This window comes from Xylanibacter ruminicola (assembly GCF_900142525.1).
GTDB lineage: Bacteria > Bacteroidota > Bacteroidia > Bacteroidales > Bacteroidaceae > Prevotella > Prevotella ruminicola_A.
Genome location: NZ_FRBD01000016.1, coordinates 1 through 57,671, shown reverse-complemented (window position 1 = coordinate 57,671; position 57,671 = coordinate 1). Strand labels below are relative to the sequence as shown.

53 protein-coding genes, 1 rRNA gene and 2 pseudogenes (1 of these 56 running past the window's edge) are annotated in these 57,671 nt (G+C 47.2%); 33 read left to right on the top strand and 23 right to left on the bottom strand.

Features of this window, described 5'->3' with window-relative positions; genetic code table 11:
- Positions 1 to 688: the 5' portion of a hypothetical protein gene (locus tag BUB86_RS11035; RefSeq protein ID WP_073209460.1), read on the bottom strand. Its footprint begins 197 nt before the window's first position; the window shows 688 of its 885 coding nt (coding positions 1–688); the start codon lies at positions 686 to 688; its stop codon lies beyond the left edge, outside the window.
- A 383-nt stretch (positions 689 to 1,071) separates the two neighbouring features.
- On the opposite strand from BUB86_RS11035, the gene BUB86_RS11030 reads away from it, so the two are divergent.
- From BUB86_RS11030 to BUB86_RS10935, 20 genes and pseudogenes are all read left to right on the top strand, one after another.
- Entirely contained in the window at positions 1,072 to 1,551 is a 480-nt protein-coding gene (locus BUB86_RS11030) for a GNAT family N-acetyltransferase (protein ID WP_175549485.1), read from the top strand.
- 108 nt (positions 1,552 to 1,659) lie between these two features.
- A complete protein-coding gene (locus BUB86_RS11025) occupies positions 1,660 to 4,047 on the top strand; it encodes an outer membrane beta-barrel family protein (protein WP_081373220.1) in 2,388 nt (795 codons plus the stop codon).
- 151 nt (positions 4,048 to 4,198) lie between these two features.
- On the top strand, positions 4,199 to 6,565 hold the full coding sequence (locus BUB86_RS11020) for an outer membrane beta-barrel family protein (protein ID WP_073209453.1): 2,367 nt from the start codon (positions 4,199 to 4,201) through the stop codon (positions 6,563 to 6,565).
- Positions 6,566 to 6,618: 53 nt separating this feature from the next.
- Positions 6,619 to 7,638, top strand: coding sequence for an acyltransferase family protein (locus tag BUB86_RS11015; protein WP_073209451.1), 1,020 nt, complete (start codon positions 6,619 to 6,621; stop codon positions 7,636 to 7,638).
- Between the two features lie 101 nt (positions 7,639 to 7,739).
- A complete protein-coding gene (locus tag BUB86_RS11010) occupies positions 7,740 to 8,288 on the top strand; it encodes a GyrI-like domain-containing protein (RefSeq protein ID WP_073209449.1) in 549 nt (182 codons plus the stop codon).
- A 20-nt stretch (positions 8,289 to 8,308) separates the two neighbouring features.
- A complete protein-coding gene (locus BUB86_RS11005) occupies positions 8,309 to 8,836 on the top strand; it encodes a CDP-alcohol phosphatidyltransferase family protein (RefSeq protein WP_081373219.1) in 528 nt (175 codons plus the stop codon).
- Between the two features lies 1 nt (position 8,837).
- Positions 8,838 to 9,194: a hypothetical protein gene (locus BUB86_RS11000; protein ID WP_073209447.1), complete on the top strand. Its 357-nt coding sequence runs from the start codon at positions 8,838 to 8,840 to the stop codon at positions 9,192 to 9,194.
- Positions 9,195 to 9,267: 73 nt separating this feature from the next.
- Positions 9,268 to 9,606 (top strand): DUF3795 domain-containing protein, encoded by a 339-nt coding sequence (locus BUB86_RS10995; RefSeq protein ID WP_073209445.1) that lies wholly within the window; start codon positions 9,268 to 9,270, stop codon positions 9,604 to 9,606.
- Positions 9,606 to 9,986 carry a hypothetical protein gene (locus BUB86_RS10990; RefSeq protein ID WP_073209443.1) on the top strand — a complete coding sequence of 127 codons (381 nt, stop codon included), beginning with the start codon at positions 9,606 to 9,608 and terminating at the stop codon, positions 9,984 to 9,986. The genes BUB86_RS10995 and BUB86_RS10990 overlap by 1 nt, the downstream gene beginning before the upstream one ends.
- A complete protein-coding gene (locus BUB86_RS10985) occupies positions 9,979 to 10,662 on the top strand; it encodes a [Fe-S]-binding protein (RefSeq protein WP_073209440.1) in 684 nt (227 codons plus the stop codon). Before BUB86_RS10990 ends, BUB86_RS10985 begins: the two co-directional genes overlap by 8 nt.
- A 57-nt stretch (positions 10,663 to 10,719) precedes the next feature.
- Positions 10,720 to 11,154 carry a GyrI-like domain-containing protein gene (locus tag BUB86_RS10980; protein WP_081373218.1) on the top strand — a complete coding sequence of 145 codons (435 nt, stop codon included), beginning with the start codon at positions 10,720 to 10,722 and terminating at the stop codon, positions 11,152 to 11,154.
- Positions 11,155 to 11,196: 42 nt separating this feature from the next.
- A pseudogene (locus tag BUB86_RS18245) lies at positions 11,197 to 11,571 on the top strand (zinc ribbon domain-containing protein); the annotation flags it as partial.
- Positions 11,572 to 11,679: 108 nt separating this feature from the next.
- The gene (locus tag BUB86_RS18005) at positions 11,680 to 12,099 is read left to right on the top strand and encodes a pyridoxamine 5'-phosphate oxidase family protein (RefSeq protein ID WP_254795156.1); all 420 of its coding nucleotides are present in this window, start codon (positions 11,680 to 11,682) and stop codon (positions 12,097 to 12,099) included.
- 4 nt (positions 12,100 to 12,103) lie between these two features.
- The gene (locus BUB86_RS10965; protein ID WP_073209438.1) at positions 12,104 to 12,724 is read left to right on the top strand and encodes a CatA-like O-acetyltransferase, family 2; all 621 of its coding nucleotides are present in this window, start codon (positions 12,104 to 12,106) and stop codon (positions 12,722 to 12,724) included.
- An 86-nt stretch (positions 12,725 to 12,810) separates the two neighbouring features.
- Positions 12,811 to 13,632 (top strand): MerR family transcriptional regulator, encoded by an 822-nt coding sequence (locus BUB86_RS10960; protein WP_081373216.1) that lies wholly within the window; start codon positions 12,811 to 12,813, stop codon positions 13,630 to 13,632.
- Between the two features lie 51 nt (positions 13,633 to 13,683).
- Positions 13,684 to 14,025: a DUF3795 domain-containing protein gene (locus BUB86_RS10955; protein ID WP_073209436.1), complete on the top strand. Its 342-nt coding sequence runs from the start codon at positions 13,684 to 13,686 to the stop codon at positions 14,023 to 14,025.
- Positions 14,026 to 14,046: 21 nt separating this feature from the next.
- Complete coding sequence (locus BUB86_RS10950; protein ID WP_073209434.1) at positions 14,047 to 15,180, top strand: NAD(P)H-dependent oxidoreductase; 1,134 nt, start codon at positions 14,047 to 14,049, stop codon at positions 15,178 to 15,180.
- A 2-nt stretch (positions 15,181 to 15,182) separates the two neighbouring features.
- On the top strand, positions 15,183 to 15,773 hold the full coding sequence (locus BUB86_RS10945) for an alpha/beta hydrolase (RefSeq protein ID WP_073209432.1): 591 nt from the start codon (positions 15,183 to 15,185) through the stop codon (positions 15,771 to 15,773).
- On the top strand, positions 15,770 to 16,294 hold the full coding sequence (locus tag BUB86_RS10940) for a GNAT family N-acetyltransferase (protein WP_073209430.1): 525 nt from the start codon (positions 15,770 to 15,772) through the stop codon (positions 16,292 to 16,294). The genes BUB86_RS10945 and BUB86_RS10940 overlap by 4 nt, the downstream gene beginning before the upstream one ends.
- A 14-nt stretch (positions 16,295 to 16,308) precedes the next feature.
- On the top strand, positions 16,309 to 16,833 hold the full coding sequence (locus BUB86_RS10935) for a flavodoxin domain-containing protein (protein ID WP_073209429.1): 525 nt from the start codon (positions 16,309 to 16,311) through the stop codon (positions 16,831 to 16,833).
- Here BUB86_RS10935 and BUB86_RS10930 read toward each other — a convergent pair.
- The 4 genes from BUB86_RS10930 to BUB86_RS10915 all read right to left on the bottom strand — a co-directional run bounded on the left by BUB86_RS10930 (position 16,800) and on the right by BUB86_RS10915 (position 19,119).
- Positions 16,800 to 17,297, bottom strand: a complete 498-nt coding sequence (locus tag BUB86_RS10930) for a hypothetical protein (protein WP_139261569.1) — start codon at positions 17,295 to 17,297, stop codon at positions 16,800 to 16,802. The two genes, BUB86_RS10935 and BUB86_RS10930, sit on opposite strands and share 34 nt — an antisense overlap.
- Before the next feature lie 106 nt (positions 17,298 to 17,403).
- On the bottom strand, positions 17,404 to 18,111 hold the full coding sequence (locus BUB86_RS10925) for a helix-turn-helix domain-containing protein (protein ID WP_073209423.1): 708 nt from the start codon (positions 18,109 to 18,111) through the stop codon (positions 17,404 to 17,406).
- Complete coding sequence (locus BUB86_RS10920) at positions 18,108 to 18,419, bottom strand: AzlD domain-containing protein (protein WP_254795151.1); 312 nt, start codon at positions 18,417 to 18,419, stop codon at positions 18,108 to 18,110. Before BUB86_RS10920 ends, BUB86_RS10925 begins: the two co-directional genes overlap by 4 nt.
- Positions 18,400 to 19,119: an AzlC family ABC transporter permease gene (locus BUB86_RS10915; protein WP_073209422.1), complete on the bottom strand. Its 720-nt coding sequence runs from the start codon at positions 19,117 to 19,119 to the stop codon at positions 18,400 to 18,402. Before BUB86_RS10915 ends, BUB86_RS10920 begins: the two co-directional genes overlap by 20 nt.
- Before the next feature lie 127 nt (positions 19,120 to 19,246).
- Between BUB86_RS10915 and BUB86_RS10910 the strand changes: the two genes are divergently transcribed.
- Complete coding sequence (locus tag BUB86_RS10910; RefSeq protein ID WP_073209420.1) at positions 19,247 to 20,530, top strand: serine dehydratase subunit alpha family protein; 1,284 nt, start codon at positions 19,247 to 19,249, stop codon at positions 20,528 to 20,530.
- Here the strand turns inward: BUB86_RS10910 and hemG are convergent.
- The 5 genes from hemG to ettA all read right to left on the bottom strand — a co-directional run bounded on the left by hemG (position 20,511) and on the right by ettA (position 28,296).
- Complete coding sequence (gene hemG, locus BUB86_RS10905; protein ID WP_073209417.1) at positions 20,511 to 21,863, bottom strand: protoporphyrinogen oxidase; 1,353 nt, start codon at positions 21,861 to 21,863, stop codon at positions 20,511 to 20,513. The genes BUB86_RS10910 and hemG overlap by 20 nt on opposite strands.
- A gap of 5 nt (positions 21,864 to 21,868) precedes the next feature.
- A complete protein-coding gene (gene hemN / locus BUB86_RS10900) occupies positions 21,869 to 23,233 on the bottom strand; it encodes an oxygen-independent coproporphyrinogen III oxidase (RefSeq protein ID WP_073209415.1) in 1,365 nt (454 codons plus the stop codon).
- Positions 23,211 to 24,422, bottom strand: a complete 1,212-nt coding sequence (locus tag BUB86_RS10895) for an MFS transporter (protein WP_073209412.1) — start codon at positions 24,420 to 24,422, stop codon at positions 23,211 to 23,213. Before BUB86_RS10895 ends, hemN begins: the two co-directional genes overlap by 23 nt.
- A gap of 9 nt (positions 24,423 to 24,431) precedes the next feature.
- Positions 24,432 to 26,504 (bottom strand): TonB-dependent receptor, encoded by a 2,073-nt coding sequence (locus BUB86_RS10890; protein ID WP_073209410.1) that lies wholly within the window; start codon positions 26,502 to 26,504, stop codon positions 24,432 to 24,434.
- A gap of 94 nt (positions 26,505 to 26,598) precedes the next feature.
- Positions 26,599 to 28,296, bottom strand: coding sequence for an energy-dependent translational throttle protein EttA (ettA, locus tag BUB86_RS10885; protein WP_073209408.1), 1,698 nt, complete (start codon positions 28,294 to 28,296; stop codon positions 26,599 to 26,601).
- A 139-nt stretch (positions 28,297 to 28,435) separates the two neighbouring features.
- On the opposite strand from ettA, the gene BUB86_RS10880 reads away from it, so the two are divergent.
- Complete coding sequence (locus tag BUB86_RS10880) at positions 28,436 to 28,741, top strand: Dabb family protein (RefSeq protein ID WP_073209406.1); 306 nt, start codon at positions 28,436 to 28,438, stop codon at positions 28,739 to 28,741.
- A gap of 92 nt (positions 28,742 to 28,833) precedes the next feature.
- On the opposite strand, the gene BUB86_RS10875 is transcribed toward BUB86_RS10880, so the two are convergent.
- The 4 genes from BUB86_RS10875 to pyk all read right to left on the bottom strand — a co-directional run bounded on the left by BUB86_RS10875 (position 28,834) and on the right by pyk (position 34,247).
- The gene (locus tag BUB86_RS10875) at positions 28,834 to 29,850 is read right to left on the bottom strand and encodes a GGGtGRT protein (RefSeq protein WP_073209403.1); all 1,017 of its coding nucleotides are present in this window, start codon (positions 29,848 to 29,850) and stop codon (positions 28,834 to 28,836) included.
- Between the two features lie 15 nt (positions 29,851 to 29,865).
- Entirely contained in the window at positions 29,866 to 30,567 is a 702-nt protein-coding gene (locus BUB86_RS10870; protein ID WP_073209401.1) for an iron-sulfur cluster assembly scaffold protein, read from the bottom strand.
- Between the two features lie 128 nt (positions 30,568 to 30,695).
- Positions 30,696 to 32,738, bottom strand: a complete 2,043-nt coding sequence (locus tag BUB86_RS10865) for a M3 family metallopeptidase (RefSeq protein WP_254795155.1) — start codon at positions 32,736 to 32,738, stop codon at positions 30,696 to 30,698.
- A gap of 66 nt (positions 32,739 to 32,804) precedes the next feature.
- Positions 32,805 to 34,247 (bottom strand): pyruvate kinase, encoded by a 1,443-nt coding sequence (pyk, locus tag BUB86_RS10860; protein ID WP_073209396.1) that lies wholly within the window; start codon positions 34,245 to 34,247, stop codon positions 32,805 to 32,807.
- Between the two features lie 167 nt (positions 34,248 to 34,414).
- Between pyk and BUB86_RS10855 the strand changes: the two genes are divergently transcribed.
- The 5 genes from BUB86_RS10855 (at position 34,415) to BUB86_RS10835 (ending at position 40,149) form a co-directional block, all read left to right on the top strand.
- Positions 34,415 to 34,717, top strand: a complete 303-nt coding sequence (locus BUB86_RS10855) for an HU family DNA-binding protein (RefSeq protein ID WP_317041762.1) — start codon at positions 34,415 to 34,417, stop codon at positions 34,715 to 34,717.
- 233 nt (positions 34,718 to 34,950) lie between these two features.
- Complete coding sequence (locus BUB86_RS10850) at positions 34,951 to 36,525, top strand: ribonuclease E/G (protein ID WP_073209392.1); 1,575 nt, start codon at positions 34,951 to 34,953, stop codon at positions 36,523 to 36,525.
- Positions 36,526 to 36,549: 24 nt separating this feature from the next.
- Positions 36,550 to 37,734: a glycosyltransferase family 2 protein gene (locus tag BUB86_RS10845; RefSeq protein WP_073209390.1), complete on the top strand. Its 1,185-nt coding sequence runs from the start codon at positions 36,550 to 36,552 to the stop codon at positions 37,732 to 37,734.
- 66 nt (positions 37,735 to 37,800) lie between these two features.
- Complete coding sequence (locus BUB86_RS10840; protein WP_073209388.1) at positions 37,801 to 39,054, top strand: hybrid sensor histidine kinase/response regulator; 1,254 nt, start codon at positions 37,801 to 37,803, stop codon at positions 39,052 to 39,054.
- A 27-nt stretch (positions 39,055 to 39,081) separates the two neighbouring features.
- A complete protein-coding gene (locus BUB86_RS10835) occupies positions 39,082 to 40,149 on the top strand; it encodes an endonuclease/exonuclease/phosphatase family protein (RefSeq protein ID WP_081373215.1) in 1,068 nt (355 codons plus the stop codon).
- A 38-nt stretch (positions 40,150 to 40,187) separates the two neighbouring features.
- Here BUB86_RS10835 and BUB86_RS10830 read toward each other — a convergent pair.
- A pseudogene (locus BUB86_RS10830) lies at positions 40,188 to 40,646 on the bottom strand (hypothetical protein); the annotation flags it as partial.
- 126 nt (positions 40,647 to 40,772) lie between these two features.
- Between BUB86_RS10830 and BUB86_RS10825 the strand changes: the two are divergent.
- Positions 40,773 to 41,447 (top strand): head GIN domain-containing protein, encoded by a 675-nt coding sequence (locus tag BUB86_RS10825; protein ID WP_081373214.1) that lies wholly within the window; start codon positions 40,773 to 40,775, stop codon positions 41,445 to 41,447.
- Between the two features lie 38 nt (positions 41,448 to 41,485).
- Here the strand turns inward: BUB86_RS10825 and BUB86_RS10820 are convergent, their stop codons facing one another.
- Together BUB86_RS10820 and fabD are read right to left on the bottom strand one after the other, a co-directional pair.
- Positions 41,486 to 43,141: an alpha-amylase family glycosyl hydrolase gene (locus tag BUB86_RS10820; RefSeq protein ID WP_073209379.1), complete on the bottom strand. Its 1,656-nt coding sequence runs from the start codon at positions 43,139 to 43,141 to the stop codon at positions 41,486 to 41,488.
- Positions 43,128 to 44,018, bottom strand: a complete 891-nt coding sequence (gene fabD, locus BUB86_RS10815) for an ACP S-malonyltransferase (RefSeq protein ID WP_073209377.1) — start codon at positions 44,016 to 44,018, stop codon at positions 43,128 to 43,130. The genes BUB86_RS10820 and fabD overlap by 14 nt, the downstream gene beginning before the upstream one ends.
- Positions 44,019 to 44,212: 194 nt before the next feature.
- Between fabD and BUB86_RS10810 the strand changes: the two genes are divergently transcribed.
- The 3 genes from BUB86_RS10810 to BUB86_RS10800 are packed head-to-tail and all read left to right on the top strand — an operon-like array spanning position 44,213 to position 46,368.
- The gene (locus tag BUB86_RS10810) at positions 44,213 to 44,821 is read left to right on the top strand and encodes a thiamine phosphate synthase (protein WP_073209375.1); all 609 of its coding nucleotides are present in this window, start codon (positions 44,213 to 44,215) and stop codon (positions 44,819 to 44,821) included.
- 33 nt (positions 44,822 to 44,854) lie between these two features.
- The gene (locus tag BUB86_RS10805) at positions 44,855 to 45,793 is read left to right on the top strand and encodes a ribose-phosphate pyrophosphokinase (RefSeq protein WP_073209373.1); all 939 of its coding nucleotides are present in this window, start codon (positions 44,855 to 44,857) and stop codon (positions 45,791 to 45,793) included.
- Positions 45,794 to 45,798: 5 nt separating this feature from the next.
- A complete protein-coding gene (locus tag BUB86_RS10800) occupies positions 45,799 to 46,368 on the top strand; it encodes a DUF4369 domain-containing protein (protein WP_073209371.1) in 570 nt (189 codons plus the stop codon).
- 31 nt (positions 46,369 to 46,399) lie between these two features.
- Here BUB86_RS10800 and glgP read toward each other — a convergent pair whose 3' ends face one another.
- Both glgP and BUB86_RS10790 read right to left on the bottom strand, forming a co-directional pair.
- Positions 46,400 to 48,976, bottom strand: coding sequence for an alpha-glucan family phosphorylase (gene glgP / locus BUB86_RS10795; protein ID WP_073209369.1), 2,577 nt, complete (start codon positions 48,974 to 48,976; stop codon positions 46,400 to 46,402).
- Positions 48,977 to 49,020: 44 nt separating this feature from the next.
- Positions 49,021 to 50,685: a glycogen/starch synthase gene (locus BUB86_RS10790; RefSeq protein WP_073209367.1), complete on the bottom strand. Its 1,665-nt coding sequence runs from the start codon at positions 50,683 to 50,685 to the stop codon at positions 49,021 to 49,023.
- A gap of 138 nt (positions 50,686 to 50,823) precedes the next feature.
- Here BUB86_RS10790 and BUB86_RS10785 point away from each other — a divergent pair, with 138 nt between their 5' ends.
- Entirely contained in the window at positions 50,824 to 51,243 is a 420-nt protein-coding gene (locus BUB86_RS10785) for a hypothetical protein (protein ID WP_073209365.1), read from the top strand.
- Between the two features lie 68 nt (positions 51,244 to 51,311).
- Here BUB86_RS10785 and BUB86_RS10780 read toward each other — a convergent pair whose 3' ends face one another.
- Together BUB86_RS10780 and BUB86_RS10775 are read right to left on the bottom strand one after the other, a co-directional pair.
- Entirely contained in the window at positions 51,312 to 52,472 is a 1,161-nt protein-coding gene (locus BUB86_RS10780; RefSeq protein ID WP_081373212.1) for a glycoside hydrolase family 3 protein, read from the bottom strand.
- A 720-nt stretch (positions 52,473 to 53,192) separates the two neighbouring features.
- The gene (locus BUB86_RS10775; RefSeq protein WP_073209362.1) at positions 53,193 to 53,591 is read right to left on the bottom strand and encodes an HU family DNA-binding protein; all 399 of its coding nucleotides are present in this window, start codon (positions 53,589 to 53,591) and stop codon (positions 53,193 to 53,195) included.
- Between the two features lie 710 nt (positions 53,592 to 54,301).
- Here BUB86_RS10775 and BUB86_RS10770 point away from each other — a divergent pair.
- On the top strand, positions 54,302 to 56,473 hold the full coding sequence (locus BUB86_RS10770) for a BT4734/BF3469 family protein (RefSeq protein ID WP_073209360.1): 2,172 nt from the start codon (positions 54,302 to 54,304) through the stop codon (positions 56,471 to 56,473).
- Positions 56,474 to 56,479: 6 nt separating this feature from the next.
- Here BUB86_RS10770 and BUB86_RS10765 read toward each other — a convergent pair whose 3' ends face one another.
- Positions 56,480 to 57,292: an alpha/beta hydrolase gene (locus tag BUB86_RS10765; protein ID WP_073209358.1), complete on the bottom strand. Its 813-nt coding sequence runs from the start codon at positions 57,290 to 57,292 to the stop codon at positions 56,480 to 56,482.
- A gap of 67 nt (positions 57,293 to 57,359) precedes the next feature.
- A 5S ribosomal RNA gene (gene rrf, locus BUB86_RS10760) occupies positions 57,360 to 57,472 on the bottom strand.
- Between the last annotated feature and the right edge of the window lie 199 nt (positions 57,473 to 57,671).

Below are 57,671 nucleotides of genomic sequence, written 5' to 3'. Positions count from 1 at the left end.
TGACGATGAAGAAATCGTCGTTCCCAGGCAACCGATTATTGTTCAGCAGCTCGTCGTTCCTCACCTCGTCCTCTATCTTCCGCAACTGGTCTATCATCCACTCCTGCGTCATGTCAGCTCCGCAGACGCATGCCAAGCGGCCCTGCGCGTCGAAGATGGGCGTGGCAAACGTCATGTAGTAGCCGCTGACCACGTTCAGATTATCTTCGTAATAATACGGCTCCGACCAGAAGCTCTCCTTCTCCTTTTCGCCTTGCACGTACCACGTCGATGTGGTATAGTCGTGGCGTGCCGAGCCCACCAGTGTCAGCACGAACTCCGTCGAGTCGCCCTGGTGCACGTATGGCTGAAACCACCGACCCTCCTGCGGGAAATAGTTGGGCACGAAGGCCGCAAAGTAGCCGATGACGTCAGGGTTCAGGCTGGTCTTACTACCGAGGGCCGCGATGACAGTCTGTGGCGACTCCAAGTGCTTCGCCACCTCGTCAAACACGTTCTCCGCATTCATCTCCACACCCCTGACGGTCTTCGACAGTTTCTCCGCCACTACGTTCATCATGCCGACATAGCGCGCGTTACGCTCTGCCCGAACCGCATAGCTTAGTGCCACCGCCAGTAGCACTACCGCCACCAGCGCGCCGATGACCACCGGCCACAACCATTTTTTGAGATTGGTATTTGTATCCATAGATTCAATGCTTTGTTTGACTTTTTCTCGGCTGCAAAGATACAAAAAAAGCTTAAAAAAACAACGGATTTTGATAATTCTTTGCAAGCAAAGCGTCTTTTTAGGCCGGGCGAACGCAATTCTGTCTAAAATAAAGGCAAAACACGACTTTCCACCCCGTCAATAGCATATCTATTCCTTTCGTTACAAATATTACGAGCAGAATTTATTTTTCTCTGAACGAAAAAAGAATTAAATAATAAGATTTAAACGTTTGTTGATTATAATAAACCACTAATTCGCTGCACAGTTTGTGGAAAGACAAGCGCTTCACCGTAACGCTTTGCCATTCCATCTTGGGTGGTGGGACAGATTGTGAAATGAGAATAGAGGTCGATATAAGTATGACATTAAGACCATTCACAATCGATGATGCTCCTATTATCCTCTCGTGGATAAAGGACAAAACTGCATTCCGCAAGTGGAGTGCAGACAGATATCCTGTGTATCCTCCAAAGCCAGAAGATATGTTGGCTCAATATGCAACAGATAATATTTTCCCCTTTACTGCCATCAACGATGATGGCAATGTCGTTGGGCATATCATGCTTCGCTATCCTGATCCTTCGAAGACTGTCATTCGTTTAGGATTCGTCATCGTAGATGACAATCTGCGAGGCAAGGGTTATGGCAAACAGATGCTGCAACTAGCCATCCAGAAAGCAAAGAATGTATTTGGAGCTAAAAAGATAACGCTTGGCGTATTCGACAATAACCCGTCGGCTCTCCATTGCTATGAGTCCGTTGGGTTTCAGGTCATCGGTACTGACTCCTACTTCATTGATGGAGAAGAATGGACGGGAAAAGAAATGGAATTAAATTGATACCATTCGTCACAGAATCGTACCATTCGTCACAAATTGAGGGATAAGTCGCAACTTTAACATATCTCTGCTTCGTCAAACAGGCAAATTATTCAAAATTGCAGAGATATGAAAAAGTTAAGTTTGAAAATGATGGCCTTGATGGCCGCAATGATGATGAGCCTGACAACTCAGGCCAAGACACAGGATGTAGGTGGACGAGTAATAGACCAGAATGGTGAACCACTACCATTTGTAAGCGTGACGCTGCTCACGGCAGACTCTACCTATATCCAGGGTGCTACGAGCGACGAGAATGGTGCGTTTATAATTCAGACAACAGATGCGTGTTGCATCCTACGACTCTCGTTTATCGGCTATCGTACGCAATACGTGGATGTAAAAGGTACGAATGTGGGGACCATCCAAATGGAGGAAGACCTGCCGATGCTTAGTGAGATTATCGTAAAAGGCCAGATGCCAAAGACGAAACTGACGGGCAACTCGATGGTAACCACCATCCAGGGGACTATTCTTGGAACCTCGGGAACAGCCAAGGAGATGTTGGCCAAGGTGCCTGGTATGACTCTGAAGGGCGACGAACTGGAAGTGCTGGGCAAGGGTACACCTATATTTTATATTAATGGCCGCAAGATGCACGACAAAGAAGAACTGAAACGGCTGCGTTCAGAGGAGATTGCGAGTGTGGAAGTGATTACCAATCCAGGTGCGCAATACGATGCTACGATATCATCTGTCGTGAGGATCAAGACCATCCGCAGAGAGGGCGACGGTTTCGGTTTCGACGTGAATACAGGTCTGAATCAGGATCTGAGGTTTGGCGAGAGCGACCCCAGTGCCCAGCTGAACCTGCGCTACCGCCATAACAACCTCGACCTATTTGGTATGGTGAACTATTGGAAATGGGACCAGACGTCACTTTACTATGATGACCAGTCGAACTATCTGCCTACTGATAAGGGAGTCTTGAACATCGTTCAGAATTCTCATTCGAGGAATCATTTTAAGAACAATGGGATTGACTATAACCTGGGGTTCAACTGGCAGATAGCCGAAAACCACTCTGTTGGCGTCAGAATCCAACGCAATGACCGTTTCAACGCCACCACAGACCTGATGGTGGAGACAGACATCGAGCGCCAGCCGCTCCAGAAGAAGGAGCATAATTATTCTACTCAAGACGAGCATCGCCACACCTTATATAACTGGGAAGGCAATGCATATTACAATGGTAAGGTAGGTAAAATGGGAATTGACCTGAACGTGGATTTCCTGACGGACAAGACTAACGTGGATAATCATATCAACGAACTCGTTAATCATACTGACCACAACGCGATGGAGCAGGACAATAGCACTTTCACAGCTTTGTGGGCTACGAAACTCGTGCTGACCCACCCCATCTGGAAAGGACAATTAGAGGCAGGTACGGAGCTCTCGTTTGTAACACGCGAAAACAGTTCCAGCATCACCAATTATCCCCTGCCAGCTTCCGACTCGAAGGTGAAGGAGAACAATATAGCTGCCTTCGTGGCCTATAACTTCAACCTGGAGAAGGTGGGTAACTTCAGTGCAGGTTTGCGCTATGAGCATGTGGGGTTCGACTATACAGATCATCTCGATGCTGCCAACAATATGACGCGCTATCAAGACGAGTTCTTCCCCAGTCTGTCGTGGGCCAGACAGTTCGGACCCGTGCAGACTTCGGTAGCCTATAGTTTCAAGACCATCCGTCCCGACTATAACAGTCTGAGCGACCGCATCACCTATATCAACTCCTACACGCTGTTGCAGGGTGATCCGACGCTGAAAAACGCCACTATGCAAGAAGTGAGCCTCAATGCCCGCTATAAGTGGTTGAACCTCTTTGCGGCCTACGAGCGTCGCGATAACACGCTGACACAACTGCCTTGCGCATATAATAACGAGGGGATGATTATGATTAAACGCGTGAATCTGGCAGACCCAGTGCGCAATCTGGCCGTCTTCCTCTCTGCCAATCCCACCTTCGGCATCTGGAGTCCCAACTGGACTGTTGGTGGACAGAAGTTCTGGAACACGATGGAATTTGACGATCCGCGCTCAGAAACAGGTAAGGTAAAGGAGACCTACACGAAGCCCATCTTCTTCATCGACCTGAACAACACCTTCCGTCTGCCGCACCGTTGGCAACTGGAGGCCAACATGAACATCATGACCAAGGGTGATGTCATCAACTTCCGGATGCAGTCTGCCTCATATAATCTTGGCTTCGTGGTTCAGAAATATTGGCTGAAGAATGACGCTCTCTGTCTGCGTGCCAGCATCAACGACGTGTTGCAGCGTAGCACTCAGACCATACACATGGACTGTGGCGGTTATCAGATGACAGAAAACGCGGTGCGCAGCAACCACCGTCTGAACATCTCGCTGCGCTACACCTTCAACGCCTCGAAGAGCAAGTACAAGGGCACTGGTGCCGGACAGGCAGAGCGTCAGAGAATGAGTAGCAATTAGCCATTCGTCACATTTTTACACCGTATATCCCAGAAATTAGGAGAATCAAATAGTATGTCATATCTTTGCGGTCGAAAACCGCGAAACTCGGTGTTTCTTGGGCGGCGGGGATATAAAGAATAAAAAATAAGAAAAATATAAATTTGAAAAGATGAAAAGAATTAACGTAAGACTAGCAGTTCTGATGGCTGCAATAATGATGACAATGATGAGCTTCGCCAAGACTCAAGACTTTGGCGGACGAGTGATTGACGAGAAGGGCGAGCCGATGCCCTTTGTAAACGTGGTACTTCTGTCGCTGCCTGACTCTGCTTTTGTTCAGGGAAGCATGACGAACATGGACGGTGTGTTTAAGATTGTGACGGATGTTAACGAGGGCCTGTTTAAGGTGACTAGCGTGGGCTATCAAACCTTATATATAAAGGCAGGTCAGGACTTGACTATCCAGATGAAGGAGGACACGCAACTGCTCAGCGAAGTTGTAGTAAAAGGTCAGCTGCCCAAGACACATGCCAAAGGTGATGCCATGCGTACCACTGTGGCTGGAACCATCTTGGAGAAAGCCGGAACCGTAAGCGATGCCTTAGGAAAGATACCATCGATTGAGACTGAACGCGGCGGTAGTGTGACGGTGCTGGGACGCGGCGATGCTGAGGTATATATCAATGGTCGTAAGGTACAGGATCTGAATGAACTCTCTCGCCTGCGTTCTGACCAAATCCAGCATGTAGATGTAGTTCAGAACCCAGGTGCCCGCTATAAGGCATCGACCAAAGCCGTAGTTCGCATCACGCTAAAGAAGGCACAGGGCGAAGGTTTCTCGTTTCAGGACTATTTCAGTGGCATATACCAGTATGGTCACACGCTGACGAACAACCTGGATGTGAACTACCGCACAGGCGGTCTCGACATTACCGCCTCGCTGTGGGCAGGGCGCTACGGTCATGCAAAATCGTTGCAGGAGCATGAGCTCACCTACTTTGTAGGCCCGGATTACATCCAGAGCAACAACTCGCAGGAATCGAAGAGCATCTGGAAAGGTTATTCACCGCAATTGCAATTGAACTATATGGTCGACGAGAACCACAGCTTCGGTGCCTTTTATAAATACGACCGCCACCCCAGCAGCGACTTCAACAGTATGTTCTTTACCGACAACTACGTGAAAGGCAAATACACGGAGCATTCAGAAAGTCGCATTTGGCAGGATGAGAGTTTCAGCAAACACATCTTCAATGCCTACTATAATGGCAAGGTGGGCAATCTGGGTATCGACCTCAATATCGACGGACTCTTTGACGACACCAAGACGCCTGGTAGTACCACGGAGCAGACATCCCCTGCATCTGGAGACACTACAGCTCCTCGTACCATCGAGAGCAACACCCTCAGCGGCAACAACTTCTGGGCCACAAAACTCATCCTCTCCTATCCTGTATGGAAAGGTAATCTCTCTCTGGGTGGCGAATATAGCTATAATCATCGCACCGACGCCTACTCGTTTATGGCTAGCGACTATGTGCCTGTGAAGACCACCGACACAGAGATTAATGAGAAATCATCAGCTGCCTTCCTGGAGTATGGTCGCTCTTTTGGCAAAGTCTATGCACAGGTAGGACTGCGCTATGAGCATCTGACAAACGACTACTTCAACTTCGGTAAGAAGGAGGATGAAGTCTGCCGCGACTATGGCGACTGGTTCCCTACGGCGGTCATCTCTGCCCCTGTAGGCAAAGCACAACTCTCCCTCTCCTACCGTCGTGACATCGAGCGTCCTAACTATGCCAATCTGACCAGTTCGACGGTTTACGTCAACCGCTATACTTACCAGAGCGGTAACCCATATCTGTTGCCGACTTATACCCATAGCCTGGTGCTCAATGCTGCCTATAAATGGGCGAACCTGATGCTGAACTATGGCCGCGTGAAGGATGCCCTCACTATGTCGACAGAGCCTTTCCCTGGTTCAGAAGATCCCCTTGTCAGCCTTGTGCGTCCCATCAACAGCTGGGAGGATTACAACAAGTTCAGCATCCAGTTATCAGCACGGCCTACCATCGGCTGCTGGCATCCTATGTGGACTATCATCACTCAGTTGCAAGATTTCAAATCGCCTACGGCCGATGGCTCCACCATCACGTTGAACCATCCTTGGTTTATTCTTGGTTGGCAGAACGACATCGAATTGCCACACGGTTTCCGGCTCAACGCCTCACTCCAGTGGTACTCGAAGGGTGACTACAACAACTTCCGCATGACCAGCACTCGCCTTTTCACCAACGTAGGACTGCAGCGTGATTTCAACTTGAAGCGTATGGGTACACTCACTTTCGACTTGCGTTGCAGCGATATCTTCCATACCAACAAGACCGATGCCATCGTCTTCGGTTATCGAGAGCTGACTACGCACAATCCTGCCCGTCGCACCTTTGTGCTTGACCTTACCTGGAAGTTCAACGAGGCCCGCTCTAAATATCGTGGCTCTGGTGCCGGAGAGAAGCAGAAGGCAAGAATGTAATCAAATAGCATAATTATTTGGCAATAATCGAAATTCTTCGTAATTTTGCACCAATGAAACGTCTTTTCTATCTTGACAATCTGAAGGTCTGCCTGACCGTCTTGGTGATTATGCACCATGCCGGTCAGGCTTACGGCAATGGTGGCGCATGGGCTTATACACCATCCAATCCAGCAGAATTTATGCCTTGGATTTGGCATTTCTTCTCTACCAACGCTGCCTTCTTCATGGGACTCTATTTCTTTATTTCGGGCTATTTCGTGCCCAGGAGTTTCGACAAACAAGGAACCAAACAGTTTATCCAAAAGAAACTGCTCCGCTTGGGTATTCCCCTACTCTTCATGGGTGCTATCATCGGCATATTGACTGGTAAACCAAAAATTGGCCACATGTGGTTTGTCGAGAGTCTGCTAGTATTCTGCCTCATCTATGCATTGATTCGGCATTGGATATCGCCAATAGAAAAAAAGTGTAAATCAAGGCCCACTATCATAGGCCTACTCATCGTAGCCTTACTGATGGGTGTAGGCAGCTACTTTATCCGTCAGGTTAGTCCACAAGACCATTGGATCTGGCCGTTTGGCATCATCCCCCTCCCTATGGAGCCTGCACACTATCTCCAATATGTCATGATGTTCGTTCTTGGCATCCTGGCCTATCGCTTTCAATGGCTCGACAAGATGGGTAATAGTGTAGGATTTATGGCTCTGCTCATTGGCATCGCATTAGCTATGGGCAATTATCTTCGTGACGGTGGACCTTGGGACGCTTTTGTGTGGCAGTGGTTTGGCATCTACGAGTCACTGATGTGCGTGTTCATTAGCTTTGGCCTGATATGGTTATTCCGTGAATTCGTTAGCACCACATCCCGTTTCTGGCAATGGTGCGCCGCCCAGTCGTATGGCGCCTACATGTTCCACCTGCTACTGATGATTGTTTTGCAGAATGCTATGGACAGCATTTGGATAGGAGCCTTTGGCAAATTCCTTTTCATCGGTGTGGTCACCACAGTTCTTTCCTTCCACCTGACATGGATGGTCAAGATGATTCCTGGATTTAAGAAAGTATTATAAGATACAATTACCATTCATCACTTTTTCAGACAGAATATCCCAGATTTTTGTTGGTATTCGCAAATATTCGTAATTTCGCAGCGTCAAACAAATAATTAAAAATGAAACACGAGATTATTACGTTAGAGAATGTGCAGATTATTGGCATGGCCAAGGAAATTGCATTCTGCAAGGGACAGGAAGAATGTCCTAAGTTCTGGGGCGAGTATGTGGAACGCATTATTAAACCCGTCTTTATGGAACACAAGGCACCTGATCCCTTTCAGCAGGCAGCCATCGACAATGGTGTCGGAGAGTTCGGGCTCTGCACCTGCGACACTCCCAACCATAATTGTGCAACCTGTTGGGAGGCAAACTTTGGTGCTTGCAGCAAGAACACCTTTACATACGTCATCGGCGGAATATATAAAGGTGGTGGGGTGCCTGAGGGAATGCAGCTTTTCCCTATTCATAGTGGCAAGTGGCTGAAGATGCATTTCGAGGGAGGCATGAAAGCCTTTCAAGAGCAATACCAAATGTTCTATAAGGAGTGGCTGCCCCAGTACTCGGAATTCCATTGCCCCAACAACGCTATGACGATGGAATGGTACAACGGCACCGACATCGACTCGCCCAATTACCAGTGTGGCGTGATGATGCCATTGGAATAAAATAAAGGATAAGAAAGACAATGCCAAAGAAACACCTGCCGAATATCCTGTCGTCGCTCCGAATGGTGGGAGCTGTTGCTCTGCTACTGAGCAATGTGCCAAGCATTCTTTTTGGGGTGCTTTACATCGTTTGCGGCATCAGCGACATAGCCGACGGGTGGCTGGCTAGGAAACTGAAGTGCGTTACCAGGACTGGAGCATTGCTAGATAGCGTGGCAGACATCTGCTTCGTAGCATGTTGTGCCTGGAAGCTCCTGCCGATACTCGAACTGCCACAATGGCTATGGTTGTGGGCAGGAGTAATCGTCGCGATTAAAGTCGTGAATCAGCTTTCAGCACTTGTGATGTATGGGCGCTGTTGCTTCCCTCACACCCTCGCGAACAAGTGGGCGGGATTCCTGCTATTCATTACGGTACCCATGACACTGTGGTCTATCGCACCCATCTCAATAGCTGCAATCGTAGCCACATTTGCTGCTATACATGAAGGCTGCGTTTTAGCGAGAGAAGAAATTACCAGACAACTGTTAGACACCATAATAAAATAAGATGAAAAGATTGCGACTCGGAGCTGTGCTCCACTTCCTTATAGCCATTGGCCACATCGGCTGCCTGTTCGCTCTGGATGAGGCATTCGAAGCCTATGGCATCAGGGAAATCATGCATCAGATGGTATCAGGACATGTTTGGATGCTGTATGCCCTGACCATAGGTCTTGTCCTCGCTTTCTGCCTGGCAGGACTTTATGCCCTCTCTGCCACAGGCTACATCCGTCGCTTTCCCTTAACACGTATGGCAATCATTACCATTGTTGTGCTAAACCCCATTCGTCACAAATCGATGCTGTTTATCACAGAAATTTGGAATAATCCTCTAGTATCAGTAATTTTGCAGCGTCAAACTTAATACGTCAAATCAAGAAGTTTCGTCATTGAGTAATCGTAAATTTACAATTGAAAACAAAAAAGAATAATGAGATATGAATAAATTGATAGCATGTTGTGGCATTAACTGTGAGACCTGTGAGGCTCGCCTTGCCACTATTAAGAATGACGACAAAATGCGCGTCGAGGTAGCAAAGAAGTGGTGCGAGATGAATCATACGGATCAGATTACACCTGAGAGTATTAATTGCGTAGGATGTCGCTTGGAAGGCCCGAAGTTCTACTTCTGTAGCCACATGTGCGAGGTGCATAAATGTGTAGTCGCCAAAGGCTACGAAACTTGTGGCGACTGTCCTGACAAGAACTCGTGCAAAAAGGTTGGTGCCATTTGGGAGAACAGTGCCGAGGCAAAGGAGAATTTGTGCGGGAAGTAATGAAATATATCCGTATTATTGCGATGGCGATTGCAACCATGGGCGTCATCCATATCGCAGCTACTTTTACACCATTAATTAATGGTGGTCTGGAAGTGCTAAGTCCGGCAAAGCAGCAGGCAATGACTTATATGAGTCTAATGTGTGGCATGCTGCTGATAGTGTGCGGCTTGCTTATATCAATGCTACATAAGCAAGTCAAAGAGCATCCGTTTCTACGTAGGCCATATACGTTGATATATGGTGCACTGAGCGTTGATGGCATAGCGGCTGTCGCCTTCATGCCTCATAACCCATTTGCGTGGCTGGTGTTTATACTTATTTGCTGTTTGGTTATTTTGTTTTTTTACTATGACAAAAAGAAATTATTCAATGAGTAACATCAACATAGAAATTGAGCAGCAACTAAGAAACGAGCATGTGGATATTATCCAATTCGTTGACATTTCCATGTTGGATATGAAGCAAAACCGAGGACTCCCTTTTGCAATACTGATAGGAATTGCCATTAATCCTCATTTCCTTGAGATGGTGTGTAACACTCCCAATTATACTCATACGTTAGAAGATGAATATACACAGACAGAAAATAGGGTAGGAATGATTGCTGACAAATTGGCCAATAATCTCATTTCAAGTGGTTATAAGGCATTGTCGCAATCTGATAACGGACTCATGGCAGAGAAAGCCTTCGATTTTGAAACAAAGACATCTGCCCTTCCACACAAAACCATTGCTCTACTGAGTGGTATCGGATATATTGGCAAAAATAATCTCTTCATCACCAAAGAGTATGGAGCAGCCCAATGCCTGTGTTCTGTTCTGACGGATGCACCATTAACGGCTGCTAAGAGCATTATCCTACTACCAAAATGCAATCGCTGCATGGCTTGCCATCATATATGCCCGCAAAAGGTGCTGAAAGGAGTGTGCTGGAACACAAACGTTTCAAGGGATGAGATTGTAGATGTCTATAACTGTATCACATGCTTGAAATGCCTGGCATGTTGCCCAAAATCGCGAGCATATATGAAACGAGCAATAAGAATACAATGATATCATTTTTAGGAAATAATTTACAATAGCAATAGAATATGAGAATAGAAGAAATCAATGGTGACGAGGTTATTTATATGCGTCGCACGGGAACAATACGGTGAAGAAAACTATGAGCTGATGTGCAAAATGAAGGCATGGTCTAATGAACGAGGATTGTTGACAGACGATGCTGTACTTTTTGGTATAGCCCTCGACAACCCACAATTCACTAAACCAAGCGAGTGTAGATATGATGTATGCCTATTAGCTTCAAGCGCAAAAGATATCGCAGCCGAAGACCAAGTAGAGACTAGGAACCTCTGCGGGGGCAAATATGCAGTCTTCACCATCAACCACACTAAAGATGCCGTAACAGATTTCTGGAAATCATTTCCGACAGAGATGGCCAACAACGGCGTGAAGATAGATTTTTCACGCCCAATAATGGAAAGATATTCTGTCAAGATGGTGTCAAACGGCTTTTGCGAGATGTGTGTGCCTATAGTTTAATGAAGGATAAAAATATGAATAATCCATAAACATAGATACACTATGAAAGAAATGAAGAAATTGTTATGTTCATTGCTTTTCCTCATTACAGGATGGCAGGTAGCTCAAGCACAAGATTTGAGCAGATTTAAGGTTCTCAGTGATTCAACATATCAGACCACAGAAAAACAGAGTGACAACAAATATAAAAAGGAAACAAACATTAAGATGAACAAAGAAATGAAATTTTGTCAGAGTTGCGGCATGCCGCTAACCGAAGATGTTCTCGGCACGAATGCCGACGGAAGTAAGAACGAAGATTACTGTATGTACTGCTACAGGGATGGAAAGTTCTTGCAGGACTGCACGATGGAAGAGATGATCGAACATTGTGCGCAGTTTATTGGTGCTGTCAACGAGGGGTTGGAGAAACCCATCACCAAAGAGGAGTACATCGGTCAGATAAAAACGTATTTCCCCCAATTAAAGCGCTGGCGCAAAACGTTGGATATTAGTAACGATGAAGTCATGAATGTTAACCCTGCTTTGGCAGGCGTTAAAGAACTCATTGCGCAGATGGCCGACAAACTGCCCATCGCTTACATCTCATCGGTCGATCAGGACGGATTCCCCTGGACCAAGGCCATGTTGAAGCCACGCAAGCGCGAGGGTATCAAAGCCTTCTACTTTACGACCAACACCTTCTCGATACGCGTAGCTCAATACAAGGCTAATCCCAAGGCCAGCATCTATTTCTGCGATGCCAAGGGCTTCAAGGGCATGATGCTCAGAGGTACGATGGAGGTACTGACGGATGCCGCCTCAAAAGAAATGATCTGGCGCGATGGCGACACAGAGTACTATCCTGGCGGCGTTACCGATCCCAACTACTGCGTGTTGAAGTTTACCGCCACCGACGGTCGTTTCTACAGCGATTTCTATCCACGTAGTTTTGTGATTGAATAAAAAGATGAAACATGAAATCGATCCCAAAGACACCATTCGAGCGCAGGCATTCGAGCTGTGGATAAAATCTCCTATGCCAATGGTGACGCTCACGAAGACCTTCGATGTGACAAGGCTCTGTAGAGTGAGCCATAGGCACGGTAGAAAGTTCAACATGCTGCTGTGCTGGTGCGTAGGCAAAGCTGCGAGCCAAGTGGAAAAGTTCTTTACGCTGCCTGTAGATGGAAAGTTATACCGCTACGACAAGCTTGCCATTAACGTTATTATAGAGAATAGTAAGGGAGGGATCAGCTCATGCGATATTCCTTTCACCGATGACATACAGCAATTCAATCGCGATTACTTGTCGTTGACAGCACAAGCAGCGAATGAATGTAAGAGTTCCTTCCTTAACGACTACATGGTTATCGGCACATCTGCCATGATACAGACGGAACTCGACTGCATCGTCAACCAATACACCGACCAGTTCTGCAATCCAATGGTGATGTGGGGTAAGTACCGCAAGGGACTGTTCAAGACAACTCTGCCAGTATCATTCCAATTCCACCACGTTCAGATGGATGGTGGTCATGCTGCACGCTTCTTGGACATATTGCAGAAGGAAATGCTCCTTTTGTGTTAAATTGAAGTTAAAATCAATAAAACGTTTGACCCGTCCCTAAGGTCATACATTAATTTTGCAGTTGCTTAGCAAAACATCGCGCGATTATGAGTAAAATGAAATTAAAAATCGGAGAGTTCTCACAGATGATGCAGGTAACCGTAAAGACCTTGCGTCACTATGAGCAGAAGGGACTCTTGTTGCCTGACGAGGTGGACGAGTGGACGGGCTACCGCTACTATAGCCTTGATCAGATGCAGAAGCTGCAAACCATCCGCGACCTGCAACGACTCGGTTTCTCGCTTGACGAGATTAAGGATCTATATGATGACGTGTCTCATACACCCAGTGTCCGACAGCTGACTGAGAAGATCAAGGAAACGGAACAACAACTGAAGCAACTGATAGCCCGCCGTAACCGACTGCTCGACTGGAGAGACTCTCGCAAAGAAATGAAGACAATGGAAAAATTCAGTATTCAATCACTGCCCGAAATCATTGTGGCAAGTCATCGTGAAGTCATCCCCAACTATGCCGCCATCGGCCCCATGTGTTACGAGAAGATCGGACCCGAGATGCAGCGTCTTGGCTGTAAGTGTCCGCCTCCAGGCTACTGCTTTACTATAGAGCATAACAAGGAATATACACCGACGGATATCGACATCGAGTATTGCGAACAGGTGGAGGAGATGGGCACAGATAGCGCCATTATCCAGTTCAAGCGTTTACCTGCTGTTCCCAAAGCCCTCTGCATGAAGCATGTTGGCCCTTACGAGCGCTTTTACGAATCTTACACCGAGGCTTTCCGCTATATGGAAGAGCAAGGTTACAAGGTTGCCGGGCAGCACCGCACCTGTTATATTGATGGCGCATGGAATCAGGAAGATCCAGAGAAATGGCTTTCAGTCATTCAGATACCAATAGAATAATCACAAACTGTCTGTCCCAACAATTTGGGGCAGGCATTAAACATATTGATAATGAAAGAAATAACTGTTGATACAAAGAAGATTGCCGACTGTGGACTCTACTGCGGAGCGTGCAAGAAATACCGCATGGGCAAATGTCCTGGATGTCATGAGAATGAGAAGGCTTCATGGTGCAAAATAAGAAAATGTTGTATGGAAAAGGGCTTCCATACCTGCGCAGAGTGCGAGATGGACGTCAAGGATTGTCGGCTTCATAACAACCTCATAGGAAAGTTCTTCGCATTCGTCTTCCGAAGCAACCGACCAGCCTGCATCCGTTACATCCGCGAGAACGGTGAACAGGCCTTTGCTGAAGAGATGACAAAGCGAGGAGAACAGACCATGAAGAAATGACTTTTTTAATGTCAATGACAAATGAAAACATTAGTATTAAACACATTAGGTAATGACTATACAGAGCAGATAAAGACTCTGATTAAAGAAAAAGAAGTGGAGATCGTCGATACCTCGGGTATGAAAATTGCACATTGCATGGGCTGTAACCAGTGCTGGCTGAAGACACCTGGCATCTGTGCATATAAAGATGATTACGAGATAATCCTCAAGAAACTGGTGCAAGCCGACAACCTTTGGATTGTCTCTGATACGCGTTTTGGATTTTTGGACTATAAGGGCAAACGGCTGATGGATCGTATTATGCCCATGCTGAATATGACAATCGGCTTCCGTGATGGATGGATGCGTCATGAACTGCGTTACCATCCACTCAACATAGGACTCCTATACAAAGGCGATGCTGACCAGATGATGATGGAAGATTGGTGCAAACGTACGGCAGTAAACATAGGTGGGCAGTCACTTGGTGCTATCGCTTTGCAAGTGAAAAGTGAATTCTATCACTTGGTCATCATCAACGGCAGCCCACGTGTGGCGAAATTCAGCAATACAGACAAGATTATTCATTCGTTCGTCAAAGGGCTGGAAGGAACTGGCATCACATGGGAACTCCACAATCTCTCCAACCGTAAGGAATGGGATGCAGCACGTGAAGCCTTCCTTTCACACGAGCGTATCCTCATTGCTTTTCCGCTCTATGTGGAGTGTATACCCAGCCTGATGCTGGAATTCCTTGAATCGCTGCCATCAGAGCGTAGGCAACCTGCTCAGTTATCTTTCCTCCTCCACGGAGGCATGGATGAAGGATTTGAGTTCCGTTTCTGTGAACGAATCTTGCAAGGGTTGCCAGCACAACTCGGTTGCAGATTCGGCGGCACACTGATTCATGGCGGCAGTTTTGGCATCCGCACCAGAGAGGATGCTGTAAAAGCCAAGATTGTTGCACCTTACGAAAAGATGGGACGCCTGTTTGCACAGAACGGCAACTTCCTCACCCCAGAGGCAAAGAAGTTCACAGGCCCAGAGCAATATCCCTGGATGGCACGTAAGATGGTGAGCCTACTATTCCTGAAAAAGGTCAACAAAGGCTTTGAAGACTTTGCCAAGAGTTGGGGATGCACTCGCCCGCTGGATGATAAACCATATAGTTAAAAATGAACGCAATATTATACATACATGGCAAAGGCGGCAGTGCAATAGAAAGTGAGCACTACAAACTGCTATTTCCTAATTGCGAAGTGATAGGCTTAGATTATCAGACGTTCACTCCCTGGGAAACAGGCCAGGAAATACGCATAGTCGTAGAGGAACTGAAAAGCAAATACGAGAATGTAATCCTGATTGCCAACAGCATCGGGGCATTCTTCAGCATGAATGCTGGTATCGATGAAATGATTCAGAAGGCTTACTTTATCTCTCCAATCGTGGATATGGATAAACTGATTACCGACATGATGAAGTGGGCCAATGTCACCGAGCTGGAACTTGAATCAAAAGGAGTGATTCACACAGACTTTGGTGAAGATTTGTCGTGGGATTATCTGAGCTACGTCAGGAGCCACCTTGTAGAATGGCGTGTGCCAACGCAAATTCTTTATGGTAGCAAAGATCATTTGATTTCACAAGATACCATCACCAGGTTTGCCAATAAGCATCAAGCCACTCTAACTGTCATGGATGGTGGTGAGCACTGGTTTCACACAGATGAACAGATAGCGTTCTTGGATAATTGGATAAAAATATGAAAATAGAACTTGCAACAATACAGGATGTTCCTGCTCTGCTCGACTTGCAGCGCAAGGCTTTTGGCCCTCTGTGTGAGGAGCTGGGTTGGAAGGATGCGCCACTCTTGACTGAATCATTGGATCATGCCTACGAGGATTTCGCACGTTGCACGACATTGAAAGTGCAAAATCGAGACGGGCTAATCATCGGTTCCGTTCATGGAAACGTGACAGATGGCTCCCTATACATTGGTCGTCTTATGGTCTTGCCAGAATACCAGCAACAAGGCATCGGCAAGCAGCTGTTCCGTGAGATTCAATCATGTCTTCCACATCGTCACGCCTGGCTCTGCACATGTCAGCAGGTGCGCCCTCCATTCGAATTCTATCTGCGTGAAGGGTTCAAACCCTACAAGAGCGAGATAGTTGGACCAAGTTTGACATGGGTTTATATGGAGAAGGCATATTCATACATCACATTAAGAGACAAACCTGAACTGAAAGATGAAGCAGCCGAATCTGTCAAGAATGTACGTACATAGATTATAGGGATTATATGGAACGAGCAATCATCATTTATGGTAGCCAATATGGCACAACGAAACGATATGCCGAGCACCTGTCGGAAATGACAGGGATTGAAGCCGTAGCCTTCAAGGATGCAAAGGCTATTGATATGTATGAAAGAGTTCTTTTCATGGGCGCTCTTTATGCTGGGAGTGTCTTGGGGTTAAAGAAGACAGTCAGCAAGATGTCCCGCAAGCAAGAGCTAGTTATCGTCACGGTTGGCTTGGTTGACCCGACTGATCCTGAGAATATTGCATACATCCGGCATTCCATTAAGGAACGTGTCCCGGAACATTTCTATGATGAAACGCGGATTTTCCATCTCCATGGAGCCATTGACTATAGTCATCTGAGCCTGAAGCATCGGATGATGATGGCGGTCATTCACTCGAAAATCTCAAAAATGCCTGAAGAAAAGCTCAATACCGAAGCAAAGACCATTCTTGCCACATATGGCAAAAAGGTGGACTATGTCGATTTTCAAACCTTAGATAATTTGAAATTATGCCCATAACCGAAGATAGACTCAGTCAGTTGAGTGCCAAAAACATAGCCACTCACAGCCTTCTTCACTTTTATATTAATAATGTACGCAACACCCTCGCCGTATCGCACACCAGGATTGTCGATAAACTCAATGTGATCAATCCCCTGTAGGTCAAGTGTCTGCAATTCCTCACGCGAGGCAATGATGTCGTTAATACACACTTGCACTGTTCCAAGATTCGTTAATGCGGTAATGTTGTTCATCGCCTCATCCACACGGATGTGAGGCAGAGTGAGTTTTGCCAATAGCGAGTAGCCGTTAGTTGAATTCTCAATCTGCTGCTTCGATGGATAGAGCCATTGACCATCCACTTTATGTATGGTATGTGCGCCTTTTACTGTCACCTCATCAAGAGTGACTGCTTTTTCTGTGTCTTGGGCTGCCGAGGCCGATGCGTAAACGACCAACAAGCAAAACAATAATCTCTTCATATCTTGCATTTTTGCTGCGAAGATACGAAGAGATTCCTTAATGATCGAAAAAGCTATCTGACATTTGTCTGACATTTTATTGTCAGATACGATGTCAGCGAGTTATTTATCTGATTTCCAGTCGATACGCCTTACTGCGGTCTGATTCGATTTTTAGATCAGAATGATGCTCTACAACAGGCTTTAGCCTACGGATAAGGGTGTAGAGTGTCTCACTGGCATCAGGTTTCTTGGGCCATAGAGCATTACAAATCTCCGTTTTCGTCAGAGAATGCGATGGTGACAGGAAGAACATCTCCATCAGTTGATGCTGCATGGGAGTGAGTTGCACCTGACGTCCATCAGCAGCATAGAAACAGCCATCATCTTCTAAATATGTCAGTCCACCAAACACATTCCTATTGGTATTGCTCACTGATAACGGTTCACCCACAAGCGACTGGCGATGACGATAGCATATTAGCATTGCCCAAAATCCAGTCAACGCCCATAGGATAGTTGCAGGCCTTTGGTCTGACAGACTAAAGATAGTTGCCTCAGAGCAATGAGCATACGCTTTGAACTTCTGTCCACAGGTATCAACAGCCAGTGTAGCCTTTCCTCGCAGTTCCGTTATCTGCAAGTGGTTATTGAACGTCCGGATGGTGTCCTGACTGATAACATCGCTCTGCTGTTCCTGCAAGGCCAGAGCCAATGCTCGGTCCATATCCTCATTAACCAGCCTACATGTTGAACTATAGCTACCAATGCTGGTCAGACTCGAAGCTATAATCAGTGCAAAAAGCACGATGACTGCAAATCGTTGTTGTTTCATATGATAATCAGCAAATAAACAATAATACTACAGATGGCTGCAACTGGGAATAGTCCCAAACGGAACCATGCAGCCACGATGCCAGCCAGCAGTGCCACCACTCCTGGCCAATATGCCGGCGTGGTCAGAACCATATCTGGAAAAGTCATCACAGCCAGCGTTACATAAGGCACATAATACAAGAAACTGCGCACAAAGCGGTTGTTTATCGGCCCCTTGATAAAAGCCATTGGGATGACACGTATCATATTGGTGACAACAATGGCCAGTAGGATATAAATCAGAATACTATGCTGCTCCATCATCATCAGTCTTTATAGGTTTAAGCCATGCAGCCACAGCCGATATCACAATCGTCAGAACTACCGTGCGCATACCACTACTCCACTGCCCCACTACAGGCGCTATAGCGCATAGGCCACTCAATGCGAAACTGGCTATCAGCGCATACAGCACATTGCGGTCTTTACGGGCCGGCGGAATGATGATGGCCAGAAACATACCGTAGAGCGACATGCTGAGAGCAGTCACCAGCGGCTGAGGCAACAAGCTGCCAGCCACAATGCCTACAGCACACCCCGATGCCCAGAATAGCGTAGATATCAGAGCTGCCGAATAAGTATAAGCAGGAGGCGTATAGCCAGGGTGAGCCACTGATATGCCAAACACCTCGTCGGTAACACAGCAGGCCATCAATATGCGATGAAACCACGATGTGCCAGGTGCTATCTTCTGCGACAGAGCCGCACTCATCAGCATATAGCGCAGGTTCACCACCAGGCACATGGCAACCACCTCAACGTATGCCGCCTGCACAGCCACCAATGTATATGTACCATATTCGCCAGCCGATGCACGTGTAAAGAAGCTGCTCAGGAAACCTTCTGGAGCCGTAAGCCCAGCCTTAGCAGCGATGATGCCAATAGAGAATGCAACAGCAAGATAGCCCATTGCAATGGGTATGCCGTCACGCAATCCGTGAATAATATGCTGTCTTCTTCCTGTCATGTACACGCCACTATAATAAAACGGCGACAAAGTTATGAATAATCCGCGAAATAACAAACTATAATCGCAAAAACTTGGTTGTTATTGAGATTTATCGTACCTTTGCACCAATCAATAATAACTATATATGATAAACAAAGAACAACGTAAACGCATTATTGCGCTGATACACCAGGAGGTGGTGCCAGCCATTGGCTGTACTGAGCCTATGTGTGTAGCGCTGTGTACGGCAAAGGCAACTGAGAAACTTGGCTGTCGACCAGATAAAATCGAGGCATTGCTGAGTGCCAATATCCTAAAGAATGCCATGGGTGTAGGCATACCAGGCACAGGCATGGTTGGTCTGCCGATAGCTATAGCCTTAGGTGCGCTTATAGGAAAGAGCGAATACCAGTTAGAGGTGCTGAAGGACCTAACACCTGAGACACTCGAAGAAGGTAAACAATACTTAGCCGAGAACCGCATCTGCATCAAACAAAAAGAGAATTGCTGCGATAAACTGTATGTAGAGGTGATATGCAGCGCTGGCAACAAAAGCGCCAAGGCTATCATTGCAGGAAGCCATACAAACTTTATTGAAGATGGGGCTAGCCCAACTAGTATGGCTAGCCAGGCTTGTATATCTAGTCAGGCTAGCGAAGCAAACGTAGAATTAAACCTTCGCCTGGTTTACGACTTTGCAACCACGGCCCCACTCTCTGAGATAAGCTTTATACAAGAGGCCCGCACACTGAATATGAATGCAGCTCGCGAAGCACTGAAAGGCAACTACGGCCATAATCTGGGCAAGACTATCGACCGTCCGCTGGCAAAAGGCATCTTTGGCAATAGCATCTATTCGCACATCATATCGCGCACAGCCTCAGCCTGCGACGCCCGTATGGGCGGCGCCATGATTCCAGTGATGTCTAACAGCGGCAGCGGCAATCAGGGCATCTGTGCTACCAACCCCGTCTGCGTGTATGCCAAGGAGAACGAGAATACTGAAGAGGAACTAACACGTGCCTTGATACTCAGTCACCTGACGGCTATCTACATCAAGCAGTCGCTGGGCACCCTGTCGGCACTATGTGGCTGCGTGGTAGCCAGCATCGGCAGCAGCTGCGGCATCACCTACCTGATGGGCGGCGACTACGAGCGCATCTGTTACTCAGTCAAGAATATGATTGCCAATCTCACAGGTATGATTTGCGACGGTGCCAAACCTGCCTGCTCGCTCAAAATCACCTCGGGCGTATCCACAGCCCTCCTCTCATCGCTGTTGGCCATGGAGGGCAAGTGCGTCAGTCCGGCCGAGGGCATCGTTGACGACTGTGTAGACAAGAGCATTCATAATCTTACCAGCATTGGTGCCGACGCCATGTGCGCCACCGACGACATGGTGCTGAACATCATGACATTGAAAGCATGATGTTGGCGGCTTGGTGGATGCGATTGCCCATGCCGATGCCATCGCGCAGATTACCTGCGATGATGAGGCCCTGAAACTGATGCTGAATGGCTTCGACTGATGCCAGACGCAAACCGCTATCGTTACGATACTGAGGAATGGCACGCTCATGACGGAAAATGCGAAGCAAGTCGGGCTCGACATCGGCAGGATAGCCAAGCATGGTGTGGAACGACTCGAGCACCATCTGGCGTATCTCCTCGTCGCTCTTCTCCATATAGTCAGCATGGCGGGCGCCACCCAAAAAGTAAGAGTATAGTGCCCCACCATCGGGCGCACGCTGCACGAAACAATCTGATGGAAACAGAATGCCCAGCACCTTCTGATGCTCACAGCTAGGCACTAGTCCGCCGAAGGCCGGCATAGGATGCGAACCTGCATGGCGCACACCCACACACACCTGAATGACAGGTGCATAATAGAGACTGCTGATGGGATACATCAACGCCTGATCGATAAAGGGCAGCAGCTCTGGCAAGGCATAGGCGCCCACTGTGGTAACCACATGGTTACAATACACCACCTTGCTGCCACCGTTATATGTTACACGCCAGCGATGCTCGCTATCGGGCATAACACGGATATCGCTGGCACCAGTTATAATATTGACATTCTTCGCAAGTGCCTCAACCAGCTGTTGCAGTCCGCCAACGGCCGAGAACACCTTTTTGGTGACCAGGCGATCGCGACTGCTTTTGGGCTCCTTGCGCTTAGCAATGGCACCACGGATAAAACTGCCATAATTGGCCTCGAGGTTATACAATTTGGGCAGTGCATAGCGTGTGCACAACTTCATGGGGTCGCCAGCATAGACACCTGAGACGAACGGATCGACAGCATACTCGTAGAACGAGCACCCCAATCGGCGCTGAGCCAACGCACCAACAGACTCGTCAGGATCGGTGCCTGGCTTGCGCCAAGGTTCGCCCAGAATGCGGAACTTATCGGCAAGCGTGAACAGCGGCGTGGTAATGGCACTGAACGGACCAGCAGGCAGCGCGTGGAAACTACTGCCCTTCCAGATAAGGCGGCGTTTAGACGACTCGCGCGCCGTTTCCATCTGGCAGCGGCCCTCCAACTTCTGAAACAGTTCGGCTACCTCAGGAAACGAAACCATACCTGTGTTTGGTCCACTCTCGAAGGTAAACCCACCCTCGGTATAGGTACGTATCTGCCCGCCGATACGATTCTGCTTTTCGAGCACCAGCACATCGCGGCCGGCATTTTTAAGATTGAAAGCCGTGCTGAGTCCTGTTAGTCCAGCACCTATTATAACAGTATCGTGTTGTTGCATAACGATTATATTGGTTTTGAAAATTTCTTATCCGTGTTCAGCATCATCGGGTCGAGTGCAGCAGCCACACAGCGCACAAACGGGCGGCCGCCGGTGTCTACACTTATATGATCATCGTCGAAACTAAGCAGCCCATCGGCCTGCATCTCACTGAGCACAGCCTCATCATATCCGCATGCCTCTCGTAGGACATCGGCACATACTCCAAGCCGTGCGGCCACATCGCTCCAGCGCAGCGCATAGTTGCACATCAGCGCCTCGATCACCTCGCGCACCAGTTTCTGCTGAGCCGATAGTTGGTAACCGCGCTGTACGTAAAGGCGCCCCTGACTGATAGTGTCGATATACGTTGATATATCACGACCATTCTGAGCATAGGCATCGTCGAGCTGGCTGATGCCTGTTACGCCAAAGGCATAGACCTGAGCCGTGGTGCGGCGAGTGCAATAGCCCTGGAAATTGCGATGCAGCTGTCCCTGGCCGAGTGCCACAGCCAACTCATCGCCAGGCAATACGAAATGATCGAGCCCTATGGGCTGATAGCCCGATGCAATAAGCACCTGCGAGGCCTCCTGATACATACGGCCCTTCTCGTCGTCGGCCGGCAGGCCCACCTTATCCAGCACCTGCTGGCGTGGGAATATCTGCGGCAGATGAGCATACGAGAATGTGACCAAGCGGTCAGGACGCATCAGAGCAGCCTGCTCGATAGTACTCCTGAACGACGAGGCCGACTGCAAAGGCAGACCATAGATGAAATCAAGATTGACAGTGGCGCCCTTGGAATGCAACAGGCTGACTATCTGCGAAACAGGCAGCTGCGAGGGACGACGGTTTACCACCTTGAGCACCTCAGGTCTTAAGTCCTGCACGCCCAGACTGTATCGCGTAAAACCACAATCGGCCAGCTGCAGCCAGTCGGTCTCATCAAGATAGCCAGGATGACACTCGATGGCAATCTCAGGGCGATCAATGACTGACGCCAATGACAGCAGATGCTGGTTGAGCTCGCGAATCATCGGAATGGGTAGCGCCGTAGGGCTGCCACCACCATAATGTATCTGCGCTATCTGGCGACTGCGGTCGATGTGACTGGCCACCAGGTCAATCTCACGATGCAGGGCATCTACGTATGCACTGATCACCTCGGGCTTAGCCTGGGGATAGGAATTGCAACCACAATAGTGGCACAAATGTCTGCAGAAAGGGATGTGCAAATAAAAAGATATCTGGTTATGGCGAGCAGTGTTCGACTGATCGACCATTGCCAGATAATCGGCCTCAGCATACTCGCCAAAGAAATTGGCTGGCGGATAGCTGGTGTAGCGAGGCACAGGGCGGTTATATTTATTGATGACGTGTTGTTGCATGTTTCTTGCTGAAAAACAGAATGATATAAACCAATGATACCAAGGCGATGAGCACCTCGGTAGCAAAAAGGCCATGATAGCCCATGTGCTGGGCCACACTGCCACTGAGGCTAGCCATGATGATGCCACTAAAATGGGTAAGAACGGTTTGGACTGTGAAATCGGTACCCTCGCGACCAGTACGTACACACTCCATAGCCGATGTGTAAACCACGATAGTAGCCATGCCGTAACTGCTCCACAATAAAACAATGCCAACATAGAGCATAGCCGTTGAGGGCTGAACTATCCACGATAGCCACAGAAAGTAGCAAGTAGTAGCAAGTATGAAAACTGCAAACAGCAGACGTGACCTGTAAATTCCAATGCGACGCATTAGGAAGCCGGTGCCAAACGAGGCACAGAAGGCCACCGATGTGCCCACGATGCCACTCATCACGCCAATCTGCTTCATCGTATAGCCAAGGTCAACCAGCCAGGGGCGCATCATAGACAGGATACCAATGATGCTGGCATAATACAGCAGCAGGAATCCTATCTGGCGCCAGATGCCAGGCTGGGCAAAGAACAAGGCAAAATCGGTGAGCTTGGCACGCTGGCGCTCGTCCTTCTTCACCACATCCAAATGCTTTCGCTGGCCGACCATAGGTATCAGCATCAGCAGTACAAACACACCCAGACAGGGTGTTACCACATGCCAGCCGTAGTGATTAAGCACCAGCAACAGCACGCCGCTGCCAATGAGTGCGCCACCAAAGCTACCCATCGACTGCATGCTGTTTACCATACTCTTGTCCTTGCCTCCATGCATCAGAATGGCCAGTGCATCGGTGGCTATATCCTGAGTGGCCGACGCTACGAGCGACAAGGTCACCATCAGGAGTACAAGATAGATATTATCGGCCACATTGATATGGCCAGCCAACAGAATAAATGCAGCATAGACCAGCTCGCTGAAAACGATGAAGCGAACAAAGTCGTGCCCTGTGAGGCAATGGCGATCTACCATAGGCGACCACAGGAACTTGACTACCCACGGCAGTTTGACCAATTGCAGCAGCCCAATGGTTGCCAGCGAGTAATGAGCCTCGCGCATCATTACCTGCAGGGCTGTAGCAAAGAAACTGGAGGGGATGCTCTGCGCTATATAAAGGCAGAAGAACATCAGGAGTTGCTTGTTTCTGGCCATATACTGCTACTAGAAATTAAACACGAGCGATGTGCCAAAGGATACAGGACGGCCCTGCTGACCATAGCCGGCACTCGACTTGAAATAATATGTAAGATAATCTGTGTTGGTGAGGTTCTTACCCCATACCTCCCATGTAACCAGACCCATGGTGGCACTCACTTTGGCATCGAGCAGCGCATAGAAAGGCTGATTGACGGCATTGTCCTCGTTCCAGTAAATCTTGCCCATACCACTCAGGCCAGCACTGAACACCAGTTTACTGATGGTAGAATTCTGAGGCAGAACGGTATAGCTGCCACGCAGTGAGAGCGTGTGGCGTGGTACCAATGGCAGCATCATACCAGTATAATCTACAGTCTCGCTGCGCTTGTAGTCAAGGAAGCGGGCGTAAGTGTATCCATAGCTCAAACGGAAGGTGAGCGGCAGTATAGGACGTACGGTCATAGCCAGCTCAACACCCTTACTGTCAGAGTGGCCAGCATTACGAGTGATATTGCCCACACCAGGAATGGTCTGAGTAATCTGCTGATGGCGCCAGTCTACATAGAACAAGGTGAGTTCTGCCTGCAATGCATGGTTCAACCAAGAGGTCTTGGCACCCACCTCGTAGTTCCAGTTATACTCTGGATCAAAGGTGCGCTCATCGTCCTGCTGGAATGTAGAGTTGAAACCGCCTGTCTTGTAACCACGGGTTACTGAAGCATAAACAAACTGATTGTCGGCAGTAAGATACTCGAGTGTGAACTTAGGAGTGAACTGGGTGAAGTTAAGCTTACTGTTGTATATGTCAACAGGGTTGCCCAGCGTAGTGACCCAAGCCGCCGTGCGATAGGCAGTATAATCCTCCTTGGCATGTTCGTAGTCGAAACGCAGGCCCACCTGTGCCTTCAGACCGCCAACGATCTGGAGCGACGACTGGTGATAGACAGACAGACCTGTAGTAGGCGAATCGTAGAACTTAGGCGTGCAGTAATCCTGAGCGATGTAGGTGGTGTAGAGCGACTTGTTGTAGCTGTCGCTGAACAAAAAGGCACCCACCATCCACTGATATCGGCTATCGGTGGTTGACTTAAGAGTGAGTTCCTCGCTGAAGATATTCTGGCGAACGCTCTGGTTGACCCAATAAAGATCCTTGGGCATGAAGTCCTGGTCGATGGCCATGTGATCGTCGATATACTGATAGGCCGTCTGGCTGTTGAAGCTGAACTTATCGCCCTCGTAACGGACATTCAGTCCTGCCGTGGTGAGCTGACGAAAGTAAGAACTGTAGCGGTTGTAGTTGATCTCGCCAGTCTTACCAGTCTCAGCATCGTAAGTGGCATAAGGATAGCCACCCTGATCGCTGTTACGATAGCTCACATCGGCTGTAATGGTCCAGCGCTCAGTTGGCTTGAAGAACACGCGACCACGCAGGAAGCCCTCGTTAAACTTATCAATCTTACTATCGTCGAAGGCATTACGGAAGTAGCCATCGTTGTGATGATAGCTGCCGTTAATAGCAAAGCCCAGCTTATCGTTCACCTTATTATAATGGTAGGCATTAACCACCATATCATTATAACGGCCATAGCCTATCTTTACACGAGTGCCCTGAAACTCGAATGGTGAACGGGTATAGGCGTTGATGATTCCACCAATACAATTTCGACCATAGAGTGTGCCCTGAGGACCACGAAGCACCTCGAGGGCTGTGATATCAAACAGGTCGTCGTCGAAAGCCGAACGCTCCATGTGGGGCACGCCATCGATATAGAATCCCACGGTAGGACCATTGGTCTTGGCCCCCACTCCTCTCACAAAGACGGGCGAGTTCTGGCGAGTGCCATACTCAGGGATGTAGAAATTAGGAACGGTATACCCCACGTCCTTAATACTGGTCATCTCGGCCTGACGTATAAACGCACTTGACAGTGAGGTAACAGATTGTGCCTCACGACCTAATGCATCCTGCTTGAAACCTACTACTGTTACCTCATCGACATCAAACTGTTTTGCTACTGTTGTGTCGGATACCTCGTCCAATTCACCTGCAAATGTGCAGATAGGACATAATGCTAAAAACAATACTTTTTTCCTCATAAAACTGTAATTGCACCCATTGTGTTGGTTGCGGGTGCAAAGGTACAGCTTTATGATTTAGTGTACAATCCCCATTTATAGGGATTTTAACACATTATTCCTCCATCAACTTACGATAGCGGGCTCGCTTAGGTTCTTCAAGACCCAAGCGCTGAGCTTTATTGCTCTCGTATTCGCTGTAGTTGCCCTCGAAATAGAATACATTACCCTCGCCTTCGAAGGCCAGGATATGGGTACAGATACGGTCGAGGAACCAGCGGTCGTGGCTGATGATGACAGCACAGCCGGCAAAGGCCTCCAAACCTTCCTCGAGTGCACGCAGGGTGTTCACGTCGATATCGTTGGTAGGCTCGTCGAGTAACAACACGTTACCCTCTTGTTTCAAAGCGATAGCCAGATGCAGGCGGTTGCGCTCACCACCAGAGAGCACGCCACACTTTTTTTCCTGATCGGCGCCGCTGAAGTTAAAGCGGCTGAGGTAGGCTCGCACGTTGACATCTTTGCCACCCATGCGGATGGTTTCGTTGCCCTGACTAACAACCTCGTAGACCGACTTGGTAGGGTCGATATCCTTGTGCTGCTGATCGACGTACGACAGCTTGACGGTTTCGCCTACAGCAAACGAACCTGCATCGGCCTGCTCCAAGCCCATAATGAGGCGGAACAGCGTGGTTTTACCAGCGCCATTAGGTCCAATCACACCCACAATGCCGTTTGGTGGCAGGTTGAAGTTAAGATCAGTAAACAGCGTCTTCTCTGGGAATGACTTGGCCACATGCTCGGCCTCAATCACCTTGTTACCCAGACGAGGACCGTTAGGAATGAATATCTCGAGTTTCTCTTCCTTCTGCTTCTGCTCCTCGTTCAGCATCATTTCGTAAGAGTTGAGTCGAGCCTTACCCTTGGCATGACGGGCCTTGGGCGCCATACGCACCCACTCCAACTCGCGCTCCAGCGTCTTGCGGCGCTTTGAAGCAGTCTTCTCTTCCTGAGCTAAGCGCTGGCTCTTCTGCTCCAACCAGCTTGAATAGTTGCCCTTCCAGGGGATTCCCTCACCACGATCCAGCTCGAGAATCCACTCTGCCACATCGTCGAGGAAGTAACGGTCGTGAGTCACAGCAATAACTGTACCCTCGTACTGCTGCAAGTGCTGCTCCAACCAGTCTATCGACTCAGCATCAAGGTGGTTGGTAGGCTCGTCGAGCAACAGTACATCAGGTTTCTGCAACAACAGACGACACAGAGCCACACGGCGGCGCTCACCACCACTCAGATTCTTAACACTCCAATCGCCAGGAGGACAGTTCAGAGCCGCCATGGCACGATCGAGCTTTGAGTCCATGTTCCAGGCATCGGTAGCATCGATGATATCCTGCAACTCTGCCTGGCGCTGCATCAACTTGTCCATCTTGTCTGGATCCTCGTAGTACTCAGGCAGCCCAAACTTTACGTTGATCTCGTCGTATTCAGCTAGTGCATCGTAAACATGCTGCACACCCTCCATCACGTTCTCCTTGACGGTTTTCTCCTCATTGAGAGGCGGGTCCTGAGGCAGATAGCCCACAGTATAGCCAGGGCTCCAAACCACGTTGCCCTGATACTGCTGGTCGAGACCTGCAATAATCTTCATGAGGGTTGACTTACCAGCACCGTTCAAACCGATGATACCAATCTTAGCACCATAGAAGAAGCTGAGGTAGATGTTTTTGAGCACTTGTTTCTGATTCTGTTGGATGGTCTTGCTCACTCCAACCATCGAGAAGATAATCTTTTTATCGTCTACTGTTGCCATATTACTAATCAGTATTTTATTAATTTGTGCAAATATACAAAAAAACTTCAATACTGATGTGTTTTTGCACATTTTTCTTTGCCAGACAGATTATTTTGCTTATTTTTGCAACATTAGAATCACTAAATATAATTAAGGTATGGTAAAGCACATTATTCTCTGGACTCTGAATCCAGAACTCTCTGAAGAAGAGAAAGCAAAGGTAAAGGCTGGCATCAAGGCTGGTCTTGAGGGATTGGTAGGCAAGGTGCCTGGACTGATTGACGTAAAGGTACACATTGATGGCCGCTTGGCATCGTCGAACGCCGATGTGATGCTTGACAGCACGCTCGAGAGCGAAGAGGCATTGAAGGGCTACGCTGTTCACCCAGAGCACGTAGCAGTAGCAAATGGCAAGGTTAGGCCTTATACTGTGCAGCGTAGCTGCCTGGACTTTGAGATCTAGAAGAACTAGCATGGCTAGTATGACTAGTATGACTAGTTAACAAAATAGCCCCGCCGATTGGCGAGGCTTTTTTATTGTATCTCAAGAAAGGATTACTTCTTGTTGATAGCGAGGTCGATAGCAACTGCTACAGATACAGTAGCACCTACCATTGGGTTATTACCCATACCCAGGAATCCCATCATCTCTACGTGAGCAGGAACTGAAGAAGAACCTGCGAACTGAGCGTCTGAGTGCATACGACCCAGAGTATCAGTCATACCGTAAGAAGCAGGACCTGCAGCCATGTTATCTGGGTGCAGAGTACGACCTGTACCACCACCAGAAGCTACTGAGAAGTAAGGCTTACCAGCGAGTACACGCTCCTTCTTGTAAGTACCAGCTACTGGGTGCTGGAAACGTGTTGGGTTGGTAGAGTTACCAGTGATTGATACGTCTACGTTCTCCTTCCACAGGATAGCTACACCCTCACGAACATCGTCAGCACCATAGCACTTAACCTTCAGACGGCTTGGGTTGTTGCCATAAGGAACCTCCTTAACAACAGCCAGATCGCCAGTGAAGTAGTCGAACTTGGTCTGTACGTATGTGAAACCGTTGATACGGCTGATGATCTGAGCAGCGTCCTTACCAAGACCGTTCAGGATAACACGAAGTGGCTTCTGACGTACCTTGTTAGCCATCTCAGCAATCTTGATAGCACCCTCAGCAGCAGCGAAGCTCTCGTGACCAGCCAGGAATGCGAAGCACTCAGTCTCCTCGCGGAGCAGACGAGCAGCCAGGTTACCGTGACCGATACCTACCTTACGATCGTCGGCTACTGATCCGGGGATACAGAAGCTCTGCAGACCGATACCGATGGCCTCAGCAGCCTCAGCAGCTGTCTTTACGCCCTTCTTGATGGCGATAGCAGCACCACAAACATATGCCCACTTGGCGTTCTCGAAGCAGATAAGCTGAGTCTCCTCACACATCTGGTAAGGATCGATACCTGCCTTTTCACAAATCTCATTGGCCTCCTCGATAGAGTTGATGCCATTCTCCTTCAGAGCAGCAAGAACCTGGTTGATACGGCGCTCCTGACTCTCAAACTGTACTTTTCTAATCATAGTCGTATCCTCCTTTTATTCTTTACGTGGGTCAATAGCCTTAACTGCACCCTGCTCCTCGGTTGTACGTCCATAAGAGCCAGTGAACTTCTTCAGAGCCTCGTTGGCATCCATGCCATTCTTAACAGCCTCCATCATCTTGCCGAGGTGTACATACTCGTAACCGCAAACCTCGTTGTTAGCGTCGAGGTACTGCTTGGTGATGTAACCCTCAGTGAGCTCGAGGTAACGTGTACCCTTAGCAACGGTGCCATAGAGAGTACCTGTCTGTGAACGAAGACCCTTACCAAGGTCCTCAAGACCAGCGCCAATAGGCAGACCGCCCTCAGAGAAAGCACTCTGTGTACGTCCGTAAACAATCTGCAGGAAGAGCTCGCGCATAGCGGTGTTGATAGCATCACATACCAGGTCGGTGTTCAGAGCCTCAAGGATGGTCTTACCAGGCAGAATCTCAGAAGCCATAGCAGCTGAGTGAGTCATACCAGTACATCCGATGGTCTCAACCAGAGCCTCCTGAATCACACCGTCCTTAACGTTCAGGCTCAGCTTGCAGGCACCCTGCTGAGGTGCGCACCAGCCAATACCGTGGGTGTAACCAGAGATCTCCTTGATTTCTTTTACTGCTACCCATTTGCCCTCCTCGGGGATAGGTGCAGGTCCATGGTAAGCGCCCTTACAAACGCTACACATGTTCTCCACTTCTTTTGAATAAATCATTGATAATAAAACATTTAAATGTTAAACAACTTAATATCTCCTTCTTTTGACCTACAAAATTACTCGAATTTTCCGAATTAATCCTTGTTAGCCGTTATCATTTAGGAATTATTAACCAATACTACGTATTACAGACCTCTATACTTGAGGAAACCTGACGAGTCGGGGGTCTTCATTCCTGTAAAGTCAGTAAACATTTCCATCTGATCCTTGGTGTTACCACGACTCAGCACCTTCTGACGGAAAGCATTACCAGTTTCTGGTTTCAGGACACCAAACTTCTGGAATGCCTCAGCCACATTGCAAGCCAGCACATCGGTCCACAGATAGCTGTAATAACCAGCAGCATAGCCACCACCCCATACGTGATTGAAGTAAGAGGTAGAATAGCGTGGAGGTACCTGCTCGTCGTAGAGTCCAATCTTCTTCAGGGCCTCAACCTCGAAGTTAGCAGCCTCGTTGGCAGTTGGAATCTCCTTCGATGAGAGGTGATGCCAAGCCAGATCCAGACAGGTAGCAGCCAGATTCTCGCCTAGGGCGTAAGCCTGTTGGAAGCTGATACTCTTCAGCATCTTCTCTTTCAGGTCAGCAGGCATTGGCTCGCCTGTTACAGCGTGCTTAGCGTAGTGGTCGAATATCTCAGGTATTGATGCGAATGTCTCGTTGAATTGCGATGGCATCTCCACGAAGTCGCGAGCCACTGCAGTACCACTCAGGGTGTTGTACTTACAGTTTGACAGCATGCCGTGCAGGGCGTGACCAAACTCGTGGAACAGTGTTGTCACCTCGTCCCATGTAATCAGCGTGGGCTGACCCTCTGGAGCCTTAGCATAGTTGGTAACATTATATATAATAGGTAACTGCTGGCGCAGACCGCTCTGCTTGGCAAAAGCGCTCATCCAGGCACCACCACGTTTAGTGGGACGGCGGTATGGATCGCTGTAGAACAGAGCCAACAGCTTGCCATCCTTATCGTGGACCTCGTACACCTTCATATCAGGGTGATAAGTGGGGATATCAGTACGCTGAACAAAGTTCAGACCATACACACGATGTGCTGCATAGAACACGCCATTTACGATGACGCTATCGATATTGAAGTATGGCTTCACCTCGTCGTCGCTGATGTTCAGCATCTCCTGTTTCATCTTAGCCGAATAGTAGAAGCGGTCGTATGGCTGCAACTTGAAGTCGGTTCCCATCTGTTTCTTGGCGTAATCCTCGATGGCCTTAGTCTCTGCCTGGGCCTTAGGTGTGTACTCTGCAATGAGCTGCTTCAGGAAGTTATACACATTGTCAGAGTTTTTAGCCATTGTCTTCTCAAGCGAATAAGAGGCGTAATTATTGTAGCCCATCAGCTCGCCCATCTCAGCTCTCAGTTTGGCAATCTCTACTACCAATGGGAATGTATTGAACTGACGTGTGCCATCGGCACGATGACGAGAAGCCTCATATACACGGCGACGCAGATTGCGATTATCCAAACTTGACAGGATGGCCTGCTGAGTGGTATTAACGATGACGATAGCGTATGGCGTATAACCGCCACGGCTCTCGGCATCCTTCTTACACTGAGCAATATCAGCCTCGCTCAAACCTGCCAACTCCTCCTTGCTATTTACCCAAATCACAGAGTTATTGGTAGCATTAGGCAGCAGTGTGCCCCACTCCTGCTGGAGGTCGGCAATGCGCAGGTTAATCTGCTTCATGCGCTCCATCTTCTCATCACTGAGCAATGCGCCTGAGCGTACAAAACTCTTATAGAGTTCCTCTGTCAGTCGCTTGTCTTCACCCTTCAGTTTCTTAAGCTGATGGTCGTAAACATATTTCACTTTCTTGAAGAGCTCTTTATTGAACGAGATTTCGTTCTGAAGCTCAGTCAGCATAGGCATCACCTTCTTTTCAGTCTCAGCAATCACAGGTGTCTTATGGGCACTCACCAGTGCAAAGAACACGTTGCTAACACGATCCAACTCTACACCACTCTTCTCGTAAGCCAGAACAGTGTTCTCGAATGTAGGCTTAGCCTTGTTGGCTACAATCTTGTTTACTTCTTCACGATTCTGCTTAATAGCCTTCTCAAAGGCTGGCAGATAGTCGGTTTCCTTAATCTTGCTGAAATCAGGAGCTCCCAATGGGAGGTAATCCAATGCAAATGCAGGCATTGTCATAGCAGCAAAACTTAATGCTACAATTGTTTTTTTACAGTTCATTTTCAAATATTGTTGGTTAAAACTTTATTTTCTCTGTGGCAGGTGGAACTTATACTGATTGCTCATCACCTCCTTAACGGTGTTAATCTCGAGGAACTTGGTACCTCCACCCTCGCCTACGTTTCCACTCAGATAGGCAATCTTGTCGCCATCCTGCACATAACCTTTCTGGCGCAGCATGCGCACAGCAGCATGGAACAGCACTTCAGGATCAATATGCTCCTTCTGGTATACAGGAATAACACCATACGACAGGTTAAGCAGTCGCTGCAGCTTATCGTTATAGCAGATGGCCAGCACTGGGTTGGGGCCACGGAATGCAGCCAGATTACGAGCAGTATTACCAGAGCTTGCATCAGTAATGATACCCTTTACGCCCAACTTCTCAGTAGCCTCGATAGCCGAATGAGCCATAAACTCACGGATATCACAGTTGGCCGACAGGGGCACCTCGATATCATTCTCACGCATCTTATCCTTCTCGGCCTGCTCAGCAATGGCAGCCATAGTGCGCACTGCCTCAACAGGATACTTACCACTGGCAGTCTCGCCTGAAAGCATCAAGGCGTCAGTACGATAGTAGATAGCATTGGCAATATCAGTAACCTCAGCTCGTGTGGGGCGAGGGTTACTAATCATGGTGTGCAGCATCTGAGTAGCCACAATAACAGGCTTCTTAGCACGAACACACTTACGGATAATCTGGCGCTGGATGCCAGGAATACGCTCAATGGGCACCTCGATACCCAGGTCGCCACGGGCAATCATGATACCATACGAAGCCTCGATAATCTCGTCAATATTATCAACACCCTCCTGGTTCTCAATCTTCGAGATAATCTTGATATCGCTATTATATGCATCCAAAATAGCCTGCACGGCACGCACATCGGCAGCAGAGCGGACAAAAGAGTGTGCAATGAAGTCGATATCCTGATCGATGGCAAGCTTAATGTTCTTGCGATCCTTCTCAGTAAGCGTGGGCAGTGCGATGTGAACACCAGGCACATTAACACTCTTGTGCGAACCAAGCACACCATCATTCTGTACCTGGGCGATAACGGCAGGACCGTTGATGCCGATAACCAGCATATCCAGCGCACCATCGTCGAAGAGAATATGACAACCCTCGTGCACGTCGGCTGCAAAGTCGGCATACGACAGATTGATGATATCATGGGTAGTATCCATCTCAGGACGGCCGAATATCTTAACGACATCACCCGTCTTATAAGTAATAGGCTGATCGCATCCCGTAGTGCGCACCTCTGGGCCTTTGGTATCAATCAATATACCAATGTGGTGGCTCACACTACGTACATTATTAATAATGTTCTTGATACCCTGCTCATCAGCATGAGCTGTATTCATTCTCACTACGTTCATTCCTGCCTCAAAGAGACTTCTGATGAAATCCTGATCACATCTTCTGTCACTAATGCTAGCTACAATTTTTGTCTGCTTCATGTTATTTTTCCTTCATTTTGTGGTGCAAAGGTACAAAAAATAGCCCAAAAAGCGATGAAAATCATCATTTTTTGAAAAAAAATCTATAAATATTTTCGTAATCGGCTGAAAATTAGTAACTTTGCAGTCCGAAATCGATAAATTTCGAGTTCATACATTATTAATATATAAAAGAAAATAAGAGAAAAGAAGAAATGACAAAGGCAGAAATCATCACCAAAATTGCCGAAGAGACAGGCTTGGCGAAGAAAGATGTAGCCATTTCGGTCGAGGCCTTCATGGAGTGCATTCGTGAGAGCCTTGCTGAGGAGAAGGATAACGTATATCTGCGTGGCTTCGGCACCTTCGTTGTAAAGCGTCGCGCCCAGAAGACTGCACGCAACATCTCAAAGAACACCACTTTGGTTATTGCAGCTCACGACTATCCCGCTTTTAAGCCAGCCAAGAGCTTTGTTGAAAAAATGAAGTAATTAACATTATAAATTATTAGTATTATGCCAAACGGAAAGAAAAAGAAGGGCCACAAGATGGCAACTCACAAGCGTAAGAAGAGACTGCGCAAGAATCGTCATAAGAGCAAGTAAATCTTGATTCTCTGTGACTAATAGAAAGAAATGAAAGGAGTGTGTCTGCTAATCCCTAAAAGGATAGCGACACACCCTTTTTAGTACTAACGACAACCACGTCAAAATTCAATTAAACAATGACAAGTGAAGTTATCATTGATGTGCAACCGAAGGATATATCCATTGCATTGCTCGAAGACAAGCAGCTGGTAGAATATCAGCAGGAGCAGCGCACGGCTTCGTTCTCGGTGGGCAACATTTATGTGGCAAAAGTTAAGAAACTGATGCCTGGACTCAATGCTTGTTTCGTTGATGTAGGTGCCGAACGTGTAGCATTCCTGCATTATCTTGACTTGGGAACTCAATTTAACTCTTACGAGAAGTATCTGAAACAGGTAGTTAGCGACCGAAAGAAACTCTACCCTATCCAGAAAGCCAACATCCAGCCTGAATTGAAAAAGGATGGCAGCATCGCCAACACACTGAAAGTTGGACAGGAAATACTGGTACAAATTGTCAAGGAGCCTATCAACACCAAGGGACCACGTCTTACTTGCGAACTAAGCTTTGCTGGTCGCTACCTGGTGCTTATTCCTTTCGAAGACAGTGTTTCTGTATCAACCAAAATCAAGCGTGGCGAAGAACGTAGCCGACTGAAACAGCTCATCCAGAGCATCAAGCCAAAGAACTTCGGCGTCATCGTACGTACGGTAGCCGAGGGCAAGCGTGCAGCCGAACTTGATGCAGAGCTGAAGATTCTGTTGAAGCGTTGGGAAGATGTGATTAGCAAAGTACAGAAGACCACAGAGCGACCACAACTCTGTTTCGAGGAGGAAAGCAGAGCCGTAGCACTGTTGCGCGATCTATTCAATCCCACTTACGACGGCATCCATGTTAACGACAGCGGCATCTACGACGAAATAAAGAACTACCTTGGCCTCATCGCGCCTGAGAAGAAGGATATTGTTAAGCTTTACAACGGCACAGTACCCATCTTCGACAACTACGATGTAACCAAGCAGCTAAAATCTGGCTTTGGAAAGACGGTTAACTACAAGCATGGTGCATATCTGATTATTGAACACACAGAGGCCATGCACGTGGTGGATGTTAACAGCGGTACGCGAATCAAAAAGGAGAACAACCAAGAGGCCAACGCCCTCGAGACCAACCTGGGAGCTGCCGACGAGTTGGCACGCCAGCTACGACTCAGGGATATGGGCGGTATCATTATCGTTGACTTCATCGATATGAAACTGCCAGAAGACCGCCAGTTGCTCTACGAGCGCATGTGCAAGAACATGCAGAAGGATCGCGCCAAGCATAACATTCTTCCCCTATCTAAATTCGGCCTTATGCAGATTACCCGTCAGCGTGTACGCCCAGCCATGAGCGTTAACGTTGAAGAGACCTGCCCCACATGTTTCGGAAAAGGAACTATCAAATCAAGTATTCTTTTCACAGATACACTCGAGAGTAAGATAGACACCCTTGTCAACAAGATTGGTGTTCACAAGTTTTATCTGCACGTTCATCCATATGTAGCAGCCTTTATTAATAAAGGATTGTTCAGCCTCAAGCTCAAATGGAAGCTTAAATATGGAATGGGCCTCAGGGTTATCCCCTCGCAGAAACTGGCATTCCTTCAGTATGAGTTCTACGATGCCCAAGGACAATATGTAGATATGAAGGAAGAAATCGAAACAAAGTAACAAACAAAACAAAACCTCTACCCTATGACCACACTAAAGATCCTGTTTTGGGCAACATTGCTCATAGTATTCTACACCTATCTAGGTTACGGAATCCTATTATACTTTATCATCAGGCTAAAACGGCTCTTCGTGGCTAAACCCCACGAGGCCGCAATGCCCGATGACTCACAACTACCAAGCATCACACTACTCATCTGTGCCTACAACGAAGAAGACATTGTAGCCGAGAAAATGGCCAACACCCAGGCTATTGACTACCCCCGCGACAAATTCCGCATCATGTGGGTAACTGACGGTAGCACCGATAACACCAACGAGCTGCTCAAGGCCTACCCTGAGGTCGATGTAGTGTTCAGCCCTGAACGCCGAGGCAAATCAGCCGCACTGAAGCACGGTCTGCAGGAACTTAAGACACGCTATGTAGCTTTTACCGATGCTAACACCATGATCAATCCAGGTGCCCTGCGCGAGATAGCCCGTCTGTTTATGGACCCTACAGTAGGTTGTGTCTCTGGCGAAAAACGTGTAGCAGCACGCAAGGCTGGTCAAATGGCAGCAGAAGGCGAAGGTCTGTACTGGCGCTATGAGAGTACACTGAAGAAATGGGACAGCGAGCTCTATTCAGCTATGGGTGCTGCAGGCGAACTCTACGCCATCGACCCACAATTGGTTCGCGAAGTACCCGACAATGCTCTACTCGACGACTTCATGATGTCAATGTATATTGTAGAAGATGGAAAGCGCATTGCCTACACCCCTGATGCTTATGCTCAAGAATACGGTTCCGCCAATATTTTTGAAGAATCAAAGCGCAAGCGCCGTATAGCTGCAGGTGGTTTACAGAGCATCTGGTGGCTGCGTGGCCTGCTCAACCCATTCCACCAGCCATTGGTAACATTCCAATACATAAGTCATCGCGTACTCCGCTGGAGTCTCACTCCAATAGCAATGGTTATTCTTCTGATTGCCAATGTATTACTATCCGTGCTTCGTTCAGGCATATTCTACGACATCATGTTCGCATTACAAATCATCTTCTATCTTGCAGCCCTTGCTGGATGGTTATTAAGCCGTCGTGGAATCAAGAATAAGTTGCTCTACACAGCTTATTATTTCGTGTTTATGAACTTAAATGTTTTTCGTGGAATGGCCTACCTAAGCACCCATAACAACAGTGGAGCATGGGAAAAAGCTAAGAGAAGTTGAAAAAAATTCTTAATTTCTTTTGCAGTACAAAAAAAAAGCATTACCTTTGTCGCGATTTAGTGCGTTATGGAAAGAACCGAAAAGGAAATATTGCTTCAACAATATGCAGACGCTAACCGCAAGTTAACCCTTGCGCAAGAGCAGCTTGCAATTGCTAACCAGAAGCTAAAGGAATACGAGGAAATGGCCCAGAAGGCTGAGAAAGCGAGTCAGATGAAATCGCTTTTCTTGGCAAACATGAGTCATGAAATCCGTACTCCTCTTAACGCTATCGAAGGTTTTTCACGTGTACTCGTAGAAACCGATTCGCAGGATGATCGTATGAAATTCTTCGAGATTATCGAGAGCAACAACAACCGTCTGCAGAGTCTTGTCAACGAGATTCTTGATCTTTCGCGAGTTGAATCTGGCGAAATCGTGATGAAGAAAGCCAGCACGGATCTTAACCAACTCTGCGATAGCATTAAGAACCTCTTTAAGTTCCGCTGTCCTGAAACATTGCAGTTGATTTGGAAGAAGCCCAACATGGCTGTAACACTGAATACCGATGCAAATCGTATTACTCAGGTATTCTCAAATCTTATCAGCAACGCACTCAAGCACACCTCTTCGGGTAGTATCACCTATGGTTATCGAATGCTCGACGAGGGCGCACATATTGAATTCTTCGTTCAGGATACCGGTTCAGGTATCGACCCAAAGGATATCCCCCATCTTTTTGAGACATACGTATCACGAGATGCTGAGACCAATAACAACGGTTATGGTCTAGGTTTGGCCCTTTGTAAGATTATCGTAGAGAAGTTGGGCGGACAAATTTTCGTTGAATCAGAGCTTGGCAATGGTTCATTGTTCCGTTTTGTATTGCCTTTCGAGGGCACCATTGGCGGCATGACACCAGCCCGCAACACCACTACATCTAATGTTCGTACCATCCGTGTGAGCGGTCGCCCTGACGACATGAACAAAAAGACCATTCTTGTGGCCGAAGATGAGGATAGCAACTACGAGCTCGTTAAGATTGTGCTGCACAAGCGTTACCGTCTTATCCGTGCCCACAATGGAATTGAAGCCGTAACAATTAACGAGGAGGAACATCCTGATCTTATACTTATGGACATCCGTATGCCAGAGATGAATGGACTTGATGCCACACGTATTATCAAGGAAGTAGACTCCAGTACGCCAGTCATTGCACTTAGTGCCTATGCATTCGAAGAAAACATTCGAGACGCAAAGAATGCAGGCTGTGATGAATTTATGGCAAAACCATTCAAGGTTGAGAACCTTATTGAGATAGTTGGAAAATATCTCGACTAAAACAATACTTTTTTTATTTTTCAAATTATGGGAAAATTAGCTGTACAGAAGTACTTTTCATTCACCATTCTAATTCTTACAGTTCTAGTCATGATTTTCACCCTCGTAGGTCTTTACGGTGGTGATGTTCAGCCTGCAGGAAACACAGCCCGCGCTATGCTGGTTTATGCTCTACCTCTGCTGTTGGCAGGCGATGTGGTACTATTGGTTTTCTGGCTTATTATGCGCCGTTGGCACTGGGCCCTTATTCCGCTCATTGCCATTCTGTGCTGCATACCATACTCTGGCACACTGTATCAGTTCGGTTCGCTTGATGCCACAGCCGACTCTAAGCCTGGCATTAAGATTGCCACTTACAACGTAGCCATGTTCGGTCGTGAAACTTCTGGATTCGTAGCTATGGATATCCTGTCAGAGATGAAGAAACAGAAGGTTGACGTGGTATGTTTCCAAGAGTACAACGATGCTCGTGGCGACAAAAAGAACTCTGATTCATATAAAGAGTATTTCCCCTATATGGCACAGGGTGAGAGCGACATGATGATTTACAGCCGCTACCCCATCCGCAAGTCAAAGAACATGAACTTTGAGATGACCAACAATAGTGCCATGTGGGCCGAAATTGATGTTAAAGGCACCATTATCCGTGTGTACAATGCCCACCTTGAAACAACAGGTATCAACGGCACACTGCACAAGGCTGGCAAACTGATGAATCAGGGAATGGATATTGAGAGTAACGCTCTGATACGTGCATTCTACGGCAACTACACATTGGGTATGATTGCACGTTCTGGCCAAGCCAATGTGCTGGCTATGGACATGCGCGAGTGTGAAGCCCCCATCATCGTATGCGGCGACTTTAACGATGTGCCCTACTCTTACGTCTACAACACCATGCTTGGTGATAAGGTAGATGGATTTAAGGAGTGCGGCAGTGGATTTATGTACACTTTCCGTGGCGGAAACAAGAAAGTGCGAATCGACTATATCTTCCACGATAAGGGTATGACTGGTCTCACCTACTATAAGCGCGAGCTCAGTTACTCCGACCACTATCCTGTTTTCATGAAAATAGGACTTAATCAACAATAAAAAACAAATCCCACCTCAATTGAAGTGGGATTTTTATTTTATACAATCTTGAAACGTACACGGAAGGAATGCTCTTGCTCGTCCCAGTTGGTGCCCAGAAGCTCGAAACGGCCTATCTGAGAGGTTGAGCGAACGTGTTTGCCAATACAAGGACAGACGTCGTAATCGCCAATACGAACAAGACGGATGGTTTCCGAGGCATCGTCAGGAAGACGGTCGAGCGATACATCATCAGGAAGATTGTCGCGAGTAACAAACTCGAACGTCACAGGCAGATCGTCGGCAATAAGCTCATTCATACGGCGCTCTATCTCACGCTCGTCCTGACGAGAGGGCTTCTGATCTAAGTGGAAGCTCATCTTACTTTTCTTTCGCTCCACATGGGCATTAAACGAACGCCCACAATCGAACATCCGGATCATCGTCTGATTCAACAGATGCTCAGCCGTATGCGCTGGTGGAAACTCCTCTTTGTTATGCTCGTTGAGTATGTAATCGGCCATAATCTTGAAAATTTGGGCACAAAAATACAAATTAATTCGAAATAAAACAAATGTTTTGCAACTTTTCGGCAACTTGAAACGTCAAACATACAAAGATTAATCAATAAAAAAAGAAAAGGTATGAAAAAGGTATTGTTTTTGATGATGAGCGTTTTAGCGCTTACTTCGTGTAAAATCAACTTGGATGGCTTGGACAACGACCTGATAGAGGCAAGTGACAATGTTGTTACCAAGGAGTATAAACTAAAACCATTTGAAGAAGTACACATGAGTTGCGTGGGTACGGTGGAACTGATACAAGACGAGAAGAAGAGCGGTACCATAGAATTGACTGCTCCTGAAAACTACATTGAACTGTATAAGTTTGAGAACAATGGCAACGAGCTGAAGATTGGCTTTGCCAAACAACACGTCAATATTCACACCAAAAACGTAAAGATTAAGGTATATACTGCCGACCTGATAGCCCTGAAGAACAGTGGTGCATCAAGTATCAAGATGGAGACGCTGGATACAGACAAGATAGATGTTGTAAATAGCGGTGTAGGCAGCATAACAATTGGCGGACTGGCCGACAATGTAACACTACATAACAGTGGTGTAGGCAGCATAAATGCTGAAAAGCTGAAAGCACTGAATGTAAAAGCAAACGTATCAGGCGTGGGCAGTATTACCTGCTTTGCATCAGATAAAATAGAAGGCCGTGTTACAGGCGTAGGTTCGCTTAAATATGCAGGCAATCCAAAGCACAAGGACACCAAGAGAACGGGCGTAGGAAGTATCAGCGAGATGTAACAACAATAAAGGCGATCGAAATGATCGCCTTTATTGTTTTATGCCTTGAATTTCAATACGATAGCCCCTAACGGACTGACTGATATTGGAATAACTCCATCACGCTTGAGCGAAAGCTTGAGCTTAGAGCCAGAAAGCAGATCGGTAGCAACAGCATTCTTCTCCTTGATACCAAGGAAGTCGAATGCGTGTGCAGGGATAGTAACATTGACCTCAGCAGGGAGATCATCAAAATTAGCTACCACAAGCAGCACCTCTGCTCCTGCCTTACGCATAAAAATATACTGGCGGTGGTACTGACCGTTGACATACATGAGGTCGAACATCTGCCCCTGGGCAACAGCCTTCTCACTAGCAGCAATGTTCATCACCTTATTATATATATCAAAGAGGTATTTCTCGCGGATGGTATACTTGCGACTGGCAGCACGCACAATGGAATCTACACTCCAATAATCGAAAATGGTGGTACGACCATCCTGACCGCTAAAGCCCTCCTTATCCATACCAGTCTCGCCATACTCCTGTCCGAAATATATCATGAGTGGATTCTGCTGAAGCAGAGCCGACACTACTAACCCAGGAATGCCCTTACGGGCATCACCAGCAAAGAACTGGCTGGCAATGCGCTGTTCATCGTGATTCTCCAGGAAGTACAGCATGTGTTGGCGGATATCGTCGGTAGCCTGCCAGGCACCAGTGATAGCGTGAGCACTCTGGCGACCACACATCACATCGCGCACCACATCATACATACCAACCTTGTCATAGAGATAGTCGAAGCCTGCACCAAGATAGTTACGGTATTCGGCAGGGTTATAAACTTCGCCAATAAACACCACCTCAGGATAGCGGAACTTGACCTTATCGGTAGCCCAATGCCAGAAGGCAGCAGGCACCATCTCAGCCATATCGCAACGGAAGCCGTCGACGCCCTTGGCTGCCCAGAACAGCAGAATATCGGTCATCTTATCCCACGTATTTGGAATGGGGTTGAAATGACCCACGCGACCAGCATAGTAGTCGAGACCATAATTAAGCTTAACGGTCTCGTACCAGTCGTTCATGCCAGGAGCGTTGTGGAAGCAGTCGTTGCCAGTGGCCTTGGCTGGTTCTTCCACATAAGGCTCAGATTCGCCATGATACAAGTCAAAATAAGGCGTAAATCGCTGACCAGGACAATAGTAGAAATTGTTCTGCGGGTCAAAACCATTCTGTGTATTATCCTCCTCGCCCAGATCCTTCACACCCTCAGGGGCACAGATAGAATGATACTGACGGGCCACATGGTTAGGAACAAAGTCGATGATAACTTTGAGACCAGCCTTGTGACTACGCTCTATAAGAGCCTCGAACTCAGCCATACGATTTGGAATATCGACAGCTAAATCGGGGTCGATATCATAGTAATCGGTGATGGCATAAGGAGAACCAGCCTTGCCCTTGACTACTGCCGGATGCTGGCGAGGAATACCATAAGCGGAGTAATCGGTCTGAGTGGCATGACGGATAACGCCTGTGTACCAGATATGGCTCACGCCCATCGCCCTGATTTTCTTCAGGACAGTGGGCGTGAAGTCGTTCAGTTTTCCACAACCGTTCTCGGCTAGTGTACCATCCTCTTTGCGAGTGGTATTCTTATTGCCATAGAGTCGTGTGAAAACCTGATAGATAATGATCTTACTCGATACCATGGGCTGCAACCTCTTTGTTGATCTTAACAATCATGCCCTGCAGCGCCTTACCAGGACCACACTCGGTGAAGTCGTCGGCACCGTCGGCAATCATGTTCTGAACGCTCTGAGTCCAGCGAACTGAGCTGGTGAGCTGAGCAATGAGGTTAGCCTTGATCTCAGCAGGATCAGTATGAGGCTTAGCATCTACATTCTGATAAACAGGGCACTTAGGAGTCTTAATCTCAGTAGCCTCGATAGCTGCCTGAAGCTCGTCCTTAGCAGGCTGCATGAGTGGAGAGTGGAAAGCACCACCAACCTTGAGCACCAATGCACGCTTAGCACCAGCAGCCTTGAGCTGCTCGCAAGCCTCCTCGATAGCCTCAACATTACCTGAGATAACCAGCTGCCCTGGGCAGTTATAGTTAGCAGGAACCACAACACCCTTGCCCATCTTGCTAACCTCGGCACATACCTCCTCTACCTTCTCATCAGGAAGAGCGATGATAGCAGCCATTGTTGAGGGCTGAGCCTCGCAAGCCTTCTGCATTGCCATAGCACGGGCATAAACCAGCTTCAAACCATCCTCGAAGCTAAGAGCACCAGCAGCTGTGAGAGCAGAGAACTCACCCAGAGAGTGACCAGCAGCCATCTTTGGATCGAAGGCATCGCCCATGCAGAGTGCTGAGATAACACTGTGAAGGAATACAGCAGGCTGAGTAACCTTGGTCTGCTTGAGCTCCTCATCAGTACCAGCGAACATGATGTCGGTGATGCGATAGCCGAGAATGTCGTTAGCCTTCTCGAAAAGTTCCTTTGCCAGGGGGTTAGTATCATACAGATCCTTACCCATTCCTACAAACTGTGCTCCCTGTCCGGGAAATACAAATGCTTTCATTTTCTTCTTACCTTTTTTATGATTTAATATTGTTCACTATTCACTATTTACTATTCAATTTTTCTCCTTTCGGTGTGCAAAATTACTAAAACTTTCTGAAAAATGCCCCTCTATCGCCATTTTTTTAATGAAAGTGGTGATAATATCGAAAAATCTGTGTAATTTTGCACTTAGAAAGAGAACAGATGGCAAAAATGAAGCTTATTGTAATGACGAAACCCACATTCTTCGTCGAAGAGGACAAGATACTAGCAAACCTCTTCGAAGAGGGATTGGAGAATCTTCACCTATATAAACCAGGTGCTTCACCCATGTATTCTGAGCGCTTGTTGACCCTGCTAGGCGAAGACTATCATAGCAAGATAACCGTACACGGACACTTTTACCTGAAAGAGGAATACCGCTTACGCGGCATACATATTGACGATGCTTTTACCGAGGCGCCTGTGGGCTACAAGGGAAACATCAGTCGTACATGTCACGCAATAGAAGAACTGAAAGATACGAAGAAGAAGTCAAACTATGTTTTTCTTCACTCTATCTTCGACAGTCAGACTAATGCCGACGAAAAGCAGTCGTTTACGATGGACGAACTGCGTGAGGCCTCAAAACAAGGTCTCATAGACAAGAAGGTATATGCTCTTGGAGGAATGAATCTGGATCGTGTAAAAGAGATCAAGGATCTTGGATTTGGTGGAATGGTGATATGTGGCGACCTGTGGAACAGGTTTAACATTCACAACGAGATTGATTACAAGGCGCTGTTGAACCATTTCGAGAAACTGCGCAAAACGATTGATTAATTGGACTAACAATAAAATATAGGTATTAAAAACATGAGTGAGAACAACTCTTACATGGTATTTTCAGGCACGGCAACAAGATACCTGGCAGAAAGAATCTGTCAGAGCCTGGGTTGCCCGCTTGGACAGTTACAAATGACTAAATTCTCGGATGGAGAGTTTGCCGTATCTTACGAGGAAAGTATTCGCGGTCGTGATGTATTCCTGGTACAGAGCACATTCCCCAACAGCGACAATCTGATGGAGTTGCTGTTGATGATCGACGCTGCCAAGCGCGCATCAGCACGTACCATCAACGCCGTTATCCCCTACTTCGGATGGGCACGCCAGGACCGTAAGGACAAGCCACGTGTCAGCATCGGTGCTAAATTGGTAGCCGACCTTCTGAGTGTAGCTGGTATTAACCGAGTTATTACAATGGACCTGCACGCTGACCAGATTCAGGGATTCTTTGATGTGCCAGTCGATCATCTGTACGCATCAAATGTCATCATTCCTTATCTGCAGTCGCTGAATCTCGACAATCTGGTCATCGCCTCACCTGATGTAGGCGGTTCAAAGCGTGCCAGCACATATGCTAAGTATCTGGGATGCCCATTGGTACTGTGTAACAAAACACGCGCTCGCGCCAACGTAGTAGCCACCATGCAGATTATCGGTGAAGTTGAGGGTAAGAACGTAGTGATTATCGACGATATGGTGGATACAGCAGGTACCATCACCAAGGCTGCCGACCTGATGAAAGAGAACGGAGCACTTACAGTTCGCGCTTGTGCCAGCCACTGTGTGATGAGCGGACCAGCCAGCGATCGCGTACAGGAATCAGCTCTCGAGGAGATTGTTTTCACCGACTCTATTCCTTACACCCAGCGTTGCGCTAAGGTTAAACAGCTGAGTGTAGCCGATATGTTTGCTGAAGCCATCCGTCGAGTTATCGACAATAAGAGCATTAGCGACCTATACATTGTATAATCGTAATGACAAATAAAGCCCTTATCAGGCTGGCAGTAGCAGGCATAGCGTTCTGCTCCTGTCAGTCTGATTCGTATAAGATAAAAGGTTACGCCAACCATCTGCAAGATGGCGATACGATAACCTTGGCACTTGAAGACAATCAACAGAAGATTCTGGGACAGACTATCATATCAGAAGGCAACTTCAATATGAAGGGAGTAACCGATACCACCGTATTCTGCCGTGCATATCTGAACAAGGAGCCGCTTACAAGTATTAGTTTCTTTCTGGAACCAGGCAACATCACCATCGAGCTGCATCCTTACCCCACTCCGTCAAGGGTATCGGGTACGGTGCTGAACAATGAATGGCAGGGGTTGAACGACTCGGTTCAAACATTGGGCGACAAACTGATACGACTGGCCGAGGAAGCAAGCAAAACTGACGCAGACAATCGACAACAACTGCAACAAACGATAGATAGTCTGCACCGCAAGATATCAGGATGCATTAAGAACACCGCCCAGAGAAACAAGACAAATGTATTAGGGAAATACATTATTGATAATTACAAAGAACCCGAGTTCAAATGAACCCGGGTTCTTTTTTATGATATGCCTAACCTTAGTTGTTGAAGTTAGGAAGCTCCAGCCACTTAATGTAGCAGAAGTCCTGACGGTGAGGCAGATTCTTATTCTTAGGATACATACGAACAGCACTCTTGAAATCGCCAGCCTGCTGTGGAGCAAGTGTTGCCTCGAAGATGAAGTTGTTGCCTTCGTGACCCACCATCTTCAGTGGCTCGATAGAGAAGATGCGCTCCTCGCCCTCCTTATTGATATACACGTTAACCTTCTCAAGAGCTACAGCATCGTCAAGTCCCTGCTCGTTAATCACGTAGCGCAAGGTGTACTTCTGAGCTGTCTCGATACCAGTTGAAGGATAATCCCACTCGCAAGACACCACGTTGATGGCATCCCAACGCTCAGCAACAGCCTCCTTCCACTGAGCAATCTCCTTAGCCAGACGATAGCCGTCCTTAGAGATCTCCTTGAAGCGCTTAGCCTGCTTGTTGTAGAACTTCTCGTAGTAGTCGTCGAGCTGACGCTTCATGGTGTAGTGAGGAGCAATCTGGGCGATAGAGTTCTTGATGACCTTGATCCAGCCCTTAGAAATGCCCTTCTTATCCTTATTATAATAAAGAGGTACAATCTCGTTCTCCAGCAGGCCATAGATAGTAGCTGCGTCCAGATTATCCTGATAGCCCTGGTTCTGGTAGGTACGCTTCTCAGTAAGAGCCCATCCGGCACCCTCACGATAGCCCTCAAGCCACCAACCGTCCTTTACACTGAGGTTTACAACACCGTTCATCTCGGCCTTCTCACCTGATGTACCTGATGCCTCCAGAGGACGTGTAGGTGTGTTCATCCAGATATCAACACCTGAAACAAGACGACGAGCCAGCAGGAAGTCGTAGTCTTCGAGGAATACGATACGGCCCTGGAACTCAGGACGTTGTGAAATATCGTAAATCTTCTTGATGAGACCCTGACCAGCACCATCAGCTGGGTGAGCCTTACCTGCAAACAGGAATACTACTGGATGCTCAGGATTGTTAACAATCTTGCTCAGACGCTCAAGATCGGTAAACAGCAGGTGTGCACGCTTGTAAGTAGCAAAACGACGGCAGAATCCGATAACCAAAGCATTTGGATCGAAACGCTCGAGCAACTTAACTACGCGTGAAGGATCGCCCTGATTCTTCAACCATGTCTCGCGGAACTGCTCCTTGATATAGTCGAAGAGCTTAGCCTTCAGAGCCTTGCGGGTTTCCCAAATCTCCTCGTCGGGACAGTTATAGATACCATGCCAGATCTCCTCGTTGCTCTGGTCGCTCATGTGCTTAGCATCGAAGTACTTGGCATATACATTACGCCACTCTGTAGCACACCATGTTGGGAAGTGAACACCATTGGTAACATAGCCCACGTGATTCTCCTCAGGATAGTAGCCGTTCCAGATAGGAGCAAACATCTTCTGAGAAACCCAACCATGAAGCATAGATACACCGTTAACCTCCTGACAGGTGTTGCAAGCAAAGGTTGACATACAGAAACGCTCACCATGATCATCAGGATTGGTACGACCCATGCCGATGAACTCATCCCATGAGATGCCCAACTTCTGAGGGTAGCCACCCATGTACTTGCCAAACAGGCCTTCGTCGAAGTAGTCGTGACCAGCAGGAACTGGGGTGTGAACAGTATAGAGCGAAGAAGCGCGTACCAACTCCAATGCCTGGTTGAAGGTAAGGCCCTCGTCGATATAATCGCACAGACGCTGCAGGTTGCAGAGTGCTGCATGACCCTCGTTACAATGATAGATATCCTTCTTGATGCCCAGCTTCTTGAGCAGCAGCATACCACCGATACCAAGCAGAATCTCCTGCTTCAAGCGGTTCTCCCAGTCGCCACCATAAAGGCTGTGGGTGATAGGCTTGTCGAACTCTGAGTTCATCTCGTTGTCGGTATCAAGCAGATACAGCTTCACACGACCAACGTTTACACGCCAAACGTATGCATGAACCTGATAGTTGGTGTAAGGCACATCGATAACCAGAGGATTACCGTCCTTGTCGAGCTGGCGCTCGATAGGCAGGTTACCAAAGTTCTGGCTCTCGTAGTTGGCAATCTGCTGTCCCTCCATCGAAAGGCTCTGTGTAAAGTAACCGAAACGATACAGGAAACCAACAGCACACATATCAACGTTAGAGTCAGAAGCCTCCTTTACATAGTCACCAGCCAGCATACCCAGACCACCTGAATAAATCTTCAGGGCAGAGTGGATACCATACTCCATACAGAAGTAAGCTACTGATGGGCGCTTAGAATCTGGTTTAACATCGATATACTTACGGAACAAATCGTAGACACTCTTGATGCGCTTCATGAGTGCCTTGTCTTTTACAATCTCTTCTTTGCGGGCAAAACTCAGGCGCTCAAGGAGCATCACTGGGTTGTGTTTTACCTCATGATAAAGCTCAGGGTCAAGGTCGCGGAACAAATCGCGAGCCTCGTAGTTCCAAACCCACCACATATTGTGGGCAATCTCGTCCAAACACTTCAGTTCTGCAGGAAGACTTGACTTAACGGTCAGCTCCTTCCACATGGGAGCGTTTGCATAATCAGCTTTAATTTTCATAATCTCTCAAATTTTTATTATTTGAACTCTTTTTTAATTATCTCTTATATCGACTTCTTTCGCTCTTCGGCTTTGCCAAGGGCGATATCATAAGCCTCGTAATAGTATTTTATAAACTCACTCCAGAGGGCCTTTTTCGACAGGTTGCCAGCATTCTTTCTGCAAACATCAACCTGCTTCTTAGGCATGTTCGAGAAGTCGGCCACTGTATCCTTAATCATATCGGCCACCTCCGAGTAGTTATAGTCTGTACGGTGTATCACCTTCACACCATCTTCAATCTCGCCATTCTTGCCAAACACGCTGTTAGCCCAAAGGCCGAAACCAGCCAGATCGGTAGTGATGCAAGGCACCTTGAAGGCAATGGCCTCAAGTGGCGTATAGCCCCAAGGCTCGTAATACGAAGGATAGATACAGAGGTCGTTACCCAGCACCACATCATAATACGTAAGATTCACGATGCCATCGTTGCCGTCGAGATAGCAAGGCAGGAAAATCACCTTCACTTTCTCGTCCTTACGATTGTGCATATCGTAGTATTTCATCATACCCAGCACGTTGTCGTGACTCATATTGTGGAGCCAATGCGTAACCTGAGGCACGTCGAGTGGCGTATCATACTTCTGTCCACTCTTCAGTCGCTCCTGCAGATCCTTACGGGGCTCACCTACCCAACCGGGCACCTCGATAAAGGCCACCACCTTCTTCTTCAGGTCGCGATCGCGCAGCAAACGATTCATCGCCTCAACAAACACGTCGATACCCTTATTGCGGAACTCATAACGGCCTGAGGTTGAAACCAGCAGTGTGTCGTCGTCCAGATCCTCGCCCAGCAGAGCGTTGGCCACTTCAATCATCTTTCTGCGAGCAGCATTGCGCTTGCGGGTAAACTTGGCTGCACTAGGCACAAAGCTGTTGTCGAAACCATTTGGCAACACAACATCCACAGGTTTGTCCAGCAACTCTACACACTCCTTAGCGGTAATATCGCTAACCGTTGTAAAGCAGTCCACATAGTGTGCTGTCTGCTTTTCAATAGAGTGTTTCGACTGCATGTTCAGTTCGCCAGCCATCTGGTCGCCGTTATAGGCAAACAGATAGTCGTAAAGAGGTTTCATATTGCCAGCTATCGAGCGGCCAATGCTGGTAGCATGGGTTGTGAAGATAGTACCAATCTGAGGCAGCTTGTTATTAATGTAAAGCGCTCCCAGTCCGCACATCCACTCGTTAGCGTGGTAAATCACCTTATCCTTCAGCGTGAGATAGTGGTTGTAGAAACTCTCAACCACCAAGGCAGCTGCATACGAGAACATCGATGCCTCGTCGTAATCGCCATAGGCGTGCAACGAGTCAACGCCGTAGTTCTCCCACAGCCATCCATATATTTCATTCTTCTGTTCGAAGAACGGATTAAAATCAACCAGAATTGCTATTGGTTCACCAGGAACCGTCCAGCGGCCAACCCTTATCTTCAGCCCCTGTTCCTTAGCCTCCCATTGCCATTCGGCAAAGAGGGAACTCTCCTCCTTGAAATAAGGACTCTCTTGCTCTTTCCAGAAATCAGGACCGATGAAAACAATCTTATCCCGATGTGCCTCTTGCAGAGTCTTGGCACGTGTAGAAAGCACTGTATAGATTCCTCCAACCTTATTGCAGACCTCCCAACTCGACTCGAAGATGTAGTCTGGTGTTAACTGCTTTTTTGCCATGTTATACTAACTAATTGGTTGCAAAGATACTTAATTAATTTTAAATTCTGCAACATTTTCTCTAAAAAATGAATGTTTATAGCAAAAATAATGATTTAGATTAGTATCTTTGCCCACAAATTTTAAAAAGCGTTGATTATGAATAAGTTAATAGCTATATCACTTTTTTGCCTCGCCACTATCTGCATGAGGGCCCAGAGCAATAACGGTCCCTTTCGCACGTACATATATAATAATGAATTTGATGTATTTCTTCGCATCAATTTTTATGACCAGAACATAAACGTACCAGGGCAGGATCTTCTGGGTCAAGTTCCAGGCTATCTTGGCAAGAAGAACAATTCTTTCGTTTGGGTCATCACTTCCGCCACCATCAAAGGCAACAAGGCCCATCTGGCCCTTATCAACGATTATGGCAGCGAAGACCTTACCGCCACCCTCACCCGCAAGAACGATTCCATCTATGTGCTCAAGCAAGAAGACGGCAGCACACTCAAGGTTCCTAATAAGGGCAAGTGGCAGAAACTGCCCAAAACCTTAGAGTTCAAACGCAAATAGTGTCGCCGTCCTCGTCGTCATCGGCATCGCCATCTACTTCAATAAGCGTAACGGCTAAAGACAAGCCGTTACTTTTTCAATTTTATTGCCAAGATACGACGCACGCTCTGGTTGATGCGCTCCTCAGTAAGAGTACCTTCTTCTACTGCGGCAACAATAGCGTCGAATGCCTCAACAAAGTTCTTGGGGCACAGCACGATGTCGGCACCTGCTAGAATACATCCCACAGCCGCCTCGTCATTGTTGTACTGCTGCGTAATAGCACCCATGTCCATCGCATCAGTCACAATGATATTCTTATAACCCAGTTCGCGGCGCAGCTTATCCTGCAGAATAACTGACGACATGGTTGAAGGGATATCCTCACCGATAATGTTAGGGGCACTGATGTGGGCAGTCATAATGAGCTGACAGCCCCATTGAATACCAGCCTGGAAGGTAATAATCTCGCAATTCATCATCTCTTCCCACGTTTTCTGTGTCTGAGCATAACCATAGTGCGTATCAGCCTTCACGTCGCCATGACCAGGAAAATGCTTGATGCAACCCACGATATCGGCATCCTTCAATCCCTGCAGATAGTTGGTCACCATAGGAGCAGCCACCGCAGGATCATCGCTGAAGGCACGAGGGCCAATGATAATGTTCTCTGGGTTAGTATTCACATCAGCCACAGGCGCGAAATCGATGTCGAAACCATAGCCTTTCAGATAAGTACCAATATAGTTACCGCACTCGTAGGCATTGGCAGGATCGCCAGTAGCTCCGATAGCAGCCATCGACTCATATTTCTTCACGTCGAAGTTCGGATTGTTGGCTATACGTGCTACTCGCCCACCCTCTTCGTCTATACACATCAGCGGTTTTCCGTTCAGCGCCTTCAGTTGCGGTATAAACTGCGCCAGCTGAGCCTCATCCTTGATGTTCCATGCATAGAGGATGATGCCACCCACAGGATACTTCTCGTTCACCCCCTTCATGCAGTCGTTCACCGCCTGCAGTTCCAAAGGCATCAAGTCTGCATACGCCTGCCAGTGGATAGTGGTATCGAGTGCCTCAGGGCGAATAAAGAACAGCTGTCCCACTTTTTCGCGCAGAGTCATCTTGCTTAACAGTTCCTCCACCTCATCTTCAGGCGATGGTACTGGGTTATCATCATTGGTACACGAGGTTATTACAAAGCCGCAAGTCAGGATGGCAGCCATCATCCAAAGTTTCATCTGATTCATAATATATAAATTGTCTTAGGTGATTACAAATACATCAAACATCTCATTTTGCTTTGCAAAGGTACAACATCTTTTTCGATAAGGCAAAGTTTTTTCGTCTTTTTTCTTTTGTTTCATGTTTTTATGCTACTTTTGCACACATAATTATATTATTGTACAACCCTATTAAACATTTCTCAATATGGACCTATTACACATCATAGCAGTCGCCATCCTAGTCATCATCGGCATCGCCATCTACATCAACAAGCGCAACGGGTAAATTCCCCCTTCTCTATAATTCTAGTAAATTTGATAAATAATTCTGTCGAAGTTGCCGCTCGGCTTGCCCAAGCATGCCCCCCCCCGTCTAGAACAATCTCATTTATATCATCCTTTTCCTACATCAAACCACAACCCACAAGGCGTCACAGTGGATACGCTTACAAATGCTTATATTATATGGTGGCGGATTCTTGGACGAGCCAAGCGGCGGAGGCGAGCGACTAATCTGCCACAACAAATGAAATAATGATATTTCATTTTAGAAAAGGAATAATCTACAAAGAAAAGAAGACGAAATATTAAAATCCCACTTTTTAGGTATTGCAAATAAGGAGAAATCGCCGTACCTTTGCACCCAGAGATTTAGCCAATGTTATATTAGGTATTTGTTTAGTTACTACGAATATAGGTCTGTCGTGATGACAGGCCTTTTTCAGTTTTTATTAAAGACAGATATTACTCTTCCTTATAATTCTTGTCCTTCTCGAAGGTGAGGCCTTGGTAGAGGGGTTGCGAGCCTTCGTAACTTTCGGGCAGGAAGTGGAGACGGACGCCACGGATATGCTTCTTGGCACGGAAATCCTTGAGGTTGTCAACCTTCTCGCTTTCGATCTCAAGCTTCATCATACCCCAGTCTTCCAGGCGAACACGATCGCCTTCGCGAAGATGACTATTGATGACCTCAGCCAAACTTACAAGGACTCCACGAACATTGGCAGGATGAGTGCCCATACGCTGAGCAGTCTCTTTTACAATCTGGCGACTTTCAACAGTATTATAGTGCACAGCTACAGCCTTGTATTTGCCAAAAGTAGGCAGCGTTGGCTTGGTTTCTTTCTTGATTCTATATTTCATAACGCTATTTAGTTGATTATTTATGCAAAGGTACACATTTTCTAGATAATTAGAAAGAAATATCTAGAAAAAAATGAATAATAGACGAAATACATAAGATTCCAACAACAAAATTCTCTCATACAATTACAAATATCATATTAAACACTACATAAATTAACTTATTTAACTGAAAATAAGAAACTTGCGACAAATGTAAACACTACCGCAAACGCTACAAAAACACTACTAAAACACTACTAAAACACTACCATTTAGCACAAAAATGAGAGTTTTAGCCTAAGTCGATATACACAATACTGTAGATAAGAATAATTAGTATGACTAGTCATAAAGAAATTCTCTAGAGAATTTATAAACAAGTAGGCCTATCAGCAACTTCAAGTACGTACCTGAGCAGAAAATTCTCTAGAGAATTTATCTACTACTACACGAAGTAAACTTTACTATCCAGCATCATGATTTTGGAGAGATAGCGCATCAATCACTTTTTTTGTAGGGTTTAGGTAGGGTTTAGGTAGTGTTTTTGTAGTGTTTTTGTAGTGTATTAGGTAGTGTATTAGGTAGTGTTTAATAGTTACGTAAACATCTGTATACAAATACTTTACATAACATTTAGTAGTGTTTAACAGAAATATTTGAATTTTGATGCTGCAATTTCAGAAAATATGAGTACCTTTGCACAGTAATCAATCAAAAATCAACAAGAAATGAAAATAAGTATTCTAAAAATCGCAAGAAAAAAAGAGGTTATCAACCGCATCGACCTAACAGAGTTAGCAGAATTAATCCGCAATAACCCTGAACAGGACAAAGTGTTCAATGTTCGACTGAACTACCAGTTTCTGAAACCTCAGAGACTGAACGACGGACAGATCATCGTTGACAATGAGCAGCACACCGTGAACCTGCCCCGCATTCTGTTTGCAGCCGAATGCGTGAACTTCAAAGAGAAGCAGAAGGGACTGAGGTATAACGGACTCGTGGTTATCGAGGTGAACGGTCTGAAAACATACGAAGAGGCCGTAAACATCCGCAACCAAGCTGCTAGAATGGACGAGACGATGATGGCGTTTCTGGGCGCATCGGGTAAGAGCGTAAAGATAGTTTGTCGTGGAGAATTGTTTAGCAATGATCAGACCACCCCAGCCCCTCCTACTCAGGCGGGAACCAAACTACCTAACATAGAAGCCGACATCCGCCAATTCCACAAGAACCTGTACGACACGGCGCGAAGAGCCTATCAGAACCAGTTCGGCATCGACATCGAATATCTGGAGCCAAACGTAGAGCGCACCGTGTATATGAGTGCCGACCCAGAGATGTACTGGAACCCGGATGCACGCCCATTCAAGGCCGACACCGAGAAGCACAATCAGCCCGAACCCGCTAAAATATCGTGGGAGAGCGACCGACTGATGCCTGGACGCACCATCACGCGAACATATCACTTCAACTGGCTCTTCATCGTAAAGCAAGTGCTGGGCGACTATTTCAAACTGGAAGACGTGAGCGACGAAGACCGACAGATGCAAATGTTGATGCGAATAGCCAGCATGTCGCTTGAGCAAGGCATTCCCCTAGCCCACGCCCAAGGCATGACGCTCGAGCACCCCATACTGAACAAGGATCCAGAACTTGTCAAGAACGTATTCTCGGCTGTTTACGATGTATCGCTGCAGGAAGACTATCTGCGGAAGCACAAGGTGAAACCACTAAAGAGCGTGCCCGACGAGACGCTGCAGACGATGCGAACAGAGATGTTCCTGAATGCCAACTTCGACATGCGCAAAAACATGATGACAGGAGTGGCCGAGTATCGCATGAAATACTCTGAGGATCAGACGTTTAAGCCACTGACCGAAGAGGTGAGAAACGACATGACGATTCAAGCCCGCGAGCAGGGACTGAAATCGTGGGATCAGGATGTGAACCGCTTTATCAACTCTACCCGCATTGAGCAATACGACCCAGTGAACACCTGGCTGAACCAACTGCCTGAATGGGATGGCCACGACTACATAGCCGACTTGGCCGCCAGGGTGCCTACCACACAGCCACACTGGCCTAAGTATCTGTGCTACTGGCTGATAGGAATGGTGGCCCAATGGCGCGAGAGCGATAAACAGCTGACGGGTAATGCCCTGACGCCACTGCTAATTGGTAGGCAGGGTTGCGGAAAGACACGATTCTGCAAAATCATACTCCCACCCGAACTACGCGACTATTATAACGACAAGCTGAACTTCAAAAACGAGTTCGACCTGAATATCGCACTCACCATGTTTGCCCTTATCAACATCGACGAGTTCGACAAAACCACCAAGTCGCAGCAAATCGTACTCAAATATCTGCTATCGTCGAGCGATGTCAAGTTCCGTCCGCCATACGGCAAAACCATCAAACTGTATCGTCGATACACCTCGTTCATAGGCACCACCAACGAGCAGCAACCATTGGTCGACCCTACAGGTTCACGCCGTTTCGTGTGTGTCAGCATACCTAAAGGACAGAACATCGACTATACCGACAACGTGAATCACGAGCAGCTCTTCGCCCAAGCACTATACCTATTTAATAATGAGGCGCGATTCTGGCTCGACGATGATGAGATTAAGGAACTGATAGCCGAGAACGAACCTTATCAAAAGACGATTGATCTGGTAGAGATGATAAGCGAGAGCTTCAGTCGTCCACAAGCTGACGAAGGACGTTGGTGGAAAGCAAGTGAAGTGTATAATTATTTAGCATCGAAATATTCCTATTTCGATGCTAAGAAAACGGCTCCCACAAAACTGGGAAAAGCCATGAATAATTACAAGTTCGGATTCAAAAGCCGTTTGGTAAACGGTCTGAAAGAATACTGGCTTAAAGAGAAATAATACACATTAGGGATTAACTGGTTGACCCAGCATCTGCTTGATATGAGTATCGAGAATATGGAATGCTGGATCAACCATTCCTACATGTCCGTGTCCGTCAATTTCATAAAGATATGTCTGCTTGTGGCCTACCAGTTTCATCATGCGCTCCAAGTACTGGTTCTCATCATATCTGCCATAAAGCTCCAGCTCTCTATCGCCACAAATCAACACAAATGGCGGACAATCATTACGTACCCAATATAGTGGTGCATACTGATCGATAGTAGGCTGTAAAGGCTTGATACCCTGCATTTTACGCACATTATAATGCGTAATAGCCTGTCCACTGAAAGGAATATACTGCCACACGCTATCAGCATCAATTTGATAATTCTTGAGCCAAGTCTTGTTCAGACAGAGCATCATTGAGAGATAACCGCCTGCAGAATGACCAGTTACCACAATTTTCTTCGGATCGCCACCATATTTTTTTGCATTTTTGAATGCCCAAGCTACAGCTTCAGCAGCATCATCCAATGTCTTGTCAACCGTTACTTTGGGCAGTAATCTATAGTTTGCACCTATAACCACATACCCTTTTTCCTTTAATCGCTGTGGAATTTCCTTCTGACCAGCCTCTAATCCACCTCCATGAAACCACACGATAACCGGGCAATCCTTCAAACCTTCAGGATAATACACGTCTAGTTTCAAACGCTCTTTGGCGTAAGCATCAGTTTTTGTAGTATAACTGATGTTAGAAACGGTTTTGTAACTCTGCGCGCTGATGGCTATAACCATCATAAGCATCACTGTTAAAACATTTAATCTCTTCATAGTCCGTTAGTGTTTTAAAAAAATGAAAAGCCCCAGAGAAATGTATTCTCCAGGGCTTTCTTAAAAAAGACGGCGGCTTCCTACTCTCCCGCATTGCATTGCAGTACCATCGGCGCAGGTGGGCTTAACTTCTCTGTTCGGAATGGGAAGAGGTGGGACCCCACTGCAATAACCACCTGATAAATCTTATCTAGCATCACTAGCAGAACTAGCATCACTAGTATGGGATTGACAGTGTCGACACAAGAACTGAAGTAATTACTTCTATTAGAAACAACTACATCTGATAATATCAGCATGAAGCGAAAGATCTCGGGCAATTAGTAGTGCTCGGCTTTGACGTCACCGTCTTTACACCTGCACCCTATCAACGTCATCG

What these genes read in the sequence shown, in the direction of transcription:
- BUB86_RS11020 (WP_073209453.1), top strand. Translation starts at nt 4,199, where the DNA reads ATGAAAAGAATTAACGTAAGACTAGCAGTTCTGATGGCTGCAATAATG.
- BUB86_RS10930 (WP_139261569.1), bottom strand. Translation starts at nt 17,297, where the DNA reads ATGAAGAGATTATTGTTTTGCTTGTTGGTCGTTTACGCATCGGCCTCG.
- hemN (WP_073209415.1), bottom strand. Translation starts at nt 23,233, where the DNA reads ATGCAACAACACGTCATCAATAAATATAACCGCCCTGTGCCTCGCTAC.
- BUB86_RS10825 (WP_081373214.1), top strand. Translation starts at nt 40,773, where the DNA reads ATGAAAAAGGTATTGTTTTTGATGATGAGCGTTTTAGCGCTTACTTCG.
- BUB86_RS10915 (WP_073209422.1), bottom strand. Translation starts at nt 19,119, where the DNA reads ATGACAGGAAGAAGACAGCATATTATTCACGGATTGCGTGACGGCATA.
- BUB86_RS10790 (WP_073209367.1), bottom strand. Translation starts at nt 50,685, where the DNA reads ATGGCAAAAAAGCAGTTAACACCAGACTACATCTTCGAGTCGAGTTGG.
- BUB86_RS10925 (WP_073209423.1), bottom strand. Translation starts at nt 18,111, where the DNA reads ATGAAACAACAACGATTTGCAGTCATCGTGCTTTTTGCACTGATTATA.
- BUB86_RS10845 (WP_073209390.1), top strand. Translation starts at nt 36,550, where the DNA reads ATGACCACACTAAAGATCCTGTTTTGGGCAACATTGCTCATAGTATTC.
- BUB86_RS10820 (WP_073209379.1), bottom strand. Translation starts at nt 43,141, where the DNA reads ATGGTATCGAGTAAGATCATTATCTATCAGGTTTTCACACGACTCTAT.
- BUB86_RS10770 (WP_073209360.1), top strand. Translation starts at nt 54,302, where the DNA reads ATGAAAATAAGTATTCTAAAAATCGCAAGAAAAAAAGAGGTTATCAAC.
- BUB86_RS10945 (WP_073209432.1), top strand. Translation starts at nt 15,183, where the DNA reads ATGAACGCAATATTATACATACATGGCAAAGGCGGCAGTGCAATAGAA.
- BUB86_RS11030 (WP_175549485.1), top strand. Translation starts at nt 1,072, where the DNA reads ATGACATTAAGACCATTCACAATCGATGATGCTCCTATTATCCTCTCG.
- hemG (WP_073209417.1), bottom strand. Translation starts at nt 21,863, where the DNA reads ATGCAACAACACGATACTGTTATAATAGGTGCTGGACTAACAGGACTC.
- BUB86_RS10955 (WP_073209436.1), top strand. Translation starts at nt 13,684, where the DNA reads ATGAAAGAAATAACTGTTGATACAAAGAAGATTGCCGACTGTGGACTC.
- BUB86_RS10780 (WP_081373212.1), bottom strand. Translation starts at nt 52,472, where the DNA reads ATGAATCAGATGAAACTTTGGATGATGGCTGCCATCCTGACTTGCGGC.
- BUB86_RS11010 (WP_073209449.1), top strand. Translation starts at nt 7,740, where the DNA reads ATGAAACACGAGATTATTACGTTAGAGAATGTGCAGATTATTGGCATG.
- BUB86_RS10800 (WP_073209371.1), top strand. Translation starts at nt 45,799, where the DNA reads ATGACAAATAAAGCCCTTATCAGGCTGGCAGTAGCAGGCATAGCGTTC.
- BUB86_RS10940 (WP_073209430.1), top strand. Translation starts at nt 15,770, where the DNA reads ATGAAAATAGAACTTGCAACAATACAGGATGTTCCTGCTCTGCTCGAC.
- BUB86_RS10870 (WP_073209401.1), bottom strand. Translation starts at nt 30,567, where the DNA reads ATGATTTATTCAAAAGAAGTGGAGAACATGTGTAGCGTTTGTAAGGGC.
- BUB86_RS10785 (WP_073209365.1), top strand. Translation starts at nt 50,824, where the DNA reads ATGAATAAGTTAATAGCTATATCACTTTTTTGCCTCGCCACTATCTGC.
- BUB86_RS10840 (WP_073209388.1), top strand. Translation starts at nt 37,801, where the DNA reads ATGGAAAGAACCGAAAAGGAAATATTGCTTCAACAATATGCAGACGCT.
- BUB86_RS10985 (WP_073209440.1), top strand. Translation starts at nt 9,979, where the DNA reads ATGAGTAACATCAACATAGAAATTGAGCAGCAACTAAGAAACGAGCAT.
- BUB86_RS11025 (WP_081373220.1), top strand. Translation starts at nt 1,660, where the DNA reads ATGAAAAAGTTAAGTTTGAAAATGATGGCCTTGATGGCCGCAATGATG.
- BUB86_RS10835 (WP_081373215.1), top strand. Translation starts at nt 39,082, where the DNA reads ATGGGAAAATTAGCTGTACAGAAGTACTTTTCATTCACCATTCTAATT.
- BUB86_RS10875 (WP_073209403.1), bottom strand. Translation starts at nt 29,850, where the DNA reads ATGATTAGAAAAGTACAGTTTGAGAGTCAGGAGCGCCGTATCAACCAG.
- pyk (WP_073209396.1), bottom strand. Translation starts at nt 34,247, where the DNA reads ATGAAGCAGACAAAAATTGTAGCTAGCATTAGTGACAGAAGATGTGAT.
- BUB86_RS10990 (WP_073209443.1), top strand. Translation starts at nt 9,606, where the DNA reads ATGAAATATATCCGTATTATTGCGATGGCGATTGCAACCATGGGCGTC.
- BUB86_RS10910 (WP_073209420.1), top strand. Translation starts at nt 19,247, where the DNA reads ATGATAAACAAAGAACAACGTAAACGCATTATTGCGCTGATACACCAG.
- BUB86_RS11005 (WP_081373219.1), top strand. Translation starts at nt 8,309, where the DNA reads ATGCCAAAGAAACACCTGCCGAATATCCTGTCGTCGCTCCGAATGGTG.
- BUB86_RS10865 (WP_254795155.1), bottom strand. Translation starts at nt 32,738, where the DNA reads ATGACAATGCCTGCATTTGCATTGGATTACCTCCCATTGGGAGCTCCT.
- BUB86_RS10810 (WP_073209375.1), top strand. Translation starts at nt 44,213, where the DNA reads ATGAAGCTTATTGTAATGACGAAACCCACATTCTTCGTCGAAGAGGAC.
- BUB86_RS11000 (WP_073209447.1), top strand. Translation starts at nt 8,838, where the DNA reads ATGAAAAGATTGCGACTCGGAGCTGTGCTCCACTTCCTTATAGCCATT.
- BUB86_RS10995 (WP_073209445.1), top strand. Translation starts at nt 9,268, where the DNA reads ATGAATAAATTGATAGCATGTTGTGGCATTAACTGTGAGACCTGTGAG.
- BUB86_RS10880 (WP_073209406.1), top strand. Translation starts at nt 28,436, where the DNA reads ATGGTAAAGCACATTATTCTCTGGACTCTGAATCCAGAACTCTCTGAA.
- BUB86_RS10890 (WP_073209410.1), bottom strand. Translation starts at nt 26,504, where the DNA reads ATGAGGAAAAAAGTATTGTTTTTAGCATTATGTCCTATCTGCACATTT.
- BUB86_RS10980 (WP_081373218.1), top strand. Translation starts at nt 10,720, where the DNA reads ATGGTGACGAGGTTATTTATATGCGTCGCACGGGAACAATACGGTGAA.
- ettA (WP_073209408.1), bottom strand. Translation starts at nt 28,296, where the DNA reads ATGGCAACAGTAGACGATAAAAAGATTATCTTCTCGATGGTTGGAGTG.
- BUB86_RS10805 (WP_073209373.1), top strand. Translation starts at nt 44,855, where the DNA reads ATGAGTGAGAACAACTCTTACATGGTATTTTCAGGCACGGCAACAAGA.
- glgP (WP_073209369.1), bottom strand. Translation starts at nt 48,976, where the DNA reads ATGAAAATTAAAGCTGATTATGCAAACGCTCCCATGTGGAAGGAGCTG.
- BUB86_RS10765 (WP_073209358.1), bottom strand. Translation starts at nt 57,292, where the DNA reads ATGAAGAGATTAAATGTTTTAACAGTGATGCTTATGATGGTTATAGCC.
- BUB86_RS10965 (WP_073209438.1), top strand. Translation starts at nt 12,104, where the DNA reads ATGAAACATGAAATCGATCCCAAAGACACCATTCGAGCGCAGGCATTC.
- BUB86_RS10850 (WP_073209392.1), top strand. Translation starts at nt 34,951, where the DNA reads ATGACAAGTGAAGTTATCATTGATGTGCAACCGAAGGATATATCCATT.
- BUB86_RS10950 (WP_073209434.1), top strand. Translation starts at nt 14,047, where the DNA reads ATGAAAACATTAGTATTAAACACATTAGGTAATGACTATACAGAGCAG.
- BUB86_RS10895 (WP_073209412.1), bottom strand. Translation starts at nt 24,422, where the DNA reads ATGGCCAGAAACAAGCAACTCCTGATGTTCTTCTGCCTTTATATAGCG.
- fabD (WP_073209377.1), bottom strand. Translation starts at nt 44,018, where the DNA reads ATGAAAGCATTTGTATTTCCCGGACAGGGAGCACAGTTTGTAGGAATG.
- BUB86_RS10775 (WP_073209362.1), bottom strand. Translation starts at nt 53,591, where the DNA reads ATGAAATATAGAATCAAGAAAGAAACCAAGCCAACGCTGCCTACTTTT.
- BUB86_RS10935 (WP_073209429.1), top strand. Translation starts at nt 16,309, where the DNA reads ATGGAACGAGCAATCATCATTTATGGTAGCCAATATGGCACAACGAAA.
- BUB86_RS10920 (WP_254795151.1), bottom strand. Translation starts at nt 18,419, where the DNA reads ATGATGATGGAGCAGCATAGTATTCTGATTTATATCCTACTGGCCATT.
- BUB86_RS10960 (WP_081373216.1), top strand. Translation starts at nt 12,811, where the DNA reads ATGAGTAAAATGAAATTAAAAATCGGAGAGTTCTCACAGATGATGCAG.
- BUB86_RS11015 (WP_073209451.1), top strand. Translation starts at nt 6,619, where the DNA reads ATGAAACGTCTTTTCTATCTTGACAATCTGAAGGTCTGCCTGACCGTC.